Origin of the sequence: Pseudomonas veronii (genome assembly GCF_001439695.1) — a bacterium.
In the GTDB taxonomy this organism is placed as follows: domain Bacteria; phylum Pseudomonadota; class Gammaproteobacteria; order Pseudomonadales; family Pseudomonadaceae; genus Aquipseudomonas; species Aquipseudomonas veronii.
In genome coordinates this window covers 1-55,667 of record NZ_JYLL01000033.1, presented here as the reverse complement: position 1 = coordinate 55,667, position 55,667 = coordinate 1, and the positions used below count along the sequence as shown (strand labels likewise).

At 56.6% G+C, this 55,667-nt stretch carries 55 protein-coding genes, 4 tRNA genes and 1 pseudogene (1 of these 60 running past the window's edge); 34 read left to right on the top strand and 26 right to left on the bottom strand.

Annotation, left to right across the window (positions count from 1 at the left end; all coding sequences use genetic code 11):
• On the bottom strand, positions 1-1,029 hold the 5' portion of the coding sequence (gene algW / locus TU80_RS26685; protein WP_017845499.1) for a Do family serine endopeptidase AlgW. 126 nt of this gene lie to the left of the window's left edge; only the first 1,029 of its 1,155 coding nucleotides appear in the window; it begins with the start codon at positions 1,027-1,029; the stop codon falls past the left edge of the window.
• A 102-nt stretch (positions 1,030-1,131) separates the two neighbouring features.
• Between algW and TU80_RS26680 the strand changes: the two genes are divergently transcribed.
• The 3 genes from TU80_RS26680 to cysN all read left to right on the top strand — a co-directional run bounded on the left by TU80_RS26680 (position 1,132) and on the right by cysN (position 4,896).
• Positions 1,132-1,890, top strand: a complete 759-nt coding sequence (locus tag TU80_RS26680) for a Nif3-like dinuclear metal center hexameric protein (RefSeq protein WP_017845498.1) — start codon at positions 1,132-1,134, stop codon at positions 1,888-1,890.
• Between the two features lie 180 nt (positions 1,891-2,070).
• Positions 2,071-2,988 (top strand): sulfate adenylyltransferase subunit CysD, encoded by a 918-nt coding sequence (gene cysD / locus TU80_RS26675; RefSeq protein ID WP_010565604.1) that lies wholly within the window; start codon positions 2,071-2,073, stop codon positions 2,986-2,988.
• 9 nt (positions 2,989-2,997) lie between these two features.
• Positions 2,998-4,896, top strand: coding sequence for a sulfate adenylyltransferase subunit CysN (gene cysN / locus TU80_RS26670; protein ID WP_046488067.1), 1,899 nt, complete (start codon positions 2,998-3,000; stop codon positions 4,894-4,896).
• A gap of 84 nt (positions 4,897-4,980) precedes the next feature.
• Here the strand turns inward: cysN and TU80_RS26665 are convergent, their stop codons facing one another.
• The 4 genes from TU80_RS26665 to TU80_RS26650 form a co-directional block, all read right to left on the bottom strand.
• A complete protein-coding gene (locus TU80_RS26665) occupies positions 4,981-5,823 on the bottom strand; it encodes a hypothetical protein (RefSeq protein ID WP_079442828.1) in 843 nt (280 codons plus the stop codon).
• Positions 5,824-6,166: 343 nt separating this feature from the next.
• Positions 6,167-7,066, bottom strand: coding sequence for a 1-acylglycerol-3-phosphate O-acyltransferase, YihG family (locus tag TU80_RS26660; protein ID WP_046384745.1), 900 nt, complete (start codon positions 7,064-7,066; stop codon positions 6,167-6,169).
• Positions 7,067-9,166: a phosphate acetyltransferase gene (gene pta, locus TU80_RS26655; protein WP_046384744.1), complete on the bottom strand. Its 2,100-nt coding sequence runs from the start codon at positions 9,164-9,166 to the stop codon at positions 7,067-7,069.
• 79 nt (positions 9,167-9,245) lie between these two features.
• On the bottom strand, positions 9,246-9,536 hold the full coding sequence (locus TU80_RS26650) for a DUF3565 domain-containing protein (protein WP_046384743.1): 291 nt from the start codon (positions 9,534-9,536) through the stop codon (positions 9,246-9,248).
• On the opposite strand from TU80_RS26650, the gene TU80_RS26645 reads away from it, so the two are divergent.
• Complete coding sequence (locus TU80_RS26645) at positions 9,535-10,020, top strand: FKBP-type peptidyl-prolyl cis-trans isomerase (protein ID WP_017845493.1); 486 nt, start codon at positions 9,535-9,537, stop codon at positions 10,018-10,020. The genes TU80_RS26650 and TU80_RS26645 overlap by 2 nt on opposite strands.
• A gap of 164 nt (positions 10,021-10,184) precedes the next feature.
• Here TU80_RS26645 and rpsT read toward each other — a convergent pair whose 3' ends face one another.
• Entirely contained in the window at positions 10,185-10,463 is a 279-nt protein-coding gene (gene rpsT / locus TU80_RS26640; RefSeq protein ID WP_003215870.1) for a 30S ribosomal protein S20, read from the bottom strand.
• Positions 10,464-10,716: 253 nt separating this feature from the next.
• On the opposite strand from rpsT, the gene murJ reads away from it, so the two are divergent.
• The 6 genes from murJ (at position 10,717) to ispH (ending at position 18,176) form a co-directional block, all read left to right on the top strand.
• Entirely contained in the window at positions 10,717-12,255 is a 1,539-nt protein-coding gene (gene murJ, locus TU80_RS26635; protein WP_057005756.1) for a murein biosynthesis integral membrane protein MurJ, read from the top strand.
• A gap of 120 nt (positions 12,256-12,375) precedes the next feature.
• On the top strand, positions 12,376-13,314 hold the full coding sequence (gene ribF / locus TU80_RS26630) for a bifunctional riboflavin kinase/FAD synthetase (protein WP_017845491.1): 939 nt from the start codon (positions 12,376-12,378) through the stop codon (positions 13,312-13,314).
• Between the two features lie 14 nt (positions 13,315-13,328).
• A complete protein-coding gene (gene ileS, locus TU80_RS26625) occupies positions 13,329-16,160 on the top strand; it encodes an isoleucine--tRNA ligase (protein ID WP_057005755.1) in 2,832 nt (943 codons plus the stop codon).
• Positions 16,153-16,662 carry a signal peptidase II gene (gene lspA / locus TU80_RS26620; protein ID WP_017845489.1) on the top strand — a complete coding sequence of 170 codons (510 nt, stop codon included), beginning with the start codon at positions 16,153-16,155 and terminating at the stop codon, positions 16,660-16,662. The genes ileS and lspA overlap by 8 nt, the downstream gene beginning before the upstream one ends.
• Positions 16,663-16,669: 7 nt before the next feature.
• Positions 16,670-17,107 carry an FKBP-type peptidyl-prolyl cis-trans isomerase gene (gene fkpB / locus TU80_RS26615; RefSeq protein WP_169850802.1) on the top strand — a complete coding sequence of 146 codons (438 nt, stop codon included), beginning with the start codon at positions 16,670-16,672 and terminating at the stop codon, positions 17,105-17,107.
• Positions 17,108-17,228: 121 nt separating this feature from the next.
• Positions 17,229-18,176, top strand: a complete 948-nt coding sequence (gene ispH, locus TU80_RS26610; RefSeq protein WP_017845487.1) for a 4-hydroxy-3-methylbut-2-enyl diphosphate reductase — start codon at positions 17,229-17,231, stop codon at positions 18,174-18,176.
• Here ispH and TU80_RS26605 read toward each other — a convergent pair.
• Positions 18,130-18,711 (bottom strand): GspH/FimT family pseudopilin, encoded by a 582-nt coding sequence (locus tag TU80_RS26605; RefSeq protein ID WP_046384738.1) that lies wholly within the window; start codon positions 18,709-18,711, stop codon positions 18,130-18,132. The genes ispH and TU80_RS26605 overlap by 47 nt on opposite strands.
• A gap of 204 nt (positions 18,712-18,915) precedes the next feature.
• Between TU80_RS26605 and pilV the strand changes: the two genes are divergently transcribed.
• From pilV to thiO, 5 genes are all read left to right on the top strand, one after another.
• Positions 18,916-19,401 (top strand): type IV pilus modification protein PilV, encoded by a 486-nt coding sequence (gene pilV / locus TU80_RS26600; protein ID WP_032804232.1) that lies wholly within the window; start codon positions 18,916-18,918, stop codon positions 19,399-19,401.
• Positions 19,398-20,105 carry a PilW family protein gene (locus TU80_RS26595; RefSeq protein WP_057005754.1) on the top strand — a complete coding sequence of 236 codons (708 nt, stop codon included), beginning with the start codon at positions 19,398-19,400 and terminating at the stop codon, positions 20,103-20,105. The genes pilV and TU80_RS26595 overlap by 4 nt, the downstream gene beginning before the upstream one ends.
• 46 nt (positions 20,106-20,151) lie before the next feature.
• On the top strand, positions 20,152-20,643 hold the full coding sequence (locus tag TU80_RS26590; protein WP_233098929.1) for a pilus assembly PilX family protein: 492 nt from the start codon (positions 20,152-20,154) through the stop codon (positions 20,641-20,643).
• Positions 20,644-20,654: 11 nt separating this feature from the next.
• Complete coding sequence (locus TU80_RS26585) at positions 20,655-21,056, top strand: type IV pilin protein (protein ID WP_017845482.1); 402 nt, start codon at positions 20,655-20,657, stop codon at positions 21,054-21,056.
• Positions 21,057-21,118: 62 nt separating this feature from the next.
• Complete coding sequence (gene thiO / locus TU80_RS26580; RefSeq protein WP_017845481.1) at positions 21,119-22,228, top strand: glycine oxidase ThiO; 1,110 nt, start codon at positions 21,119-21,121, stop codon at positions 22,226-22,228.
• Here thiO and TU80_RS32135 read toward each other — a convergent pair.
• Together TU80_RS32135 and TU80_RS26575 are read right to left on the bottom strand one after the other, a co-directional pair.
• A complete protein-coding gene (locus TU80_RS32135) occupies positions 22,215-22,448 on the bottom strand; it encodes a PP0621 family protein (RefSeq protein ID WP_026139830.1) in 234 nt (77 codons plus the stop codon). The two genes, thiO and TU80_RS32135, sit on opposite strands and share 14 nt — an antisense overlap.
• Before the next feature lie 125 nt (positions 22,449-22,573).
• Positions 22,574-23,599 carry an outer membrane protein assembly factor BamD gene (locus TU80_RS26575; protein WP_017845480.1) on the bottom strand — a complete coding sequence of 342 codons (1,026 nt, stop codon included), beginning with the start codon at positions 23,597-23,599 and terminating at the stop codon, positions 22,574-22,576.
• A gap of 149 nt (positions 23,600-23,748) precedes the next feature.
• On the opposite strand from TU80_RS26575, the gene rluD reads away from it, so the two are divergent.
• From rluD to TU80_RS26540, 7 genes are all read left to right on the top strand, one after another.
• Complete coding sequence (gene rluD / locus TU80_RS26570; protein ID WP_017845479.1) at positions 23,749-24,711, top strand: 23S rRNA pseudouridine(1911/1915/1917) synthase RluD; 963 nt, start codon at positions 23,749-23,751, stop codon at positions 24,709-24,711.
• Entirely contained in the window at positions 24,708-25,433 is a 726-nt protein-coding gene (gene pgeF, locus TU80_RS26565; RefSeq protein WP_057005753.1) for a peptidoglycan editing factor PgeF, read from the top strand. The genes rluD and pgeF overlap by 4 nt, the downstream gene beginning before the upstream one ends.
• Positions 25,434-25,564: 131 nt before the next feature.
• Positions 25,565-28,129, top strand: a complete 2,565-nt coding sequence (gene clpB / locus TU80_RS26560; RefSeq protein WP_017845477.1) for an ATP-dependent chaperone ClpB — start codon at positions 25,565-25,567, stop codon at positions 28,127-28,129.
• Positions 28,130-28,433: 304 nt separating this feature from the next.
• A tRNA-Asn gene (locus TU80_RS26555) sits at positions 28,434-28,509 on the top strand.
• Positions 28,510-28,519: 10 nt separating this feature from the next.
• Positions 28,520-28,596, top strand: a tRNA-Pro gene (locus TU80_RS26550).
• Positions 28,597-28,601: 5 nt separating this feature from the next.
• A tRNA-Lys gene (locus TU80_RS26545) sits at positions 28,602-28,677 on the top strand.
• Positions 28,678-28,865: 188 nt separating this feature from the next.
• Positions 28,866-28,942 (top strand) — tRNA-Pro (locus TU80_RS26540).
• A 169-nt stretch (positions 28,943-29,111) separates the two neighbouring features.
• Here TU80_RS26540 and TU80_RS26535 read toward each other — a convergent pair.
• Both TU80_RS26535 and mobH read right to left on the bottom strand, forming a co-directional pair.
• Positions 29,112-30,431: a site-specific integrase gene (locus TU80_RS26535; protein WP_008432853.1), complete on the bottom strand. Its 1,320-nt coding sequence runs from the start codon at positions 30,429-30,431 to the stop codon at positions 29,112-29,114.
• The gene (gene mobH / locus TU80_RS26530) at positions 30,428-32,314 is read right to left on the bottom strand and encodes a MobH family relaxase (protein WP_008432854.1); all 1,887 of its coding nucleotides are present in this window, start codon (positions 32,312-32,314) and stop codon (positions 30,428-30,430) included. Before mobH ends, TU80_RS26535 begins: the two co-directional genes overlap by 4 nt.
• A 205-nt stretch (positions 32,315-32,519) precedes the next feature.
• Here mobH and TU80_RS32130 point away from each other — a divergent pair, with 205 nt between their 5' ends.
• Together TU80_RS32130 and TU80_RS26525 are read left to right on the top strand one after the other, a co-directional pair.
• Positions 32,520-33,008, top strand: a complete 489-nt coding sequence (locus TU80_RS32130) for a hypothetical protein (RefSeq protein WP_019821334.1) — start codon at positions 32,520-32,522, stop codon at positions 33,006-33,008.
• Positions 33,009-33,243: 235 nt separating this feature from the next.
• Complete coding sequence (locus TU80_RS26525) at positions 33,244-33,567, top strand: Ac45/VOA1 transmembrane domain-containing protein (RefSeq protein ID WP_008432855.1); 324 nt, start codon at positions 33,244-33,246, stop codon at positions 33,565-33,567.
• Positions 33,568-33,599: 32 nt separating this feature from the next.
• On the opposite strand, the gene TU80_RS26520 is transcribed toward TU80_RS26525, so the two are convergent.
• The 5 genes from TU80_RS26520 to TU80_RS26500 are packed head-to-tail and all read right to left on the bottom strand — an operon-like array spanning position 33,600 to position 38,248.
• Complete coding sequence (locus TU80_RS26520) at positions 33,600-35,114, bottom strand: conjugal transfer protein TraG N-terminal domain-containing protein (RefSeq protein ID WP_008432856.1); 1,515 nt, start codon at positions 35,112-35,114, stop codon at positions 33,600-33,602.
• Positions 35,111-35,491 carry a hypothetical protein gene (locus TU80_RS26515; RefSeq protein ID WP_008432858.1) on the bottom strand — a complete coding sequence of 127 codons (381 nt, stop codon included), beginning with the start codon at positions 35,489-35,491 and terminating at the stop codon, positions 35,111-35,113. The genes TU80_RS26520 and TU80_RS26515 overlap by 4 nt, the downstream gene beginning before the upstream one ends.
• 8 nt (positions 35,492-35,499) lie before the next feature.
• Entirely contained in the window at positions 35,500-36,861 is a 1,362-nt protein-coding gene (locus tag TU80_RS26510) for an integrating conjugative element protein (protein ID WP_024073345.1), read from the bottom strand.
• 20 nt (positions 36,862-36,881) lie between these two features.
• On the bottom strand, positions 36,882-37,823 hold the full coding sequence (locus tag TU80_RS26505; protein WP_008432863.1) for a TIGR03756 family integrating conjugative element protein: 942 nt from the start codon (positions 37,821-37,823) through the stop codon (positions 36,882-36,884).
• Positions 37,820-38,248, bottom strand: coding sequence for a TIGR03757 family integrating conjugative element protein (locus TU80_RS26500; protein WP_008432865.1), 429 nt, complete (start codon positions 38,246-38,248; stop codon positions 37,820-37,822). Before TU80_RS26500 ends, TU80_RS26505 begins: the two co-directional genes overlap by 4 nt.
• A 948-nt stretch (positions 38,249-39,196) precedes the next feature.
• On the opposite strand from TU80_RS26500, the gene TU80_RS26490 reads away from it, so the two are divergent.
• The 5 genes from TU80_RS26490 to TU80_RS26470 all read left to right on the top strand — a co-directional run bounded on the left by TU80_RS26490 (position 39,197) and on the right by TU80_RS26470 (position 42,785).
• Positions 39,197-39,529 (top strand): DUF2790 domain-containing protein, encoded by a 333-nt coding sequence (locus tag TU80_RS26490; RefSeq protein WP_008432869.1) that lies wholly within the window; start codon positions 39,197-39,199, stop codon positions 39,527-39,529.
• Between the two features lie 217 nt (positions 39,530-39,746).
• Positions 39,747-41,072, top strand: a complete 1,326-nt coding sequence (locus tag TU80_RS26485; RefSeq protein WP_008432871.1) for an OprD family porin — start codon at positions 39,747-39,749, stop codon at positions 41,070-41,072.
• Between the two features lie 219 nt (positions 41,073-41,291).
• On the top strand, positions 41,292-41,567 hold the full coding sequence (locus tag TU80_RS26480) for a metal/formaldehyde-sensitive transcriptional repressor (RefSeq protein WP_024073346.1): 276 nt from the start codon (positions 41,292-41,294) through the stop codon (positions 41,565-41,567).
• An 11-nt stretch (positions 41,568-41,578) separates the two neighbouring features.
• The gene (gene dmeF, locus TU80_RS26475; protein ID WP_008437453.1) at positions 41,579-42,544 is read left to right on the top strand and encodes a CDF family Co(II)/Ni(II) efflux transporter DmeF; all 966 of its coding nucleotides are present in this window, start codon (positions 41,579-41,581) and stop codon (positions 42,542-42,544) included.
• A 43-nt stretch (positions 42,545-42,587) separates the two neighbouring features.
• Positions 42,588-42,785 (top strand): DUF1289 domain-containing protein, encoded by a 198-nt coding sequence (locus TU80_RS26470; protein WP_008437450.1) that lies wholly within the window; start codon positions 42,588-42,590, stop codon positions 42,783-42,785.
• A gap of 303 nt (positions 42,786-43,088) precedes the next feature.
• Here TU80_RS26470 and TU80_RS26465 read toward each other — a convergent pair whose 3' ends face one another.
• The 5 genes from TU80_RS26465 to TU80_RS26450 all read right to left on the bottom strand — a co-directional run bounded on the left by TU80_RS26465 (position 43,089) and on the right by TU80_RS26450 (position 47,289).
• Entirely contained in the window at positions 43,089-43,556 is a 468-nt protein-coding gene (locus tag TU80_RS26465) for a DUF411 domain-containing protein (RefSeq protein ID WP_008437448.1), read from the bottom strand.
• A 162-nt stretch (positions 43,557-43,718) separates the two neighbouring features.
• Positions 43,719-44,771: a copper resistance protein B gene (locus TU80_RS26460; RefSeq protein ID WP_008437443.1), complete on the bottom strand. Its 1,053-nt coding sequence runs from the start codon at positions 44,769-44,771 to the stop codon at positions 43,719-43,721.
• Positions 44,743-44,988, bottom strand: a complete 246-nt coding sequence (locus tag TU80_RS32810) for a hypothetical protein (protein ID WP_024073347.1) — start codon at positions 44,986-44,988, stop codon at positions 44,743-44,745. The genes TU80_RS26460 and TU80_RS32810 overlap by 29 nt, the downstream gene beginning before the upstream one ends.
• Before the next feature lie 12 nt (positions 44,989-45,000).
• Entirely contained in the window at positions 45,001-46,905 is a 1,905-nt protein-coding gene (locus tag TU80_RS26455) for a copper resistance system multicopper oxidase (protein WP_008437439.1), read from the bottom strand.
• 177 nt (positions 46,906-47,082) lie between these two features.
• Positions 47,083-47,289, bottom strand: coding sequence for a co-regulatory protein PtrA N-terminal domain-containing protein (locus TU80_RS26450; protein ID WP_019821302.1), 207 nt, complete (start codon positions 47,287-47,289; stop codon positions 47,083-47,085).
• 386 nt (positions 47,290-47,675) lie between these two features.
• Between TU80_RS26450 and flgB the strand changes: the two genes are divergently transcribed.
• Positions 47,676-48,089, top strand: coding sequence for a flagellar basal body rod protein FlgB (flgB, locus tag TU80_RS32125; protein ID WP_008437437.1), 414 nt, complete (start codon positions 47,676-47,678; stop codon positions 48,087-48,089).
• 30 nt (positions 48,090-48,119) lie between these two features.
• Here flgB and TU80_RS32120 read toward each other — a convergent pair whose 3' ends face one another.
• From TU80_RS32120 to TU80_RS26435, 5 genes are all read right to left on the bottom strand, one after another.
• Positions 48,120-48,320 (bottom strand): heavy-metal-associated domain-containing protein, encoded by a 201-nt coding sequence (locus TU80_RS32120; RefSeq protein WP_008437435.1) that lies wholly within the window; start codon positions 48,318-48,320, stop codon positions 48,120-48,122.
• 111 nt (positions 48,321-48,431) lie between these two features.
• The gene (locus TU80_RS26445; protein ID WP_024073349.1) at positions 48,432-50,789 is read right to left on the bottom strand and encodes a heavy metal translocating P-type ATPase; all 2,358 of its coding nucleotides are present in this window, start codon (positions 50,787-50,789) and stop codon (positions 48,432-48,434) included.
• Positions 50,790-50,791: 2 nt separating this feature from the next.
• Positions 50,792-51,037 carry a DUF2933 domain-containing protein gene (locus TU80_RS32115; protein WP_032899631.1) on the bottom strand — a complete coding sequence of 82 codons (246 nt, stop codon included), beginning with the start codon at positions 51,035-51,037 and terminating at the stop codon, positions 50,792-50,794.
• A 94-nt stretch (positions 51,038-51,131) separates the two neighbouring features.
• On the bottom strand, positions 51,132-51,668 hold the full coding sequence (locus TU80_RS26440; RefSeq protein ID WP_008437431.1) for a cupredoxin domain-containing protein: 537 nt from the start codon (positions 51,666-51,668) through the stop codon (positions 51,132-51,134).
• A gap of 165 nt (positions 51,669-51,833) precedes the next feature.
• On the bottom strand, positions 51,834-52,187 hold the full coding sequence (locus tag TU80_RS26435; RefSeq protein WP_008437430.1) for a co-regulatory protein PtrA N-terminal domain-containing protein: 354 nt from the start codon (positions 52,185-52,187) through the stop codon (positions 51,834-51,836).
• Between the two features lie 205 nt (positions 52,188-52,392).
• Here TU80_RS26435 and TU80_RS26430 point away from each other — a divergent pair, with 205 nt between their 5' ends.
• From TU80_RS26430 to TU80_RS26420, 4 genes and pseudogenes are all read left to right on the top strand, one after another.
• On the top strand, positions 52,393-53,088 hold the full coding sequence (locus TU80_RS26430; protein WP_008437429.1) for a heavy metal response regulator transcription factor: 696 nt from the start codon (positions 52,393-52,395) through the stop codon (positions 53,086-53,088).
• Positions 53,085-54,473 carry a copper resistance membrane spanning protein CopS gene (gene copS / locus TU80_RS26425; protein ID WP_008437425.1) on the top strand — a complete coding sequence of 463 codons (1,389 nt, stop codon included), beginning with the start codon at positions 53,085-53,087 and terminating at the stop codon, positions 54,471-54,473. Before TU80_RS26430 ends, copS begins: the two co-directional genes overlap by 4 nt.
• A 359-nt stretch (positions 54,474-54,832) precedes the next feature.
• The gene (gene copC / locus TU80_RS32110; RefSeq protein ID WP_008437424.1) at positions 54,833-55,216 is read left to right on the top strand and encodes a copper homeostasis periplasmic binding protein CopC; all 384 of its coding nucleotides are present in this window, start codon (positions 54,833-54,835) and stop codon (positions 55,214-55,216) included.
• Positions 55,217-55,219: 3 nt separating this feature from the next.
• Positions 55,220-55,667, top strand: a pseudogene (locus TU80_RS26420) (copper homeostasis membrane protein CopD); the annotation flags it as partial.

Genomic DNA, 55,667 nt, shown 5'->3' with positions numbered 1-55,667 from the left:
GTTCATCGACTTGCGGCCATCACCGGCCGGTTCGCCGTCGATGCTGAGGATCACATCGCCCAGTTGCAGGCCGGCCTTTTGCGCCGGGCCGTCGCGGAAGATCCCGGCGACCACGATGCCCGGGCGCCCGGTCAGGCCAAACGACTCGGCCAGTTCCTTGCTCAGCGGCTGCACTTCGATCCCCAGCCAGCCACGGATCACCTGGCCGTGCTCGATGATCGACTTCATCACTTCCATCGCCAGCTTGACCGGGATCGCGAAACCGATGCCCTGGGAGCCGCCGGACTTGGAGAAAATCGCCGTGTTGATGCCGGTCAGGTTGCCGTTGGCATCCACCAGCGCGCCGCCGGAGTTGCCCGGGTTGATCGCGGCGTCGGTCTGGATGAAGTCTTCGTAGCTGTTGAGGCCCAACTGGTTACGCCCGGTGGCGCTGATGATGCCCATGGTGACCGTCTGGCCGACGCCGAACGGGTTGCCGATGGCCAGCGCGACATCGCCGACCCGCAGCCCTTCGGAGCGGCCGATGGTGATCGCGGGCAGGTTTTTCAGGTCGATCTTCAACACCGCGAGGTCGGTTTCCGGGTCGCTGCCGACCACGCGGGCCAGGGTTTCGCGGCCGTCGCGCAGGGCTACCACAATCTGGTCGGCGCCGGTGGTCACGTGGTTGTTGGTGAGGATGTAGCCTTCCGGGCTCATGATCACCCCGGACCCCAGGCTGGATTCCATGCGTCGCTGCTTGGGGCTGTTGTCGCCGAAATAGCGGCGGAACTGCGGGTCTTCGAACAGCGGGTGCGCCGGCTTGTTGACGACCTTGGTGGTGTACAGGTTGACCACCGCAGGGGCGGCGATGACCACGGCGTCGGCGTAGGTCACCGGGCCTTGCACCATCGTATTGGTTTGCGGGGCCTGTTGCAGGTTCACATCAAGGCTCGGTAAGCCCACCCACTGGGGGTAACGCTGAATAATCATCATCGCGATCAGCACGCCAGCCAGCAATGGCCATCCAAAAAAACGCAGTGCCTTGAGCATCAAGTAAGTCCTGACAGGTTGCAGGGGGCGGGGGAGCGCCCATAATGTCGCGCATTATACGAGGCTGCGAGCGCCTCGGAACGGGATATTTAGGAGTCTTTTATGGCCGTTGCTTTGAGCACCCTCGTCGAGGAAGCGGACCGCTACCTTGGCAGCGCAAAAATTGCCGATTACTGCCCCAACGGCCTGCAGGTCGAGGGGCGCCCGCAGGTGATGCGTATCGTCAGCGGCGTCACCGCCAGCCAGGCATTGCTCGACGCCGCCGTCGAAGCCCAGGCCGACCTGGTGCTGGTCCACCACGGTTATTTCTGGAAGGGCGAGAACCCGTGCATCACCGGCATGAAGCAGCGCCGCCTGAAGACCCTGCTCAAGCACGACATCAGCCTGCTGGCCTACCACCTGCCGCTGGACCTGCACGCCGAGGTCGGCAACAACGTACAGCTTGCTCGGCAGTTGGACATCACCGTCGAAGGCCCGCTGGACCCGGCCGACCTCAAGATCGTCGGGCTGGTCGGCTCCCTCGCCGAGCCGCTGTCGCCGCGTGACTTCGCCCACCGCGTGCAGAGCGTGTTGGGGCGCGAGCCGCTGCTGATCGAAGGCAGCGAGATGATCCGCCGCGTCGGCTGGTGTACCGGCGGTGGCCAGGGTTACATCGACCAGGCGATTGCGGCCGGCGTCGACCTGTACCTGAGCGGCGAAGCCTCCGAACAGACCTTCCACAGCGCCCGCGAAAACGACATCAGCTTTATCGCCGCCGGCCATCACGCCACCGAGCGTTACGGTGTGCAGGCGTTGGGCGATTACCTGGCGCGGCGTTTCGCCCTGGAGCATTTGTTCATCGATTGTCCCAACCCGATCTAACGCACACCACCCTCCCACATTTGGTAGGGTTCGGCCGCCCATCGCCGCCAAACCTCGGGGCATATCCATATACCGTTTCGATCTAGTCGGCGCCCTGAATAGAAGCAGGTGCTGTGCTAGCATGCCTCGCTCGAACACGGCCCGCTGGCCGTCCATAAGATCGTTTTTCCGTGAGTAGCCATGGTCGACAAACTGACGCATCTGAAACAGCTGGAGGCGGAAAGCATCCACATCATCCGCGAGGTCGCCGCCGAGTTCGACAACCCGGTGATGCTCTACTCGATCGGTAAAGACTCCGCCGTGATGCTGCACCTGGCACGCAAGGCGTTCTTCCCGGGCAAGCTGCCGTTCCCGGTGATGCACGTCGACACCCAGTGGAAATTCCAGGAGATGTACACGTTCCGCGACCGCATGGTTGAAGAACTGGGCCTGGACCTGATCACCCACGTCAACCCGGACGGTGTGGCGCAGGGCATCAACCCGTTCACCCACGGCAGCGCCAAGCACACCGACATCATGAAGACCGAAGGCCTCAAGCAGGCCCTGGACAAGTATGGTTTCGACGCAGCCTTCGGCGGTGCCCGTCGCGATGAAGAGAAATCCCGTGCCAAAGAGCGCGTGTACTCGTTCCGCGACAGCAAGCACCGCTGGGACCCGAAAAACCAGCGTCCGGAGCTGTGGAACGTCTATAACGGCAACGTCAACAAGGGCGAGTCGATCCGTGTGTTCCCGCTGTCCAACTGGACCGAACTGGACATCTGGCAGTACATCTACCTGGAAGGCATCCCGATCGTGCCGCTGTACTTCGCCGCCGAGCGCGATGTGATCGAGAAGAACGGCACGTTGATCATGATCGACGACGACCGCATCCTCGAGCACCTGTCCGACGAAGACAAAGCCCGCATCGTCAAAAAGAAAGTCCGTTTCCGTACCCTTGGCTGCTACCCGTTGACGGGCGCGGTGGAGTCCGAAGCGGAGACGCTGACGGACATCATTCAGGAAATGCTCCTGACGCGAACTTCCGAGCGCCAGGGCCGGGTCATCGACCACGATGGTGCCGGCTCGATGGAAGATAAAAAACGTCAAGGCTATTTCTAAGGGGTTGTCATGTCGCATCAATCTGATTTGATCAGCGAGGACATCCTCGCCTACCTGGGCCAGCACGAGCGCAAGGAAATGTTGCGCTTCCTGACCTGCGGCAACGTCGACGACGGCAAGAGCACCCTGATCGGGCGCCTGCTGCACGACTCCAAAATGATCTACGAAGATCACCTGGAAGCCATCACCCGCGATTCGAAGAAGGTCGGCACCACCGGTGACGACATCGACCTGGCTCTGCTGGTCGACGGCCTGCAGGCCGAGCGCGAGCAGGGCATCACCATCGATGTCGCCTACCGCTACTTCTCCACCGCCAAGCGTAAATTCATCATCGCCGACACCCCCGGCCATGAGCAGTACACCCGCAACATGGCCACCGGTGCGTCCACCTGTGACCTGGCGATCATCCTGGTCGACGCGCGCTACGGCGTGCAGACCCAGACCCGTCGCCACAGCTTCATAGCCTCGTTGCTGGGCATCAAGCACATCGTGGTCGCCATCAACAAGATGGACCTCAACGGTTTCGACGAAGGCGTATTCGAGCAGATCAAGGCCGACTACCTGAAGTTCGCCGACGGCATCGCCTTCAAGCCGAGCACCATGGCGTTCGTGCCGATGTCGGCGCTCAAGGGCGACAACGTGGTGAACAAGAGCGAGCGTTCGCCGTGGTACACCGGCCAGTCGCTGATGGAGATCCTCGAGACCGTCGAGATCGCCAACGACCGCAACTACACCGACCTGCGTTTCCCGGTGCAGTACGTCAACCGTCCGAACCTGAACTTCCGCGGTTTTGCCGGCACCCTGGCCAGCGGCATCGTCCACAAGGGCGACGAAGTCGTGGTGCTGCCGTCGGGCAAGAGCAGCCGCGTCAAATCCATCGTCACCTTCGACGGTGAACTGGAACACGCCGGTCCCGGCCAGGCCGTGACCCTGACCATGGAAGACGAGATCGACATCTCCCGTGGCGACCTGCTGGTGCATGCCGACAACGTGCCGCAAGTGACCGACGCCTTCGACGCCATGCTGGTGTGGATGGCCGAAGAGCCGATGCTGCCGGGCAAGAAATACGACATCAAGCGCGCCACCAGCTACGTGCCGGGTTCCATCACCAGCATCGTGCATCGCGTGGACGTGAACACCCTGGCCGAAGGCCCGGCGAGTTCGCTGCAGTTGAACGAAATCGGCCGGGTCAAGGTCAGCCTCGACGCCGCCATCGCCCTGGACGGTTACGCGAGCAACCGCACCACCGGCGCGTTCATCGTCATCGACCGCTTGACCAATGGCACCGTGGCCGCGGGCATGATCATCGCGCCGCCGGTCAGCCACGGCAGCGCCGCGCAGCACGGCAAGTTGGCCCATGTGGCCACCGAAGAGCGCGCCCAGCGCTTCGGTCAGCAGCCGGCCACCGTGTTGTTCAGCGGCTTGTCGGGCGCCGGCAAAAGCACCCTGGCCTATGCGGTTGAACGCAAGTTGTTCGACATGGGCCGCGCGGTGTTTGTACTGGATGGCCAGAACCTGCGCCACGACCTGAACAAAGGCTTGCCGCAGGATCGCGTCGGGCGTACCGAGAACTGGCGTCGTGCGGCTCACGTCGCACGCCAGTTCAACGAAGCCGGCCTGCTGACCCTGGCCGCGTTCGTTGCGCCGGATGCCGAAGGGCGTGAACAGGCCAAGGCACTGATCGGTGCCGACCGCTTGCTGACGGTCTACGTGCAGGCTTCGCCGCTGGTGTGTGCCGAGCGCGATCCACAAGGCTTGTACGCGGCCGGTGGGGATAACATCCCTGGTGAGTCCTTCCCCTACGACGTGCCGTTGAATGCCGATCTGGTGATCGACACCCAGGCCCTGTCGCTGGAAGACAGCGTCAAGCAAGTGCTGGAGCTGTTGCGTCAGCGCGGCGCGATATAGGCGCGCTGATAAGCGTTAAGCGTCAAGCTGCAAAAAAGCCCGTCAGCGTGTGAATCGCGACGGGCTTTTTAGTGTGTCTGAGGGTTAAATTTCTTCGCGAGCAGGGACATCAGTTTGGGTGATTACGTCACTGTCTCTTTTTTCTGAGAGGGTTGCTTCCGAGGTGGTATTGATGGTGTTTTTGCCTCCGCCTATACGAATGTCGCCCTTGCCTTCGGTGGTGATGAAGGAGGCTCCGCCACTACTGGTGATAGAGAACCTTCCGGAAAGTGAGGTCATTGTGTCGCGGTCCCCGCGGCCAGCGATATGAGTCGCCTGATCGGGGCCACCACCTGTTCCGCTCCTCATGATGTTGTTGCCGGCACCGCCGTCAAGTGAGTTATACCGACTTAGTCCCCCGGTCAGAAAGTCGTTGCCGCCTTGTCCTTCAAGCATGCCCCCGCCACTCCCCAAGGACGCTTCATCATCACCGTTACCCAAGTATGCGAATGTTAGGCCGCCTCCGCTCTTGACGTGATCGTCACCGTCTCCGGTGTAGATCGCAACGGTGTTTTTTACGTCTTCATCTACAGTGACCCGGTCGTTGCCGCCGTTGGTTTTGATAAGGAGTGTTTTTAAGGCCTTTTCGTTCTCCAGATTTAACGGGTAACTTTCCCCGTTGATATCTGCCGTAACCTTATTGTCACTGCCCAGGCGAATGTGAATGCGGTCGTTTTCGTTACCCGTATTAATGGTGACGCGTTTAGGTATGCCTGGAGTATTGGCTTCCTGGAGATCGTAATCTGCGCTGATCGTTAGATTGCCGTCTTCGTATGTCTTGCTGTAGACATCCGGTGTCGACTGGTCACGTCCTGGGTGAAGTCGACTAACTAGAAGTGAGGGCAGCGAATATGGAACATAGGGTGCGGATGTCGGCGAGATGTTCATGAAGTTGGTTCCGTAAGTTTTCTGATGGTATTGCATTCTGCGTAGACACTTGATTCATGCGTCTGGCGCCCACCTGAGGGCGCATTGCCTGAGTGGTGTTTAATGGATAGCGGTTTCTGTTGAACTTGTTTCTGCGAGTAACAAGTCGGCCGGTGTTTGGTGCGATATAAACCTTGCCACCACAAAAAGCCCGCCACCGATCACTCGGTGGCGGGCTTTTTACATGCTCAAGAACGTCTCGGTTGAATGTGGGAGGGGGCTTGCCCCCGATTGCAGAGTGTCGGTCAGAGCATCGGGTGACTGAACCACCGCTATCGGGGGCAAGCCCCCTCCCACCTTTTGATCAGTGGCGGCCTGGGTAGTCGGTGTGCAACTGTTTCAGCAGCGCGTCCTTGTCTTCCCACAACCGGTTGATCCAGGCCTGGAACGCCAGCCGATACTCGCTATCCTGCTCATAATTCTTGCCAATGAACTCGGCCGGAATCTGCACCTCTTCGAACTGCACCACCACGTCCTGCACATTCCCACACAACAAGTCCCAGTAGCCTGGGCGTCCGGCGGGGTAGTGGATGGTCACATTGACCAATGACTTGAGCTGCTCACCCATGGCATCCAGCACAAACGCGATACCGCCAGCCTTGGGCTTGAGCAGGTAGCGAAACGGCGACTTCTGCTGCGCATGCTTGCCGACGGTAAACCGCGTGCCTTCGGCAAAGTTGAAAATGCCCACAGGGTTGGCGCGAAACTTCGCGCAGGTCTTGCGGGTGGTTTCCAGGTCCTTGCCTTTCTTCTCCGGGTGTTTTTCCAGGTAGGCCTTGGAGTAGCGCTTCATGAACGGAAAGCCCAACGCCCACCAGGCCAGGCCAATCACCGGCACCCAGATCAGTTCCTGCTTGAGAAAGAACTTCAGCGGGCGAATGCGTCGGTTGAGCACGTATTGCAGGACCATGATGTCGACCCAGCTCTGGTGGTTGCTGGTCACCAGATAAGAGTGCTGGTAGTCCAGCCCTTCCAGGCCTTTGAGGTGCCAGCGGGTGCGCCGTACCAGGTTCATCCACGCCTTGTTGTTGCTGATCCAGGCTTCATGGGTGTGGTTCATCAGCCATTCGCTGAAACGTTTGGCGAACGGCAGTGCCTTGAACAGCGCGACGATGAACAGGAACGAACACAGCAGGATCGTGTTCAGCGCCAGCAGCAACGACGCGATTACCCCGCGCACGGCGGCAGGTAGAAAATCCAGCATTTAGATATCCATAGGTCGGTTGGCGGCTTGAATCGCGGTCAGGGCGATGGTGTACACAATGTCGTCGACCTGGGCGCCGCGCGGCAGGTCGTTCACCGGTTTGCGCAGGCCCTGGAGCATCGGCCCGAGGCTGACGCAATCGGCGCTGCGTTGTACCGCCTTGTGGGTGGTATTGCCGGTGTTCAGGTCGGGGAACACGAAGACCGTGGCCTTGCCCGCCACCAGGCTGTTGGGCGCCAGTTGCCGGGCGACGGTTTCGTTGGCGGCGGCATCGTATTGCAACGGGCCGTCGATCAGCAGCGAACTTTGCTGTTCATGGGCGAGCAGGGTGGCTTCGCGGACCTTTTCCACCTCTTCGCCGCTGGCCGACTCACCGCTGGAATAGCTGATCATCGCCACCCGTGGGGTGATACCGAACGCGGCCGCCGAATCGGCGCTCTGCAGGGCGATTTCCGCCAGTTCGGCGGCGCTCGGGTGCGGGTTCATCACGCAGTCGCCGTACACCAGCACCTGTTCGGGGAACAGCATGAAGAACACCGACGACACCAGGGTGCAGCCCGGCGCGGTCTTGATCAGTTGCAGGGCCGGGCGGATGGTGTTCGCGGTGGAGTGGATAACGCCGGAGACCAGGCCGTCGACTTCATCCAGTGCGAGCATCATGGTCGCGATCACCACGGTGTCTTCGAGCTGCTGTTCGGCCATCGGCGCGTTGAGGCTTTTGCTTTTGCGCAACGCGACCATCGGTTCGACATAACGCTCGCGGATCAGGTCCGGGTCGAGAATCTCCAGGCCTTCGGGCAATTCGATGCCCTGGGCGCGGGCGACCGCTTCGACGTCCGCCGGCTTGGCCAGCAACACGCAGCGGGCAATGCCGCGGGCCTGGCAGATCGCGGCGGCTTGCACGGTCAACGGCTCGCTGCCTTCGGGCAGGACGATGCGCTTGTTGGCGGCCTGGGCGCGTTGGATCAACTGGTAGCGGAACACCGCCGGCGACAGGCGCATTTCCCGTGGCGTGCCGCAGCGTTGGTGCAGCCAGCGCGCATCGAGGTGGCTGGCGACGAAATCGGTGATGATCTCGGCCCGCTCACGGTCATCGATGGGGATTTCCTTGTTCAGGTTGTTGAGCAGGTTCGCTGTCTCATAGGAACCGGTACTCACCGACAGCACCGGCAACCCGGCCTGGAACGCGCCTCGACAGAGGTCCATGATGCGCGGGTCGGGCAGGGTGTCGCTGGTCAGCAGCAGGCCGGCCAGGGGCACGCCGTTGATCGCCGCCAGGCTGACGGCGAGGATGATGTCGTCGCGGTCACCCGGTGTCACCACCAGCACGCCCGGCTTGAGCAGTTCCACGGTGTTGCGCATGGTGCGGGCGCAGATGATGATCTTGGTCATGCGCCGGGTTTCGTAATCCCCGGCGTTGAGGATCTGCGCGCTCATCAGGTCGGCGACGTCACGGGTGCGCGGCGCGTTGAGTTCGGGCTGGAAAGGAATGCAGCCGAGCAGGCGGAAATCCCCGCTGCGCAGCAACGGCGAATGCTCCTTGAGGCGCGCCGAGAAGGCCTCCATGCTTTCATCGGTGCGTACCTTGTTGAGGATCACGCCGAGCACTTTCGGGTCCTTCGGGCCGCCGAACAGTTGGGCCTGCAGCTCCACGCGGCCGGAGAGCTCGGTGAGCACTTCGTTTTCCGGCGCCGAGACCAGGATCACTTCCGCATCCAGGCTCTTGGCCAGGTGCAGGTTGACCCGCGCCGCATAGCTGGCGCTGCGGGTCGGCACCATGCCTTCGACGATCAGCACGTCCTTGCCCACGGCGGCCTGCTGATACAGGGTGATGATTTCTTCGAGCAACTCGTCGAGCTGGCCGTCGCCGAGCATCCGCTCGACATGGGCCAGGCCCAGGGGCTGCGGCGGTTTGAGGCCGTGGGTGCGCGCCACCAGTTCGGTGGAGCGTTCGGGGCCGGTGTCGCCGGGGTGCGGCTGGGCAATCGGTTTGAAGAAGCCGACTTTCAACCCGGCACGTTCAAGGGTGCGGACCAGCCCAAGGCTGATAGAGGTCAGACCCACACCAAAATCGGTGGGCGCGATAAAAAAAGTCTGCATGCGAATTCTCTGGAGGTGCATGGCTTCGGTGGCGCTCTATGGTTGAGTGCCTACCGGGAATCAGGCGCCAAGGTTATCGTTATTCGCGCTCCTGCGCACACCAGCCGCAGGCAAAGGGCTGGCCTATTTTTTCCAGGCGGCGTGCGGGGTCGAGCACCCAGGCGCGCGATTGCCAGGGCGGCTGGTGGCGCAGGTGCTGGGTGTGGCCGCAGGACAGCTCGGCAACCCAGTGCCGGTCGTCGTCCTGGTGGAATCCGATGATGACGACGGCCGTTGATTGGTCCCGTCCGTCCGGGTTCTGTTCGCTTTCGGGCAAATCCTTGTTTAGACTTGTCCGTTCTTCATTCTTATGCAAAAGGTCTCGCCCCATGACGATCGCCGCTAACAAGGCTGTCTCCATCGACTATACCCTGACCAACGACGCTGGTGAGGTCATCGACAGCTCAGCCGGCGGCGCGCCGCTGGTCTACCTGCAAGGCGCAGGCAACATTATCCCGGGCCTGGAAAACGCCCTGGTCGGCAAGAGCGTCGGTGATGAACTGACCGTTGTCGTAGAGCCTGAAAATGCTTACGGCGAATACTCCGCCGAACTGGTCAGCACCCTGAGCCGCAGCATGTTCGAAGGTGTCGACGAACTGGAAGTGGGCATGCAGTTCCACGCTTCCGCGCCGGACGGCCAAATGCAGATCGTCACCATCCGTGATCTGGACGGCGACGACGTCACTGTCGACGGTAACCACCCTCTGGCAGGCCAGCGCCTGAACTTCCAAGTGAAGATCGTTGCCATCCGCGACGCTTCCCAGGAAGAAGTCGCTCACGGCCACGTCCACGGTGAAGGCGGTCATCACCATTGATCGATGTTTTGATCAGGTGGTAGCAAAAACGCCCCGACTGGTTCGGGGCGTTTTTTTGTGCGTGCAATAAAGATGTATGGCGCCCAAACAAAAATGCCCCGGACCTTTCGGTACGGGGCATTTCTTAACTGTTACGCAGGTAAACCTGCGTGGCAGTTTATCGCTTAGGCTGCAGCAGCAAGGTTCAGAGCCTTGATGTGGCCGTTCAGGCGACCTTTATGGCGAGCAGCTTTGTTCTTGTGGATGATGCCTTTATCGGCCATACGGTCGATAACTGGCACAGCCAGAACGTAAGCAGCTTGAGCTTTTTCAGCGTCTTTTGCGTCAATGGCCTTAACTACATTCTTGATGTAGGTACGAACCATGGAACGCAGGCTGGCGTTGTGGCTGCGACGCTTCTCAGCCTGTTTTGCACGTTTTTTGGCGGAAGGTGTGTTGGCCACCGTCGAGCTCCTCGAAAGACTTTTTAGGAAATAGCAAACAAAATAGGCCGCGAATCATGCCGATGAGTTGATGGGTTGTCAAGGGCGGTTGATGCGAACTGCTGAGTGGTCGATCTGAAGAGGCGGGTGATTTATTTCCGGCGCTTGACCTGTAAACTCGCGAGCTTTGGCGCTGTGCTGTTGCAGGCGCGCAGTATCGCATAAGTAGGCGCGTAGTTCGCCTGCTCTTTATCTATAGGCGCAAACTCTTTCAATGAATCTGCTCAAATCGTTGGCTGCCGTCAGCTCAATCACGATGATTTCCCGGGTATTGGGGTTTGTGCGTGACACCTTGTTGGCACGCATTTTCGGCGCCAGCATGGCCACGGATGCGTTCTTCATTGCCTTTAAACTGCCCAACCTGTTGCGGCGGATCTTCGCCGAGGGCGCGTTTTCCCAGGCGTTCGTGCCGATTCTGGCGGAATACAAGACGCAGCAGGGCGAGGAGGCGACCCGCACATTCATTGCCTATGTCTCGGGCTTGCTGACCCTGGTGCTGATGCTGGTGACTGTGATCGGCATGCTCGCCGCGCCGTGGGTGATCTGGGCCACGGCGCCCGGTTTTGCCAATACGCCGGAAAAATTCGCGCTGACCACTGATCTGCTGCGTGTGACTTTCCCCTACATATTGCTGATTTCCCTGTCATCCCTGGCTGGCGCCATCCTCAATACCTGGAACCGTTTCTCGGTGCCGGCGTTCGTGCCGACCCTGCTTAACGTCAGCATGATTATTTTCGCGCTGTTCCTCACGCCCTACTTCGATCCGCCGGTCATGGCCCTGGGCTGGGCCGTCCTGGCCGGCGGCCTGGCGCAATTGCTCTACCAACTGCCGCACCTGAAAAAGATCGGCATGCTCGTGTTGCCGCGCCTGAACCTCAAGGACACCGGCGTCTGGCGCGTGATGCGCAATATGCTGCCAGCGATCCTCGGGGTGTCGGTCAGCCAGATTTCGCTGATCATCAACACCGCGTTCGCCTCATTGCTGGTGTCCGGTTCGGTGTCGTGGATGTACTACGCCGATCGCTTGATGGAGCTGCCGTCCGGCGTCCTCGGCGTGGCCCTGGGCACGATTCTGCTGCCGACGCTGGCGCGTACTTACGCGAGCAAGGACCGCCATGAATACTCGCGCATTCTCGATTGGGGCCTGCGCCTGTGCTTCGTGCTGGTGTTGCCGTGCTCGCTGGCCCTGGGAATCCTCGCCGAGCCACTGACGGTGTCGTTGTTCCAGTACGGGCAATTCGGCGCACACGATGCCTTGATGACTCAGCACGCGCTGATCGCTTACTCGGTCGGTCTGCTTGGGATTATCGTGATCAAAGTGCTGGCGCCGGGGTTCTACGCCCAGCAAAACATCCGCACGCCGGTGAAGATCGCGATCTTCACGCTGGTCGTCACGCAACTGCTCAACCTGGTGTTCATCGGCCCGCTGGCGCATGCCGGCCTGGCCCTGGCCATCAGCGCTGGTGCTTGTATCAATGCCGGCCTGCTGTTTTACCAACTGCGCAAACAGCAGATGTTCCAGCCGCAGCCTGGCTGGGGCATGTTTGCCCTCAAGCTGCTGGTGGCGGTGGCGATGATGTCGGCGGTATTGCTGGGTCTGATGCACTTCATGCCGGCCTGGGATCAAGGCCATATGCTCGAGCGTTTCTTGCGCCTGGGCGTGCTGGTGGTGGCGGGCGTGGTGGTGTACTTCGGGATGTTGCTGCTGCAAGGTTTCCGCCTGCGGGATTTCAATCGCAAGGCGCTGGGTTAGCGAGTTTGCCGCGATAAAACCGGTGTTTTATCGATTCCATCCATTTTGCCCTGCGCTGTTGCCTGTGATCCGGGGCCGGGTGTGGTTATAATCGACCACTTTATGAGCAAGAAGCGCGTTATGCAGCTGGTTCGAGGTCTCCACAACCTGCGCCCCCAGCATCGGGGCTGCGTCGCCACTATTGGCAACTTTGACGGTGTACACCGTGGCCACCAGGCTATCCTGGCCCGGCTGCGCGAGCGTGCGGTCGAGTTGGGCGTGCCCAGCTGCGTGGTGATTTTTGAGCCACAGCCGCGGGAATTCTTTACCCCGGAAACGGCGCCAGCGCGCCTGGCCCGCTTGCGCGACAAGCTGCAACTGTTGGCCGAGGAGGGCGTGGACCGTGTGCTGTGCCTGGCCTTCAACCAGCGTTTGCGCAGCCTCAGCGCCGCCGAGTTCGTCGACCGTATCCTGGTGGATGGCTTGGGCGTACAGCACCTGGAGGTCGGCGACGACTTCCGTTTCGGCTGTGATCGGGTCGGCGATTTCGATTTTCTGCAGCACGCCGGCGTAACCCAGGGTTTTACCGTCGAAGCCGCGCAAACCGTCGAACTGGACGGCCTGCGCGTGAGCAGTACCCAGGTGCGTAATGCCCTGGCCGCTGCCGACTTCGCCTTGGCCGAGCGTTTGCTCGGTCGCCCGTTCCGCATTGCCGGGCGGGTATTGCACGGCCAGAAGCTGGCGCGCCAACTGGGCACGCCAACCGCCAACGTGCAGCTCAAGCGCCGTCGTGTGCCGCTGACCGGGGTTTACCTGGTGAGCGTCGACATCGACGGCCAATCGTGGCCGGGAGTCGCCAATATAGGCGTCAGGCCCACGGTTGCAGGTGATGGCAAGGCCCACCTGGAGGTTCACCTTTTGGATTTTGCCGGTGATCTGTATGACCGGCGTTTGACGGTGGTTTTCCACCAAAAGCTGCGTGAAGAGCAGCGTTTCGCCTCCCTCGAGGCGTTGAAAACGGCGATCAATGCGGATGTCGCCGCCGCCCGTGCCCTAGCCGCACCTAGCGCCCATCGCTAACCGAAGAGCCTTAAATGACCGACTATAAAGCCACGCTAAACCTTCCGGACACCGCCTTCCCAATGAAGGCCGGCCTGCCACAGCGCGAACCGCAGATCCTGCAGCGCTGGGACAGTATTGGCCTGTACGGAAAGTTGCGCGAAATTGGCAAGGATCGTCCGAAATTCGTCCTGCACGACGGCCCTCCTTATGCCAACGGCACGATTCACATCGGTCATGCGCTGAACAAGATTCTCAAGGACATGATCGTCCGCTCGAAGACCCTTTCGGGCTTCGACGCGCCGTATGTCCCGGGTTGGGATTGCCACGGCCTGCCGATCGAACACAAAGTCGAAGTGACCCACGGCAAGAACCTGGGCGCCGATAAAACCCGCGAACTGTGCCGTGCCTACGCCACCGAGCAGATCGAAGGGCAGAAGTCCGAGTTCATCCGCCTGGGTGTCCTGGGCGACTGGGCCAATCCCTACAAGACCATGGATTTCAAGAACGAGGCCGGTGAAATCCGCGCCTTGGCCGAAATCGTCAAGGGCGGTTTCGTGTTCAAGGGCCTCAAGCCCGTGAACTGGTGCTTCGACTGCGGTTCGGCCCTGGCTGAAGCGGAAGTCGAGTACGAAGACAAGAAGTCCTCGACCATCGACGTGGCCTTCCCGATCGCCGACGACGCCAAGCTGGCCGCGGCCTTTGGCCTGGCAAGCCTGGCCAAGCCAGCCGCCATCGTGATCTGGACCACCACCCCGTGGACCATCCCCGCCAACCAGGCGCTGAACGTCCACCCGGAATTCACCTACGCCCTGGTGGATGTCGGTGATCGCCTGCTGGTGCTGGCCGAAGAGATGGTCGAAGCCTGCCTGGCGCGTTACGCGCTGGAAGGTTCGGTGATCGCCACCACCACCGGTTCCGCGCTGGAACTGATCAACTTCCGTCACCCGTTCTACGACCGCCTGTCGCCGGTGTACCTGGCTGACTACGTTGAACTGGGCGCCGGCACCGGCGTCGTTCACTCCGCGCCTGCTTACGGCGTAGACGACTTCGTGACCTGCAAGGCCTACGGCATGGTCAACGACGACATCTTGAACCCGGTGCAGAGCAACGGTGTTTATGCGCCGTCCCTGGAATTCTTCGGTGGCCAGTTCATCTTCAAGGCCAACCAGCCGATCATCGACAAGCTGTCGGAAGTCGGCGCGCTGCTGCACACCGAGACCATCAAGCACAGCTACATGCACTGCTGGCGCCACAAGACCCCGCTGATCTACCGCGCCACCGCGCAGTGGTTCATCGGCATGGATAAAGAACCGGCCAGCGGCGACACCTTGCGCAACCGCGCGATCAAAGCCATCGAAGACACCAAGTTCGTCCCGGCCTGGGGCCAGGCGCGCCTGCACTCGATGATCGCCAACCGTCCGGACTGGTGCATCTCCCGCCAGCGCAACTGGGGCGTGCCGATCCCGTTCTTCCTCAACAAGGAAAGCGGCGAGCTGCACCCGCGTACCGTCGAACTGATGGAAGTCGTGGCCCAGCGCGTTGAGCAGGAAGGCATCGAAGCCTGGTTCAAGCTGGACGCCGCCGAGCTGTTGGGCGACGAAGCGCCGCTGTACGACAAGATCAGCGACACCCTCGACGTGTGGTTCGACTCCGGCACCACCCATTGGCACGTGCTGCGCGGTTCGCACCCGATGGGTCATGCGGCCGGCCCGCGCGCCGACCTGTACCTGGAAGGTTCGGACCAGCACCGTGGCTGGTTCCACTCGTCGCTTTTGACCGGTTGCGCCATCGACGACCACGCACCGTACCGCGAACTGCTGACCCACGGTTTCACCGTCGACGAAAACGGCCGCAAGATGTCCAAGTCCCTGGGCAACGTGATCGCGCCGCAAAAGGTCAACGACACCCTGGGCGCTGACATCATGCGTCTGTGGGTGGCCTCGACCGATTATTCGGGCGAGATGGCCGTGTCGGAGCAGATCCTGCAGCGTAGCGCCGATGCCTACCGCCGTATCCGCAATACCGCACGCTTCATGCTGTCGAACCTGACCGGTTTCAACCCGGCTACCGACATCCTGCCGGCCGAGGACATGCTTGCCCTGGACCGTTGGGCCGTGGACCGTACCCTGTTGCTGCAGCGCGAGTTGCAAGAGCACTACGGCGAATACCGCTTCTGGAACGTCTACTCGAAGATCCACAACTTCTGCGTGCAGGAGCTGGGCGGTTTCTACCTCGACATCATCAAGGACCGCCAGTACACCACCGGCGTCAACAGCAAGGCGCGCCGCTCGGCGCAGACCGCGCTGTACCACATCTCCGAAGCGCTGGTGCGCTGGATCGCACCGATCCTGGCCTTCACCGCCGACGAACTGTGGGAATACCTGCCGGGCGAGCGCAACGAATCGGTGATGCTCAACACTTGGTACGAAGGCCTGACCGAACTGCCGGCCGACTTCGAACTGGGCCGCGAGTACTGGGACGGCGTGATGGCGGTGAAAGTGGCCGTGAACAAGGAGCTGGAAGTGCAGCGCGCGGCCAAGGCCGTCGGTGGCAACCTGCAAGCCGAAGTCACCCTGTTTGCCGAGGAAGGCCTGAGCGCCGACCTGGCCAAGCTGAGCAACGAACTGCGCTTCGTGCTGATCACCTCCACCGCGAGCCTGGCGCCATTCGCCCAGGCCCCGGCGGACGCCGTGGCTACCGAAGTGCCTGGCCTGAAGCTCAAAGTCGTCAAGTCGGCCTTCCCCAAGTGCGCCCGTTGCTGGCACTGCCGTGAAGATGTCGGCGTGAACCCTGAGCATCCGGAAATCTGCGGTCGTTGCGTCGACAACATCAGCGGTGCCGGCGAGGTTCGTCACTATGCCTAACGCCAGTCGTTTCGGACGTCTTGGCTGGCTCGTATTGAGCGTGCTGGTCCTGGTCATCGACCAGGTCAGCAAGGCTCACTTCGAGGGCTCCCTGGAGATGTTCCAGCAGATCGTGGTGATCCCGGATTACTTCAGCTGGACGCTGGCCTATAACACCGGCGCGGCGTTCAGCTTCCTGGCCGATGGCGGCGGCTGGCAGCGCTGGTTGTTCGCCCTGATCGCCGTGGTGGTCAGTGCGGTGCTGGTGGTCTGGCTCAAGCGCCTGGGGCGCGATGACACCTGGCTGGCCATCGCCTTGGCGCTGGTGCTGGGTGGCGCGCTGGGCAACCTGTACGACCGCATCGCCCTGGGCCATGTGATCGACTTCATTCTGGTGCATTGGCAGAACCGCTGGTACTTCCCCGCGTTCAATTTTGCCGACAGCGCCATCACCGTCGGTGCAATCATGCTGGCACTCGATATGTTCAAAAGTAAGAAAACCGGAGAGACCGTTCATGACTGATCAGGTATTGGCTGAACAACGCATCGGCCAGAACACGGAAGTCACCTTGCATTTCGCATTGCGCCTGGAGAATGGCGACACGGTCGACAGCACGTTCGACAAATCCCCGGCGACCTTCAAGGTGGGCGATGGCAACCTGCTGCCGGGTTTTGAAGCGGCCTTGTTCGGCTTCAAGGCCGGCGACAAGCGCACCCTGCAGATCCTGCCGGAAAACGCCTTTGGCCAGCCCAACCCGCAAAACGTACAGATCATCCCGCGTTCGCAGTTCCAGGACATGGAGCTGTCGGAAGGCCTGCTGGTGATCTTCAACGATGCGGCGAACACCGAGCTGCCGGGTGTGGTCAAAGCCTTCGATGACGCGCAAGTGACCATCGACTTCAACCACCCGTTGGCCGGTAAAACCTTGACGTTTGACGTAGAAATCTTCGACGTTAAAGCGCTCTAACTGACAGAACCGGCTCCTGCGGGCGCTGGCTTGCCTGCGATGGCATCACCTCGGTGTACCTGATACACCGAGTCGACCGCATCGCAGGCAAGCCAGCTCCCACAAAGACACGAGGCACAGCATGCAAATCAAACTCGCCAACCCCCGTGGCTTCTGCGCCGGCGTGGACCGCGCGATCGAAATCGTCAACCGTGCGCTGGAAGTCTTCGGGCCGCCGATTTATGTGCGCCATGAAGTCGTCCACAACAAATTCGTGGTCGAAGACTTGCGCGCTCGCGGCGCCATCTTTGTCGAAGAGCTCGACCAGGTGCCGGACGACGTTATCGTTATCTTCAGCGCCCACGGCGTATCCCAGGCGGTGCGGACCGAAGCAGCAGGCCGCGGCCTGAAAGTGTTCGATGCCACCTGCCCATTGGTTACCAAGGTGCATATCGAAGTCGCGCGCTACAGCCGCGATGGCCGTGAATGCATCCTGATCGGCCACGCTGGCCACCCGGAAGTCGAAGGCACCATGGGCCAGTACGATGGCAGCAACGGTGGCGCGATCTACCTGGTGGAAGACGAAAAAGACGTCGCCAACCTGCAGGTACGCAACCCTGAGCGTTTGGCCTTCGTCACCCAGACCACGTTGTCGATGGACGACACCAGCCGAGTGATCGATGCCTTGCGCACACGCTTCCCGGCAATTGGCGGCCCACGCAAGGACGACATCTGCTACGCCACGCAAAACCGCCAGGACGCAGTCAAGCAACTGGCCGATGAATGTGATGTGGTGCTGGTTGTCGGCAGCCCTAACAGCTCCAACTCCAACCGCCTGCGTGAACTGGCTGAACGCATGGCCACGCCGGCGTACCTGATCGACGGCGCCGAGGACATGCAGCGCAGCTGGTTCGACGGCGTCGAGCGCATCGGCATCACTGCGGGCGCCTCGGCACCGGAAGTGCTGGTGCGCGGTGTGATCCAGCAGTTGCAGGCCTGGGGCGCCACCGGTGCCGATGAGTTGGCCGGTCGTGAGGAGAACATCACTTTCTCCATGCCCAAGGAGCTGCGGGTGCGTTCGCTGCTCTGAGTCCCAGGGTGTTGAGCGAGCCCCGGCATAATGCCTGCTCGGTTTTATCCCGGCGCAGGCTGATGCGTCCGCTGGGGGCCAGCACCACTTGAAACAGGCTTTGTGCCTGATCCGTGGCGCATACATGCACGGTGCCGGCACGAAAGCCCCCGCCGGCAAAGACCGGCTCGCCCAGCCCGCTGAAGCGTACCTGGCTCCTGACCGGGCCATTGCCCACGATCGGTACGCGCCCATTGTCCTGATGCTCCAGCAGTACGGGATTATCGTCGTCCAGATGGCCTCGCCCGTTCAGGTCCACGATCACCCGCCAGCCCCTGCTCCAATCGTCGTCCAAGGCATGAATGACTACCGCCCGGTTGCGTGCGATGGCTTCGCTGCGCGCATAGCGCAGGCCGCCAACCAGAGACTGGGCCGCACTGTGTCGCTGCTGGGACTCCAGCAACCCCTTGAAACTGGGGACCGCCAGCTGCGCGAGGATGCCGCTCAGGATCAGCCCGAGCAGTAGTTCGATCAGGGTGAAGCCTCGTTGTGTCATGTGCGGTCCCTCCGTGGACGCGATGAATATTCAGGTGGCATGCCTAGGTATAGCGCTCCGGTCGTGGCGTTGAATGCTGGCCTTTATGTCCAAAGTATTTCCCTTTGTTCCGGGAGCGGCACAGGCCGAAAACCGCCGCTAGTCTTGGGCCGCACAGCAGGTTTTTCCTGCTTTTTCCGGCCTTTGACAGGGATGACGACGGTAATGCTTGCTTGCTCGACTGCTTTGTTTCGACCGGTGACTTCCCGCCACCAAACCGGCATGACCCTGATCGAGGTGGTGGTGGCGGTGCTGATTCTGGTGATCGGCCTGCTGGGCGCTGCGGTGGTCCAGCTCAATGCGCTCAAGTACACCGACAGTACGCGGATGACCAGCCAGGCCAGCTTCATCGCCTACGACATGCTGGACCGCATTCGCGCCAATGCTGGCGCCGACTATTCGTGGGTGCGAACCGAGCGTGCGCCACTGTTCACGTCGACGGGCAGCGTGCGCGACCTCGACCTGCATGATTTCGAGGCCAATATCATCGGTTTCGCCGGCGACAGCGGCAGTGGCTCGGTGCTCGTTCGTGCCGATGAGGTGACCGTGAGCATCAGTTGGGATGATGCCAGGGGGGCAAAAAAAGCCGGGGCGAGGGAAACGCTCACACTCACCAGCCGCATCGCCGATGAATCGCAGGTGTCGCAATGAATCGGCGGGTGCGGGGTTTCAGTGTGTTGGAGCTGCTGCTGGCGTTGACGCTCGGGTTGGTGCTGAGCCTTGGGTTCAGCCAAATCGCCATCAGCGCTCGAACCACCGATGCCAGCCAGCAGGCCGCCATGCTGCTGCAGGATGATGCGCGGTTTGCGCTCGGCAAGCTGGTTCAGGACATTCGCCTGGCGGGCATGTTCGGTTGCCTGGCTACGGCATCGATCGAAGGTGCGCCGTTGGCTTTCGATCGACCAATCAGCTGGAGTGCCACGGGTGACGCAAGGTCGCTGACGCTGGTCAGCGCTGAGGTCGGCGAGGACGGCGGCGCGCCGGATTGGACCGTATTGTCCGACTGCTCCGGCTCTGCCCACGCTTATGCCGGTACGCCACCACCCGCCGTGCCGGGGCAGATACGCTTTGCGATACGCCAGCTCACCTACACCTTCGAGGCTGGCCAGCTGAAAGTCAGTACCCCGTCAGCCCCGGCCAAGGCGGTGCTGGTGGACAACGTGCAGGCGTTCGAGATCAGTTTCGGCGTGGCAGCCAAGCCTGACTCGACGCCGGTGGTGGGGTATGACCCCGGCCCGGCCGACAATTCGCTGATACGCAGTGTACGCATCCGTTTGACGCTGCAAGACCCGGACGGGTTGGTGAAGGCGCAAACCTGGAGCGTGGTTGCAGCGCTGCGCAACCGGCTGGGGTAGGGCGACCATGGCAGGGTTTCGTGTTGTTGAACGACGGCAGGTGGGCATGGTGCTGCTGATCAGCCTGGTATTCCTGTTGTTGTTATCGCTGATCGCATTGTCTTCGATGCAGGGTGCGGTGTCCCAGCAGAAGGTCGTTGGCAGTGTCTGGCATCGCAACCAGTCGCTGCAAAGTGCCGAAAGTGGCCTGAGGCTGGGGGAGGCGGCCGTGCGGCGGGCAGGCGCCGCGTGGCCTGTGTGCGCGTCGATCATCACCTGTGCGCCGCCGCGCGAGTCGTCTTCGGTGATAGCTCCCGGAACCGATCCCGTTTCGAGGGTGAACTGGGCCGCCATGGACGGCGGTCTTTACGCGGTTCAAGCGCTCGGGCCTGTCGTGGGGCTGGCTCATTTGCCTGCGCAGATGCCGGCAATGCTCTATCGGGTTACGGCGGTGGGGCTCCGTGGCCAATCGCGCACGGTGCTGGAGGCCATGTATGCGCGGGTGGACGAGGGAGGGCGCTCGCGGTTTCAGCGAGTGATGTGGCGACAACTTTACTGAGGAGCGGCGCAATGGGCATGGATAGCCAGGGTTTTACATTGATTGAGTTACTGACTGCCGTGGCGATCGTCGCGGTGCTGGCCGGTGTCGTTTATCCGGCGTATGTCGGCCATGTGAACAAGGCCTATCGCGCGGAAATTGTCGTGCTGTTGACCGAGCAAGCTCAGTCTCTGGAGCGGTATTACACGAGCAATGGCAGTTTTATTGATGCAAGCGGCGTCAGCGTCGGCAATGATCGCTATAGAATCACGGCTGCGCTGAACCCTCAGGATTTCAGCCTGCTGGCCACACCAGGCGTCGACTCTGTCATGGCAGGCGACGCTTGCGGGGCATTCAGCCTGACCAGTAGCGGTGCGCGGACCAACCCCGGAGCGGCCCCAGGCATGTCACGCAAGACATGCTGGGGGCAGTGATGGGTGTACTCCATGAGTGGGCGCCGAGTGCGCTTTTCCCTTTTTATCGGCTGGATCAAATGATGGCTAAGCAACAGCGAGTGGTGGTGGTCGGTGGCGGAGTAATCGGCTTGTTGACGGCGTTCAACCTGGCGACCCAGGGCCTGGCAGTCGTACTGCTGGAGCGCTCGGGGCTCGGGCAGGAGTCCTCGTGGGCAGGCGGCGGCATTGTCTCGCCACTGTACCCGTGGCGCTACAGCCCGGCAGTCACGGCTTTGGCTCATTGGTCCCAGGACTTTTATCCACAACTGGCCGAGCGCTTGTTTGCCGATACCGGCGTTGATCCGGAGGTCCACACCACCGGGCTCTACTGGCTGGACCTGGAGGATGAAGCCGACGCATTGGCCTGGGCCGCGCGCGAAGGACGGCCATTGAGCAAGGTGGATGTGTCGGTCGCCCATGATGCGGTTCCGGTGCTGGGCGGTGGTTACTCCCAGGCGATCTACATGGCGAATGTGGCGAATGTGCGCAACCCGCGCCTGATCAAATCCCTCAAGGCGGCGCTGCTGGCGCTCCCAGGCGTGACGATTCATGAACAGTGCGAAGTTGACGGCTTTGTGTTGGACGGCGACAACGTCGTCGGCGTGAATACGCCTGCCGGGCCGGTGCTCGGTGATCAGGTCGTGCTTGCGGCGGGGGCCTGGAGTGGGCAGTTGCTGGACAAGCTGGGCCTGTCGCTGCCGGTTGAGCCGGTCAAAGGCCAGATGATTCTGTACAAATGCGCCTCGGACTTTCTGTCGAGCATGGTCCTGGCCAACGGGCGTTATGCGATCCCGCGGCGTGACGGGCACATTCTGATTGGCAGTACCCTGGAACATGAAGGGTTCGACAAGACGCCGACCGGATCGGCGCTGGAGAGCCTGAAGGCTTCGGCCGTGGAGTTGATTCCCGCCCTGGCGGATGCCGAGGTGGTTGGCCATTGGGCGGGCCTGCGGCCAGGCTCGCCGGAAGGTATTCCCTACATCGGTCCTGTCCCCGGTTTCAACGGGCTGTGGCTCAATTGCGGGCATTACCGCAACGGCCTCGTGCTGGCGCCGGCGTCGTGCCAGTTATTCGCCGATTTGTTGCTGGGGCACACGCCGATCATCGACCCTGCGCCCTACGCGCCCGCAGGTCGGATCAACGTTGGATAGCTTTCGGCCCTTGCTCCAGATGCGCCTGGGTGCAATACCATTCTTGCCGTGAGCTCAGTGCTCGGTCCTGCGGCAGATGTACGCCGCAGTGAGCGCAGCGCACCATTGGCGTTGCGTCGGGTTCGCCGGAGCGTTGTTGTTTGACGGCCGGGTTTTTGAATTTGCGCCAGAACCATACCGCGGCAGCAATGACGGCAATCCAGAACAGTAGACGAACCATGATGGGCAGTTTCTCGACAAGGAATGCGCCAGTTTAGCCAAGGACGTGGCAGGCGCACAGCGCAATAACGCTTGCGCATAAAAAAGGGAGCCCCGAGGGCTCCCTTTTTACGTTGCGTCGGATGATCAGTCGAACACACCGAAGGTCATGTAGCTGAACCACGAGCGGTCCTGGTTGTTGCCCAGGGCTTGCGGCGCTTGTTCTTCGATCACATCGCCATTTTCATCATGGGGCTTGAGGTCCGCAGGGATGGCTTCCTTGGCGTCCTGGAACTGTTTCATCACGTCCTGGTTGGCGCGGGTTTCACCCGGCGGCAGCGGTGGACGCGACTCGATCAGGCCCAGGGTGTACTTGCTCAGCCACGAACGGTTGTCCGCTTCGGCAACCTGAGGCACGAACTGGCCGTCTTTCAGGCTTGGGTGATCCGGGTAGTTGAGCTTCAGGGTTTCCAGGCTGGTGGCCGCCAGGGCGTCCAGGTGCAGGCGCTGGTAGGCCTCGGTCATCACCGCCAGGCCGTCACCCACGGAAGGGGTTTCCTGAAAGTTTTCCACGACATAGCGACCACGGTTGGCGGCTGCCACGTAAGCCTGACGGGTCAGGTAGTAGTGGGCCACGTGGATTTCGTAGGAGGCCAGCAGGTTACGCAGGTAGATCATGCGCTGCTTGGCGTCCGGCGCGTAGCGGCTGTTGGGATAGCGGCTGGTCAGCTGGGCGAACTCGTTGTAGGAGTCGCGGGCAGCGCCCGGGTCACGCTTGGTCATGTCCAGCGGCAGGAAGCGCGCCAGCAGGCCAACGTCCTGGTCGAACGAGGTCAGGCCCTTGAGGTAGTAGGCATAGTCGACGTTCGGGTGCTGCGGGTGCAGGCGGATAAAACGCTCGGCGGCGGACTTGGCGGCTTCCGGCTCGGCGTTCTTGTAGTTGGCGTAGATCAGCTCGAGCTGGGCCTGGTCGGCGTAGCGCCCGAACGGATAGCGCGACTCCAGGGCCTTCAGCTTGGCTGTGGCACTGGTGTAGCTATTATTGTCCAAGTCTTTTTGAGCTTGTTGATACAGCTCGACTTCGCTCAGGTTTTCGTCGACGACTTCCTTTGTTGACGAGCAAGCAGCAGTCATGGCGAGGATGGCGATCAGCAGCAGGTGTTTCACTTGCATGGCGGCTTGCGTCCCTATGACGGCCGCTGTCTTGGGCGGGGCCGTCCTGTTATGATGAGCGCCCCGTTGAAAGCATCGGGGCAAAAGACGCCGTATTTAACCACAAGCGCGCAGCCGAAACCAAAGGCTGTGCCACGCCTAGTCTGAGCATGTCCGATAAAATTGAACTTCGCGCAGAGGTGCCGTCCGAATTGGGCGGCCAACGCCTCGATCAAGTCGCCGCACAATTATTCGCTGAGCACTCGCGCTCGCGCCTTTCCGCCTGGATCAAAGACGGCCGCCTGACTGTGGATGGAGCGGTTATCCGCCCGCGAGACATAGTCCATGGCGGTGCGATTCTTGAGCTGACTGCCGAGCAGGAAGCCCAGGGAGAATGGATCGCCCAGGACATCGAGCTGGACATCGTCTATGAAGACGACGACATCCTGGTCATCAACAAACCCGCAGGCCTGGTGGTTCACCCGGCGGCCGGGCACGCTGATGGCACCTTGCTCAATGCTCTGTTGCACCATGTGCCGGACATCATCAATGTCCCGCGCTGCGGCATCGTACACCGCCTGGACAAGGACACGACCGGCTTGATGGTGGTGGCCAAGACCATTCAGGCCCAGACGCAGCTGGTTACACAGTTGCAGAGCCGCAGCGTCAGCCGGATCTACGAGTGCATCGTGATCGGCGTCGTGGTGGCGGGTGGCAAGATCAATGCGCCTATCGGTCGTCACGGCCAGCAGCGCCAGCGTATGGCGGTGATGGAAGGCGGCAAGCAGGCCGTCAGCCACTACCGTGTGCTGGAGCGTTTCCGGTCCCACACCCATGTGCGGGTCAAGCTGGAAACCGGCCGTACCCACCAGATTCGTGTACACATGGCGCACATCAACTTCCCGTTGGTCGGAGATCCGGCCTACGGCGGTCGCTTCCGTATTCCGCCGGCGGCCAGTGTCACCATGGTTGAATCGCTGAAGTCCTTCCCGCGTCAGGCGCTGCATGCGCGGTTCCTGGAGCTGGATCATCCGACGAGCGGTAAGCGGATGAGCTGGGAATCGCCTCTGCCGGACGATCTGGTCTGGTTGCTGTCGCTGCTCAGGCAGGATCGCGAGGCATTTATCGGATGAGTGACTGGCTGATTCCTGACTGGCCCGCGCCGGCTCAGGTCAAGGCCTGCGTCACCACCCGTGCGGGCGGCGTCAGCCTGGCGCCGTTCGACAGCCTCAACCTGGGCGATCACGTCGAGGACAGCCCCGAGGCTGTGCTTGAAAATCGCCGTCGCCTCACCGAAGTCTTTCATGTCTGGCCGGCCTGGCTCCGCCAGGTCCACGGCGTGAACGTGGTCGAGGCCGACCCCGAGCGCATTGCCGAAGCCGACGGCAGTTGGACCAGCACGCCGGGCATCGCCTGCACCTCCATGACCGCCGATTGCCTGCCTGCGTTGTTCTGCAACCGCGCCGGCACACGCGTCGCCGCCGCTCACGCGGGTTGGCGTGGCTTGGCCGCGGGCGTGCTGGAGGCCACCGCCGAAAGCCTGCAAGCCGAGCCTGCCGACATATTGGTCTGGCTGGGCCCGGCCATTGGCCCGCAAGCCTTCGAAGTCGGCCCGGAAGTGCGGGAAGCGTTCGTGCAGCAACTGTCGGGCACCGCCCAGGCCTTTGTGCCCAGCCGCAACCCTGGCAAGTTCATGGCCGACATCTACCAGCTGGCCCGTTTGCGCCTGGCTGCCCGCGGTATCACTGCCGTTTACGGTGGCGGGTTCTGCACCGTGAACGATCCGCGCTTCTTTTCTTTCCGCCGCAGTCCACGCACGGGTCGGTTCGCCTCCCTTATTTGGTTGGAGCGCTAGACTCTTCTGATCTACGTCAACTGTCCGACGCTTGAATCTCCCAGAATCGACCACATCTATAGGGCTATCTGGCAGGTTTCTTCATTCAGGATGTGTTTGTAGCTCCGGCCTGCTCAAAAGGAAGGTGACTAATGCGTATTGATCGTTTAACCAGCAAACTGCAATTGGCCTTATCGGACTCCCAGTCCCTGGCAGTCGGCCTCGACCACCCGGCCATTGAGCCTGCGCACTTGATGCAGGCGCTCCTGGAACAGCAAGGTGGTTCTATCAAGCCCTTGCTGATGCAGGTGGGCTTCGACGTCAACAGCCTGCGCAAGGAGTTGAGCAAAGAGCTCGACCAACTGCCGAAAATCCAGAATCCTACCGGCGACGTGAATATGTCCCAGGACCTGGCGCGCCTGCTCAATCAAGCGGACCGCCTGGCTCAGCAGAAGGGCGACCAGTTCATCTCCAGCGAGCTGGTGCTGCTCGCCGCCATGGACGAAAACAGCAAGCTCGGCAAATTGTTGCTGGGCCAGGGCGTCAGCAAAAAAGCCCTGGAAAACGCCATCAACAACCTGCGTGGCGGCGAAGCGGTGAACGACCCCAACCACGAGGAGTCGCGCCAGGCCCTGGATAAATACACTGTCGACCTGACCAAGCGCGCCGAAGAAGGCAAGCTTGACCCGGTGATCGGCCGTGACGACGAGATTCGTCGCACCATCCAGGTCCTGCAGCGCCGTACCAAGAACAACCCGGTGCTGATCGGTGAGCCTGGTGTGGGTAAAACCGCGATTGCCGAGGGCCTGGCCCAGCGCATCATCAACGGTGAAGTGCCTGACGGCCTCAAGGGCAAGCGCCTGCTGTCCCTGGACATGGGGTCGCTGATCGCTGGCGCCAAATTCCGCGGCGAGTTCGAAGAGCGTCTCAAATCCCTGCTTAACGAGCTGTCGAAGCAGGAAGGGCAGATCATTCTGTTTATCGACGAGTTGCACACCATGGTCGGCGCCGGTAAAGGCGAAGGCTCGATGGACGCCGGCAACATGCTCAAGCCTGCCTTGGCGCGGGGTGAGTTGCACTGCGTGGGTGCCACCACGCTCAACGAATACCGCCAGTACATCGAGAAGGATGCAGCCCTTGAGCGGCGCTTCCAGAAAGTGCTGGTGGAAGAGCCGAGCGAAGAAGACACCATCGCGATCCTGCGGGGCCTGAAAGAACGCTATGAGGTCCACCACAAGGTAGCGATCACTGACGGCGCGATCATTGCGGCGGCGAAGTTGAGCCATCGCTATATCACCGACCGGCAGTTGCCCGACAAGGCCATCGACCTGATCGACGAAGCGGCCAGCCGTATCCGCATGGAGATCGACTCCAAGCCGGAAGTGCTCGACCGTCTGGATCGGCGCCTGATTCAACTGAAAGTCGAATCCCAGGCACTGAAAAAAGAAGAGGACGAAGCGGCGAAAAAACGTCTGGAAAAACTTCAGGAAGAAATCCTCCGCTTGGAGCGCGAGTACTCGGACCTCGAGGAAATCTGGAACGCGGAAAAAGCTGAAGTACAGGGTTCGGCACAGATCCAGCAAAAGATCGAGCAGTCGCGCCAGGAGCTGGAAACCGCACGCCGTAAGGGCGACCTGAACCGCATGGCCGAGTTGCAGTACGGGGTGATCCCGGACCTGGAACGCAGCCTGCAGATGGTCGACCAGCATGGTCACAGCGAGAACCAATTGCTGCGCAGCAAGGTGACCGAGGAAGAAATTGCCGAAGTTGTCTCGAAGTGGACCGGTATCCCCGTGTCGAAAATGCTCGAAGGCGAGCGCGACAAGCTGATGAAGATGGAAAGCCTGTTGCACCAGCGCGTCATCGGCCAGGAAGAGGCGGTGGTGGCGGTGTCCAACGCGGTACGGCGTTCCCGTGCCGGGTTGTCCGACCCGAATCGCCCAAGTGGCTCGTTCATGTTCCTCGGCCCTACCGGTGTGGGTAAGACCGAGTTGTGCAAGGCCTTGGCCGAGTTCCTCTTCGACACCGAAGAAGCCATGGTGCGGATCGATATGTCCGAGTTCATGGAGAAACATTCCGTGGCTCGCCTGATCGGGGCGCCACCGGGCTACGTAGGCTACGAGGAAGGCGGTTACCTGACCGAAGCGGTACGGCGCAAGCCCTACTCGGTGATCCTGCTGGATGAGGTCGAGAAGGCCCACCCGGACGTGTTCAACATCTTGCTGCAGGTGCTGGAAGATGGCCGGCTGACGGACAGCCACGGGCGTACTGTGGATTTCCGCAACACGGTGATCGTGATGACCTCCAACCTGGGGTCGGTGCAGATCCAGGAACTGGTGGGCGATCGTGAAGCCCAGCGCGCAGCTGTGATGGATGCGCTGACCACGCACTTCCGCCCGGAATTCATCAACCGGGTCGATGAAGTGGTGATCTTCGAGCCTTTGGCACGGGATCAGATCGCGGGCATCACCGAGATCCAGTTGGGCCGCCTGCGCAGCCGTCTGGCCGAGCGCGAGCTGGCGCTGGAGCTGAGCCCCGAGGCGTTGGACAAGCTGATCGCGGTCGGTTACGACCCGGTGTATGGCGCACGGCCGTTGAAGCGTGCGATCCAGCGCTGGATCGAAAACCCGCTGGCCCAGCTGATTCTGTCGGGCAGCTTTATGCCGGGCACCAGCGTCAAGGCCACGGTGGAAAACGACGAAATCGTCTTCCACTGAGTTCGGTCGGTCGGGCTATAAAGAGAGGGCCTCGCGTTGCGAGGCCTTTTTTTTCGATAGGGCGTTGAACTGTAAGGCAAAGGCTTGTAAAGTGCGCCCCGCAGCAACGTCAGCCCACGGGTTTCTTCTCCCCAAGAAGAAATCAGAAAGAAGCGCAAATCATTGTCTTAAAAGCAATTTAAAGGGTTGACAGGGGTTTTTAAGATTGTAGAATAGCGCGCCTCAGAGACGCGAACGTAGCGATACGGACGCATCGAAGAGAAGGTTACACCGCAGTAAAAGTTGTACATTTGAAATGTGTAGTTCCGTGATAGCTCAGTCGGTAGAGCAAATGACTGTTAATCATTGGGTCCCAGGTTCGAGTCCTGGTCACGGAGCCAATTTCAAAACCGGGGTATAGCGCAGTCCGGTAGCGCGCCTGCTTTGGGAGCAGGATGTCAGGAGTTCGAATCCCCTTACCCCGACCATTTTTGGGTCGTTAGCTCAGTTGGTAGAGCAGTTGGCTTTTAACCAATTGGTCGTAGGTTCGAATCCCACACGACCCACCATTTTTGAGACCAGTTGACGCTGGAATCAAATCTTAGAATCAGAGGTTCTAGCTCTGATAGAGGCGGTTTTACGGTTTTGGAAAGTGTTACAGCACTTAGATATCGCCGTAGACATGCAGCCGTCTGAGGCGAACAGTAGTTTCGGTTCGTCATGATGTCAATGTGCATAGGCTTTGCGATGCGCATTCCGGGGTATAGCGCAGTCCGGTAGCGCGCCTGCTTTGGGAGCAGGATGTCGGGAGTTCGAATCCCCCTACCCCGACCATATTTAATGAAAAAGGCGTCTTTATGACGCCTTTTTTTGTGCCTTGAGCAAAGTCGTACCGTTCGTCTGGAAAAAATCCGGATTTCGACCTGGTTCTTTATTCCGGGCATGCGAAAGCCTCTGGCCAACCAGAATTCCCTATAGCCAGTGCGCTTTGATTATGAGCGTACTAGGGCGATGCTCTGGAAAATGATGAGCTTCGCATTGAATGCTCAGTTGAGGTGCGTTTCCTGAATGTGCCGACACCAAGCCCGCTCGCCATTAGCGTCAATAGTAGACTCTGCTCTACTTGATCTACTGGTGGGTCCATAGAGCATGTCATTGACTCGCGATGCAGTTGCGCAGATGCGAGCTCGAGAGCCTTCTGTAGCGCGCTTCGGCCAGTCGACTTGGTCCGCCGATCAATACTGACCTCTGTGCTGCTAGATTGTTGTGGAGCTGGCAGCTTCTTGGGCTCTGGTTGAGCGGTTTCCTGTGAATGCACACCTATTTTGGCGGGTAAGGGGGCAGAGGGTTTGCCACTTGGATCAACCCGTGTCACTCGGCTCAGAGCGCCCTGAGCCCGACTCCGCTCATGTAGAACAGCACGCATATGGTCGTAGTCCGCCTCTATGTAATTCATCGTTGTCGCTAGATTCGAATGATTCAGCAGGCTTTTCGTGAGATGAATGTTTCGCTCAGGCTGCTTCATCAAGTCTGTTGCTAATGTGTGCCTGAAGCGGTGAGGGGTCATGCGCACGCCGATCTTATCGGTGAGCTTGCCGTACATTGACTCCACCTGGTCGATGTTCATTTCCTTGCCATGGAAGTGACGAGAGAATCTGTTGACGTTGAACAGCTGATCGTCTGGTGAAAAACCGATTTTCTCGGCCTCCCCCAAGATCCTGGATAAGTGTGGAGCGAGTCCTTCCATAATGGGGAGGAAAAACTCCCGATGGGTCTTCTCTGTTTCACCGCGGACCAAGATCATCTGGCTGTCCCAGTCGATATCTTTGTAACGCAGGCACAGCAGGGCATTCAGACGTATGCCTGTGTAATAAAACATCTCGAAGACGCTGAGCCAGAACCAGGCAGGTGTGATCTGGCTACGTTCATGCGTACAACGTTCTTGGCCTACAAGGGATATGAGCCAGTTGCGTGCTCGTTGGATGGCGTCTCCATTGATTGTCTTGCTGGCTCGCTTTGGTGGGATAACGCTGGTTTTCTTGAATGGGTTGATCGTGGTATGGGTCATCAGGCCGTGTTCTATGGCGTAGCCCCAAACAGTTCGAAGGTGATTTGAATAGGTGTTCCAGCTGCGTTTGGATAATCCGTTCTCAAGGACTTTTTTTCGCCATGTCAGAACCGCACGATGATCGATCTCCTCAACTGAGGCCGTTCGGAAATGCTTGAGTAGTGCTTTGGTCGAGGCGCGATAGATCTTTGCACTGGCAGGCCGCAGATCATGGGCAAAGATGTATTCCTCCGTCAGATTCGAGGGCGTCGTCATTGTGGCGGCTCCGTTGCTTCTGACTTCAAGGACAGGCTGATATTGTCGAAAGGGACCTCAGAGAAGATTGTTCGCGGGTCTAGTAGTAAGTACCCCTTGAGCTGCTTGGATTTTCGAGGTCCAACAACGTCACAGGTCCAAATATTCAAACTCTTATGCGTTTTTCGATGAAGTTTCTGTTTCTCGAAACTACGTTGAACCAGCTGCCAGGCGCTGACTTGCTGTACTTTGGCTTGCTGTTCGATATGGGGGAATTCAAGGACGTAGCGTTTGAAAATTCCAGGCGTTACCAGCATAGCGGTCCCTGCTACGGTATGAACCAGCGCTTTGGTATCGTTGATAATGATGGTCCGGGATGCGATGCCTTTCTTAAGCCATTCAACAAATCCCTGACCGATCTCGGTGTTATTGCTAGGCATCGGAGTGACTTCTTCGATTATTGCTAAAGGCGCACCTCCTTGATTGGAGGTTTGGGAAGGCTGGATTTCATCCAGTTTCGGAGGCGCGGTATGTGCCGCTGAGACCGCTTTGTTTTTGGTGTCTTCTGATGGCTCATTGATGTTACCAAGGAGCGCCAGTAGCTCGTCAAATTCATCTGTACTGCTCGAGGAATGCTGAGGTAGTTCGAACGGTGATGGCTGTGCCGGTGCTAAAGGCGCCGGCACAGGGCTGGATTGAATTTCCGAAGGCAACTTTTTGGCCGGTGTGGCGACGGTATTTTCAGCTGCAGAGTCTTCTACCGGGTTGCCAGCTTCTACCTCAAGAGTCCCAGCGTAAGCTGTGGGCCGATCACTTGGATCATTCCAGATCAGTGCCGGTGAGAGCTTCAGCAGGGTGAAGGTGTTTCGCCAACCACGACCATTGTCTATCGTGGCTTTCCAGATTGCCTTGTCTTGGGCATTGGTTTGGATTACCCCCTGATCTTGCAGCATGTTGAAGAAAGGCGCATTCGTACTGGGTACACCTTCAACGCCTTTGGTCAGCAAATAGGCTCGCAATTGATCAGCAATAGGCTTGCTAACCAGCCAAAGAGCATCCTGTGTCAGCCATCCATCTGACGGTCCATCGGGTTGATTCAGTTTGAATGTATCTCGGACCAGGTGACGCAACCCATCTGCTAATTGACGCTGCAAAGACTGTTTGGGCGCGGACAGCGCGCGGGCTGGATTTCCACCGAGCTCCTGTGCGACGGACGCCTGATCGGCCTTGACCACGATCTCTCCCAAAATGCCGGCATGTTCGTACTGACCAGCCAAAATGAAGATTAACTGCGACCACACTTCGGGGAAATTACTGAGCCAATCTAAGATTTCTGAGGAGAGGATCTGCGCGTAGATCAGTGCGGCAGCGGCTCCGTGAAGTTGGTAGTTGCGTCCTTTCACGTAACGGAATCGATAGGGACGATCGATTGGGCCGTGCCACGGGTGCCAGGTTTTACCTCCTGCCAGCTCGACGTGCACGTCGACGGCGATCTTGCCGAGGTCGTGTATCAGAGCGCCGTAAGCCGCGGCGGCAGTCCAGGCCTCAGCCTGTGCTGATTGAGACTCCGGCGGTGCGCCTATAGGAAGCAGGTAGCTCTGTCGAATTTTCAAGGCATAGGCGACGATTTCAAGCCCGTGATCCAGCATGCCGCCAGGGTGTGCATGATGGTGGTTTTGCGAAGCAGGGAGCTGCTGGACCAACTCCGCGTAGCGCTCAAGTGGACGCCTATAGAGCTCGACAAACTGTGAGCGAGATAACGATGCGCGCTGCCAAATGTTCTCCAGTAGTTTCTGACGGCGCGGCGATGCCAGTAGTGCTTGGCTAGAGGCCGGCTGTATAAAACCGTTAGGGGAGGGGCTTTGGGCGGGTAGCGCTTTATTGCGGCGGAAAATAGAGAACATCGCCTGCTCCGTAAATGATTCATGGGGCAGGCTTTTCTCCTATCAAAGGGGGGGCGAGCAAGGGGAAAGGATCACTGGTTGCCTCGGGTATTTCTTTTGGCGAAGAGCCATCTTTCTATGGTGGTGACGGAGAAAGGAATGCAGAATTATCGTCGTTTCGGTCTAAGGGCACGGGGCCGCAGATCGACTATGTGAGGAAAAAATGATGGTTTCACTTCGCTACGCTACGAAATCAACCTCAGATAATGTTTGGGCACTTTGTGATTTGATACGTGACAATAAGTGTGATGAGATCATTCTTTTTGCTAGTGTAGGGAATGATCTTGATGATGAGGAAGCAAGGTGGGACAACAACCTTCCTCTGGTTGTCGCCTTAGCTAAATATATTATTCCTCACGTTGATAGCGTCTTGGTCATTTTTGATGGAGTGTTTCTAACCGCTGCGCGTTCCGCTCGTTATGGTGAAGTACGTGAACTGCTGGATGTAGCTATTGCGTCTGACAAGGTTTATTACTCTGGGCAGAGAGCCCCACTTACTAGCGAAATGACTCCTGACGAGGCTGTTTCAACTCTTATTAATTTAGGTTCTATCCAACCGTTGACGGTTGAGTCCAGAGCTGAATACTTTTCTTTGCTTAGTAATTTTACAGAAGACGAGTTAGTTGAAGTTTATTCGACTCGCGAGATGCGTTGATGAGATTGGACCTTTTTCCCGCTGAAAGCGGCCCTTTCGGGTAAGGCTTTTACCCTTGTGAACCATTCCATTCGCTTCTACAAAACCTTTTACCTTTTGGGCCATTTTTGTTGTGAAAGGGGGGCATCTGGTGCTGAAGGCAAAGGCCGTTTGTCTCATGATCTTGCAGCATAGAAAAATCGGTATTATAAGTAATGTCAAATCGCCCCTAGACCGGGTAAGAAGGAGACGCACCATGACCGCACAGACCTCTCAGGGAGTAGCAAGTCGCTTAGGCTATGGCCTGGGTCAGGCTGCGCGCCTCGTTTGGTGCAGTCAGAACCGTACCCTGCGTTGGGTCAAGCGTCTGGTTGTGGCTGCCGTACTCCTATATTTTTCTGCAGACATTTTCAGCGGGATTATCAGCGTTGCAGTATTTACCTTGGTTTTGGGTGGAGGGCTCTGGGCGTTGAATCACAGACCTACGCCTCGCAGAAACCAGATAGAGTATGGTCAATGCTATGGCCCCGATGGCTATGGGTACTATGTTGCTGGTCAACGTGTAGACGACGATGATTAAGGGTCTCATATCAATGATATGAGACCCTTACGTTACATAACGCTACGTTTGACAGTATTCACCCCTTCCTGACCTGCCTTTTGAACATCTTTTGTTCCGCTGGTAAGGCCTTCCAATGCTTTTCCTGCGCTCACCCCTGCCCATCCCAGCGCGCCCATCCAAAACACTGGCAGGATGATGAACATCGAGCCCATCACGAAGTTTAAGATTGCGTCCTGGGTGGCAGTGTTCAAACCCATCACAGGATCAAATGATAAATGCGGAGAACCGGCTCCATATAAAGCGTCCAATATCGTGGTATCGACCCATCTAGCCAGTTGAAACCAAAAGTCCACGAATATCAGAGCGAAAAAAACAACGGACATAGTCATGGCCACTTTTAGTTGGTAAGCCCCGACGATTAGCACCAAGGGAATGCAAATCACCATCGCCATTTTCAAGAACGCCATGACCATCGGTAGCGCCTGGCGAACCATGTCCATCGCTGGAAAATAGGCCATAGATCCTAATGCAACCCCGAGAGTCCCCGCTGCCCGGGCTGCACCATTCCACACAGTTCCGTCGATTTGTCCCCCGTAGTCCGTATAAACATCCCCTTTCACCTGGTTCGACGGCGAGACCAGTTGCCGGACAAGCGAGTCAGTGACTTCGTCCGGGGACAACCACTTTGCCCAGCCGAGCATTTTGGTCATGAGGTCCGGCGACACTTGAGCCTTGATACGGTCCCGCAGTCCCACTCCGCTATCTGACCACCATTGTTTGCAAGTTGGATAGCCCCCACCTCCACCCACTTGTGGTAAACCCACATCACGAGATGCGTTATAGGGCCATGATGCCCTTGGAGTTTTGGAGTAGTCCGTGTCGTAATAACCCGAGGTGTTCAATAAATAGTGCGAACCAATCCAGCTGAGTTCCTGCGCAAAACGAGGGTCATTCCCTTGCGCTCCCAATTCGGGTTGGCGCATGAATAATCTGGCACGGGAGGGTCCATAGCAATCGTGCGTAAAGTCGCCAATTTCCTGAGCCAATAGCGGGTTGTTGATCTTGGTGTTGCTAACTTCCATGCGTACTTGCCGTAAATCAGTCCCGCAGGGAATTGCTGCTACAGCGCCATTGGTTAATCCCTTTGATAATGCATGCATTAATGCCCACCACATGGGCATCTGGGCACTCTTTCCTGCCAGTGAGCTGAATGTTGTGTTCCAGCCTGTGTCTGTGGGTTTAGGTAAGTTGTATTGACATTGCTGAGCTCTACTCTGGTCAAATGCCAAGGTATCAAAACTCACATTGACGGCTGGTACAGCGAAGAATGCGACTACGATGTAGCCAACGTAGATATTGGTTTCGATACGTGCCAGTGAGAGAACGCCTTTGTTGCCCTCATCGGCCCCCTCACCACGGACTTTCAGCCACTCTCGAATAACGATGATGCAGAAGGGGAGGGCGAATAGACCGGTATCTGAAATCATCGCCCAGATACCATTGTTGATGATCCAACCGACCAACGTCAGGTAGTACTCTAAATAGTCATTGGTGTAGAGCGTCACAGAACACCCCCTGCCTGATACAGCACCTTGCTCAGTTCAACCATCAGAAATAATAAGATCACCATTATCTCGATCTTCAACAGGCCTTTGCGCCGTTTCGAGCGTTCTGAGTTCGATAACCGTACCTTGAATTTGAACCAGGCAACGGTCAGTGCGATATAAAGCATTAGGCGCCAGGTAAAGAGCGGCCAATAGTGGTCGGTGCGCCAGGCTTGCCATTGCTCGGCGCTGTCGAACATGTTCATCAGGACAGCGCTGAGTAGGACTACGAGGGCGGCAGTCGCGAGCAAAACACCCAGAACAAGCAGAATGCTCCTCCCGGTTCGTCGAACCAGCGAACGGTTGGGAGCGGCGACAGGCTCCTGTATTTCGGTCATGGCCTTTCTCACTGTTTGTTCTGGGCGGGTGACTGCAACTGGTCCAATCGATTCGTTTCTGGGGCTCCCGGGGACACGCCACGAGAGTCTTCTGCCCGTGCTTTGCTGCGTTCAATGATGGTCAGAGGCGAGTTCTTCGCGAGCTGCTGACGCATGTCCAGTTCCATTTTGAGGTTGCCGATCTCCTGTTGCAGCGAGGAGCTCTGCTGGCCGACTGCCTGGACGGCGAGGTCATTAGCCGCGACGTTCGGTTCCCGACTGCCTGCCATCAAGGTGCGCTGTAGGGTCAGAGCTTTCTCCAACACATCGGACAACGCGACTTCGGAGGCAAGCCGGCGAGCGAGTACGTCCTGGTCGCGCTCATCCTTGAGTGCTGCTACAACGCCTCGGGTGATGGGTAACGAGTTGCTGCTCGCTGCTTCCAGGTTTTCTAGCGACAGCGTTTTGCTTCCGCTCAGCAGTTCCTGCAGGGCCTTCAGCTTGGTGTCGTACGTTTCCTGGATCAGCGGCGTGAGGCCGACGCCTGCGGCTGTCACCGTTTTAGGGCAACTGTCACAGGTCTGCTGTTGTTGTTCACCCAGGACACGATTGGCAAAGGTGGTGGCTTCCTGGGGCGATGACCAGACATTGCACACCATGCCGTTGTTGCAGTTCGCTTTACTGATGGATGCGGTGTCGCCGGCCGCGCGCTTGTTCAGAAGGTTGTAGCCCGCCTTGGTGACGTCGCCTACGATACGAATTGGCTTCTGACCGGAACCACCTGCTCTATCACCACCAACCCAAGTGACGCCATCGTTTCCACCTTTCTTTTCGACTTGTTCCACCGCCGACACTGCGTCTGTGTTGGATGTTAGCGCCTGACTCATAGCCTGACCTTCAGCAAGCTTGCCCCAGCCCATTTGGTTACCGGCGATATCCGCCATCTTTTCGCCAATGGCGCGGCAGGTGCCTTTGGAGCGGTCGAAGTCCAGGCGGGCCTGCAAAATGCCGTTGGTGATGAGGTTGTATAGCGCCGGGTTCGCACGTTGAAGAATCAGTGCCGGCAGCGAAGCCACGGCGCTGGTGGCGCTCTGTACCACCGAGCTCATGATGTTTTTGAAGCCGGAAGTGGCACCATTCAATTGGTTTTCAAGGGTTGTGCTCAGGCTCATGTTTCCGCAGATTAGATTGGTATTCCAACCGCCTCCCACAGAAATACTATCCATGTTGCCTGCGCTCCCCATGGTGACTGCGTTGCCGCCGCCAATGCTATACAGCACGTTGTCCCCAATGACGCTTCCGGAGGAGGAGACGTTGATTGGATCAGCAGAGAGCGCTATTGCACTGCTGAGGCTGCAGGCGAGCCCTATCGCCAAGGTAGTGAGTTTCATGCTTTGCTCCGATCGCTGTTTCATTGGAAGTCCGTACTGCCGAGGAAGGTCTGTCCTCGACGCTGGCAACACGAATAAGGGCGCCAGAGTGCCCAGGCGTAGCCGCCATCCTGCGCATCGATGTTCGGATCGATGGTGGGAAAGGTTGCGCAAGTCGGGTTGAGGACTGGGGTGAGCTCTTGCCACTTACCAGTGGAGGCGTCACCTTCGCGTAGCGGCCCTGCGGGCCAGTAACCGGGGTAGGGAAGGGCGAGCATCGGCAAGTAGACATGGACCTGGCCTGGGCGGGTAACCACGTCGCCGGCACGCTGCGCAATAACTGCGCCCGTTTTGTAGTCGTCAGTCTGGTTAAGGAAGCCGCTACGCGGGTAGACGTTCCCCCAGCTGCTTGCTGAGAGCAGGCTACCGACTTCGCGCATGCCCGGAATGAGTGCTTCGGGGTATACGGATTCCGGGACGCCGTATCGCCAAGCAATGGGGTCAAGGGTGCTCAGAAAGTAAGGCACAAGCGGTAAGGTTGCGCCTTTGCATACATAGCCCGAGGCGCTGGCAAACTGACTCAACGCCGCACCACCTGGATGGCCGATGACATCGGCTTCCTTAAATTTGATGATGTTGTTCTCTGCAACGTGATTGGTAGTGCCGTCGTTGCCCGCTTGGGCCATCGGATTCGGGGTGCCAAGAGGTGACATCTCTATCCAAGGGTTCATCCCGGTATTCGCATATGCAGACACCACAGCGTCCGGTACGTAGTGACGAACCTTGGTCGAGGTTTTGACTTTGCATCCGAATGGCGTGCAGAGCAGCCAATAGCAGATGCCGACCACTTTGTACTCCAGGCAGGTTGGTGACAGGGTCGAGGCAATAATCGCTGCCGAGTTGATCGCAGCCGATGCACTGAATGACAGGCTGAAAGTGATAGCCAGCGACAAAGGCCGGATCGCAAAACGTGAGCGTCTCATCGTGACAGGCTCCGTGCTCGTTCAATCAACGCGACGGCTTTAGCTGCGTCAGGCTCGCCGTACACGACGTAGCGACGATCTACGACCACGGCTGGGAGTTTTTCGACTCGCAGGCTCCAGGCGTCTATGACGCCCTGCTGGGCTTGGGCCAACTCGTTTTGCAGATGCTTCCCTGCAGGGCTGACAAGGTAGCGTTGAATGGCCGCTTCTGCCTGGCGTGGATCGGCGGGTAGTTGGTTGGAAAGTTGTTCTTCAAGGCGCTGCTGATCATCCAGGAAGATGACGCGAGCGCCAGAAGGTGCGGATACTGGATGTGCTCGGTTTGTAATGACCCACGTCTCCGCGTGGGACGCAGTTGACAAGAACAGTAGCAGTGAAAACAGCCAGCGCCGCGTTTCGCTAATGTGGGTAAGGATCTGGAGCATGGCACCGTACCTGATATGGATTCAGGTACAGAAGACCGGATGGCTGTCTTGAGCGCAGTAAGAAATAGGAATTTGGAAGCTTTGGGTATTTGAGAGCGACGAATTCGTGTGGGTTGGATTAGAGATGGCACTTGGTCGGCTCAAATTGACGACGCAGTGAGTACGCAGTTAACTGGCTATCCACACAGCAAGAGTTCAAGCCAAGTTTATGAGGCGACCCTTCTTGGCCCCATCGCCGCCGATGGTCCACAGTACGCCAGTCGGACGAGTCTCGCCACCGCCCCACGACATAACGAAAAATCACTTCTATTGAAGCTTCGGGCGACATCAACGGCAAAATGCTCGCCCTGCCGATATCGTCAGCGGGTTTGGTCGTGCTGGAGAAAACAACCTCAAGATTCGAAGGCTTTATCTTTATCCTTGGGCAGGCAGTAGTTTGTGCTGTCCTGCTTGAGATCCTTCACGATCAAATGTTGCAAACGGAGCGCCTGCTGCACAGCTTCAATGTCATCTTCGATGACGTTAAGGATAAGATAAAAACCTATCCTCCGAGACCGTATTGCTGTTAAAGACCATCCTGCCGATTGCGTTTTCGGTGCTCTACGTAGTGCCTAATTTCCGCAGCCCATGAGGCTTTTGTGACACGTTCGTAGTCTCATTTAGCTACGCCCAAACGATTCATCCGCCTGTAGCGGTCAAAGCCGCTTTTCATAATAGGAAGATATGCATTTTTATAAAAAATCTCTAGATGCTCCAGGTGGGATACGAGTTGATTTCTGATGGTCGTATGATGCATTCAGCGTGCTCTGCCAATAAAGCTAAACTTTAAATAGTTGAACTCACGAGCTCTACGAGAGGCCTTACAGATATGTAATATTCGCGGCAGCTTCCTGAAAGGCATCACTGGTTATCCTCTAGTCAGAAGTAAGTGAGCACTAGGAGAAAATCATGAAATTATTAAAAGTTGTTTTTGCCGCTTCCATCTTGACCATGTCTTCTTTGGCCATGGCTGAAGGAGGTGGTGACCGTGTTTATGGTCGAATGATGCAAGAGAACCAGAAGGCGATGGAGCAGTACGCCTTAGAAAACGGAAAGGCGACACCTGAAGTTGTTCATTATGAATACGGAATGAACCTCGATGTCCAGAAGGTAATCAGTACCACTCAAGCCAATAAAACCTGTGGCGTAGCCCCTTCGCGCATGACCTATGAAGATTCGGCGGGCAAGCTCAACACCTTGGAATACAAGGTTATGGGTACTAACTGCCCTCACGGAAGTTAATTAGCGTTAGCCCTGACTGCGCAAGGTTGTTCGGTATGTTTTGAGCCTGCTTGCTGTTCGCTGACACAGAAGTAATTTTCAGGTCACGCTGGAGTTATCTATTGTATGAAATTATGTCTGCCGGCACGTAGGAGAAATCCTCACGTGCTGGTGGCTTTTATAATTATAAAAAATATTTCATAAAGAAACTCTGCCAAGCTAAAGCCTGGAGTGTTAAATGAACAATAAAAGCATTTATGGTCTTTCTCTCATTTCCCTTGGCATGAGCATGGGGCAAGTTGCAGTAGCTGTGGAGCAAAAGCCTGAAGGGTTCATTGAGGGGAGCACCTTTAGTATTCTCAATCGGAATCTCTATCTCAATCGTGATTATCGAAAGGGTCAATCAAGCCCCACGGGCAATGGTTACTCAGCCGAATGGGCTCATGGCATCATTGGCCGATTCGAATCAGGCTTTACTCAAGGTACCGTAGGCTTCGGCATTGATGCGTTTGCAATGGAAGGCCTCAAGCTCGATTCAGGTGATGGTCGCTCGGGAGCCCGTAGCTCAGTCGATGTCTTGCCGCACAATAGCAAAGGCCAACCTGAAGACTCCTACTCAAAAGTAGGCGGGGCCGCAAAAGTGCGTTTCCTGGATACAGTCGTCAAGGTAGGCGACGTATTTCCATCGACGCCTGTCGTTGCCTATGGGGATTCCCGACTTCTCCCGGAGAGTTTCCGGGGTGCAACGTTCACTAATACCAGCATCAAAGGCCTGACCCTTCAGGGGGGCCGGCTGCATGCGATGAGCCAACCCAATTCCAGTAGCATGCGTGACGGCTTTTCAACTTTTTACGCCGGTGTAGTAGATGCTCCATGGATCGCTTATCTAGGGGGCGATTACACGGTCAATGAACACGTAGGTGTGAGTCTTTACACCAGCCAATTCAAGGATGTGTGGAACCAATACTACGCGGGCACCACATTGAGCTATCCACTCTCAGAAAGCGTATCGCTAATTGGCGGCTTTAATTACTACCGAGCGGTTGATGAGGGTGAAAAACTTCTGGGAAGCTTCGATAACAAGATCTGGAGCGGCAAGACCGGGGTCAAATTCGGAGCGCACGCCGTGACCGTTGGTTACCAGCGCAATAATGGTAACGACGACTTTGACTACCTTCGCCAGTCCGACTCAATTTTTTTGGATAACTCCATTCAGTACAGCGATTTCAACTCACCGAAAGAGCAATCCTTGCAGCTGCGCTACGATCTAGATATGCAGGCTTTCGGCATCCCCGGTCTGAGCTTCATGACCCGCTACGCTAAGGGTTGGGATGCGGACTATTCCAACGCAAACAGCGTGTACATGCGTCGCGGAGCGGACGGTGCCCCATTGCAGGACCAAAAGCGTTGGGAGCGAGACATCGAGGCTAAGTATGTCATCCAGTCAGGCTCACTGAAGGACATGTCTTTACGTGTCCGCCAAGCAACGACACGAGCTACCGATTTCGAATCTGATTTGGACGAGGTCAGACTGATTGTTGAATATCCACTGCAACTCCTTTAACGGGCATTAGCCATCGGCATCAACTGTCCGGTATCCCCGATACACCCCGTCTCCTTGTTTCTCCTTTGGTTTGGAGACGGCTTAGGCGCCCTAGTGGCGCCTTTTTTTGTGGATTGAAGAAACTGTTGGTATATCCATCCCGGCGGCGAGCGTCCCTGGGGTTGTATGGCTGATTGGAACGTGTGAACATACTCTCAATATAGGTAGGGGGGGTATGGTATGGGTCATATGAGATCAAGCAAAGACAATCTTCTTAAGCGTGTAAAGCGAATCGCTGGGCAAGTCCAGGCGATTGAGCGAGCACTCGACTCTGATGATGACTGCTCGAAAACCCTGCTTTTGGTCGCTTCTGCCCGTGGCGCTATCAATGGGCTGATGGATGAAATTATCGAAGACCACGCTCGTGAACACGTTGCGAATCCGACACTCAGCAACGAAGAAAGAGCGAAAGGCGTCGATGAGCTTCTCGAAGCCATTCGCCGCTATTCCAAATAGGATTTGCCCAGATGAGTAATTCGTACACCGACTATTCCCACGACCATATGTTCCTGGGGAAATCACATGAAGAAAACGCCAAGCGAACCTTGTGGGTAGTGGCTCTGACCGTCGTAATGATGGTTGCTGAAATCACCGCAGGTTATCTCACTGGCTCAATGGCGTTGCTTGCTGATGGATTTCACATGGCAACACACGCTGGAGCACTTGGCATAGCCGCAGCTGCTTACGGTTACGCAAAAAGACATGCCTCAAATGCTCGCTACAGTTTTGGAACTGGCAAGGTTGGAGACTTGGGTGGCTTCGCATCTGCTCTGATTTTGGGACTGGTCTCTTTGGGAATTGCCGGAGAGTCGCTATTTCGTCTCTTTCAACCGACTCAAGTGCAATTCGGGACAGCGACTCTTATCGCAATTGTCGGATTAGCAGTGAATGTGGTGAGCGCGCTTTTGCTGTCTGGCGGTCATAATCATCACCATGGGCATGACCACGGCCAAGATGAATCTCACCATGCACATGGTCATGACAATAATCTGCGCTCTGCTTATATTCACGTCATTGCAGATGCACTGACTTCGGTTCTGGCCATCGCAGCACTGCTTGCTGGTCGTTACCTTGGTTGGGTCTGGCTCGACCCTGCAATGGGGATTGTGGGTGCAGTTGTCATCGCACGCTGGGCTTGGTCGTTGATGCGGGTGACTGCGAGTGTATTGCTAGACCAGACAGATGATCATGTCGCTGAAGAGATTCGTGAACTGGTTGAGCGACAGGGAGATGCTTCGATCATAGATCTTCATGTCTGGCAGGTAGGGCCGCAAGCCCGCGCCGCTATTGTGAGTGTTCTAGGCAGCCCAGCAGTGAATGCACAAAACATACGAGAACGGCTTGCGACAGTTCATGAGATCACTCATCTGACAGTTGAGTACCGCACGAAGCCGGGCGCTGTTTCACCCGATCAGGTCGCCGTTCAGGCTTAGCAATGAGCCCGTAGTTCGCATAAGTTCGCCGAGGAATTGACCAATGGCCAAGGACATCGAGAATCCGTGTACTTCTGTCTGCCAGTTGAACAGCGAACTGTGCGTCAGCTGCGGTCGCACCAAGGAAGACATCAGAAAATGGAAACGAATGAAGCGTCCAGAAAAAATGGCCGCTGTACAACGCGCGACCCTGCGTCTGAAAAGCCTGCAAAAAAAGAACTCTCAAACCACTGTAATTTAACTTTTCTACGCTTTCAGCCGAGACAGATGTCCAGATTCGGAAAGGCAAGCTGAGTGGCAACGCCACCCGAACTTAGCACTATCGTGGTCAGATGCGCAGTGCTTGTCAGCAGACGGAGCATGGCGTCATCTCAAATTGTTATTGAGGACAGCGGTACGGGGTTATCCGATTCGGCGCAGGCGCGCCTTTACAGCTTGTTGCTGATCGTCCTTTGCGTATTGCTTGAGAATGAAATCAACATAGCATGTCCCGCTGCATGGCCATGAGCTGGGACCATGCTGTGGCCGAATGGATGAGGTGGGATTAGTTTGCGGGGTATTCAGCAATGACCTGATCTACGCCGGCTTTGGTCAGGCCGATTATTTGGTAGGTCTCATGTACTCCGTCGACTTCCATTCCTGGAGAACCTGCTGGCATTCCAGGAGCAGCGATCCCGAGAAGGTCGTCACGCTTACTCATCGCAATTATTTGCTCAACTGGCACATGACCTTCAACAAACTTCCCGTTGATCATCGCAGTGTGACAAGACGAGAGTCGTGGAGCGACACCTAGATCTTGTTTGACAGCACTCATGTTGGTTTCTACATGATCAATGACGGTGAAGCCATTGGCCTCAAGATGCTGAATCCATTTTTTGCAGCATCCGCAGTTTGCATCTCGATGCACATCGATGGTCAGGGCCTGCGCCGCTTGAGCCGTTGAGCCGATGAACAGCGCAGCGAATGTTGCAATACGCAGAAATCGACTTGAAAGTCGGAAGCTACCTGTCATGAATATTTCCTTTTCCCTTGGAGACGGCGAGATGTTCTACGAAGCAATAGAACCCCACTCAAGCGTTCATGCCGCTGCAAAGGTTACATTGAAGGATCTACTTTAGAGTCGGGGAGCCAACTCCCCGATCATTTGAATTCGTAGGGCTAGTGCTCAAATCGCTCAGAACCACATCCGAATACCAGCTACAAACCGGGCCTCGTTTGTCTTTTCCCCTTCATCGCTGGCTAGGTCAGCCGTCTTACCATATGAGCGATTCCAGCTAACACCAATGTAGGGTGCGAATTGACGAGTAATTTCGTAGCGCAACCGCAGGCCTAGTTCGGTGTTGGCCAATCCAGATCCTATGCCGCGCTGAGGATCATTTTTCCCGTACAAGTTTACTTCGGCGGTCGGCTGCAAGATCAGGCGATTGGTCAACAGGATGTCGTAATCGCCTTCAAACCGAGCTGCGGTTTGACCGTTCTCACCAATATAAGCAGTCGCTTCAGCTTCAAAGTTATAGAGGGCCATGCCCTGAATACCGAGCGCTCCCCATGTTTGAGGTGACCCAGGTTTGAAGTCTTGTCGAATGCCGGTGACGACATCCCACCAAGGACCGATGGCGTGTCCCCACAGAGCCTGAAGTTCAGCGTTCTCGGTTACGCCATTGGTACGTTCGCCTTCCGAACGCAACCATAGGCGATCGACGTCACCGCCGATCCACCCTTTTGCATCCCAAGCCAGCGCACTACCGTTGTCAGCGTCTTGGTACTCAAATTTATCCAGGAGGATGAACGAGTTAATTTTTTTATCGTGCACACCATGGCCTGGTAAGTCTGGAAAAGCGGCGGCCCGGTCAGCGTCGGTAAGTACGGGGATTGGGGTTCGGCTTGTGGTAGTCGCCCCTCCATCCATGCTTTCCATACCGTCCATTTGCCCGTTATCGCTGTGATCCATAGCCCCCATCTTGCTATGGTCCATGGCTCCCATTGAGCCGTGGTCCATCTTGGAGTGATCCATCGCGGCATCTTTCGGTTTGGCGGGTTTGGATTTTTGTGCAGTTGAAGACTTTGCGTCCGCACTTGATGGCATCGCCATCGACGGATCCATCTCTTCAGCGGCTTGAGCCATGAAAAAGAATGCTGGACCGGTAGAGACTGCAAGTGCCATCAGCGTTGGGCGTAAAAACTTACTGGTCATGATCTCAATCTGCCTTTTTGGTTTTTTGGTCATGATCCATCGACTCATGGCTCATCTGGCTATGGTCCATCGCCCCGTGATCTAGCTTCGAATCGTTTGCCGTTGCTGGCTTGTCCGTTGCTGTAACAGGAACAGTGGTTGAATGGTCGCTGCCATTTTCCTCTGCCAGCACCGTGGACGAGAGTCCACCCAGCAGGACAGCGGCAAAGAGGCAACCCACGAGGGAATTACGATTTCGGTATGTGCTCACAGATCGTCTCCTTTACTCATCAACCCGTACTTCACGGAACATGCCCATTTCCATATGGAAAAGCAGGTGACAGTGATATGCCCAACGGCCTAAGGCATCAGCGGTGACTCGATAGCTGCGTTTGGTACCTGGTGGCATATCGATCGTGTGCTTGCGCACCATGAACTTGCCGTTCTCGTCCTCAAGGTCACTCCACATGCCGTGAAGGTGGATGGGGTGTGTCATCATGGTGTCGTTCACCAAGGTGATGCGCAGACGCTCGCCATACTTCAGGCGCAGCGGTTCGGCGTCAGAGAATTTGATGCCGTTGAACGACCACGAAAACTTCTCCATGTGACCGGTCAAATGAAGCTCGATGGTACGATTTGGCTCGCGGCCGTCAGGGTCTTGGAAAGTGCTTTTCAAGTCGGAGTAAGTGAGCACTCGACGACCATTGTTCCGCAAGCCTATGCCCGGATCACTTAGCTTTGGCGTTGGATTCATGGCTTGCATATCAACCAGGGGATTGTTGGTTTCAGAGGCAGGGTGTGTCTGCATTTCTCCACCCATACCACCCATGCCAGCCATCCCTGACATATCACCATTGCCCATCCCAGCCATCTTGCTGTGATCCATGCCCGCCATGTTAGTCATGTCACCGCTGTCCATGCCGGTCATCCCGGTCATGTCACTTTGGTCCATACCGGTCATCTTGCTGTGGTCCATGCCCGCCATGCCCGCCATGCCGGACATGTCACCTGGTGTCTTCTCTGCGCCGCCCATACCAGCCATGCTGCCATGGTCCATACCAGCCATACCGCCCATCCCCATGTCATCCATAGTGACGATTGGACGTGGATCTATAGCAGGTACCTGAGCAACTAGCCCTTCACGAAGAGCGAGGGTTCCGCGTGCATAACCCGTCCGATCCATAGACTGGGCGAAGATGGTGTAAGCCTCTTCACTGGCAGGCTCTACGATCACGTCATACGTTTCAGCTACGGCGATGCGGAATTCGTCAACACTCACTGGGTTGACGTGTTGGCCGTCGGCGGCCACAACGGTCATTTTCAAACCAGGAATGCGGACGTCGAAATAGCTCATCGCCGAGCCGTTGATAAAGCGTAGTCGTAGCTTCTCACCCGGCTTGAAAATACCGGTCCAGTTACCGTTTGGCGCCTGGCCATTCATGAGATAGGTGTAAGTATCTGCGCTGACGTCTCCAAGGTCGGTTGGGCTCATGTTCATTTCAGCCCACATCTTCCTGTCAGCTACTGTAGCTGACCAACCTTGCTTACTGACATCGTCGATAAAATCACCAACGGTGCGTTTATGGTGGTTGTAGTAGCCCGACTGTTTCTTAAGCTTGGCCATGACGCGACTAGGATCTTCATCGGTCCAATCAGTCAACATCACCACATAGTCGCGGTTGTATTGAAAAGGTTCAGGCTCTTTCGAGTCGATAACGATTGGCCCGTAAACCCCTGCCTGCTCCTGTAAGCCCGAGTGGCTGTGGTACCAGTACGTACCATTCTGATGAACCTTGAACTTGTACTCGTACATGCCGTCGGGTGCGATGCCATGGAAACTCAAGCCAGGTACACCGTCCATATTGGCCGGCAGAATGATCCCGTGCCAATGGATTGAGGTGTCTTGGTCCAGGCGGTTTTTTACACGCAGGGTGACTGTCTCTCCTTCGCGCCAACGCAGCAAAGGTCCTGGCAATGATCCATTGATGGTCATGGCTGTTCGCGGCGAGCCGGTAATGTTTACAGGTGTTTCACCAATAAACAGATCAAATTCATTGCCGGTGAGTACGCTCGGCAGACCTGGACTTGTCACCGCCCATACTGGAGTGCGCCAAAGGCCAAAGCCGCCGAGAATGCCACCAGCGGCCAAGCCTTTTACGAATGTCCGTCTAGAGGTTTTGGAATGCATGCCGTTTATTTCCAATCAGTCAAAAGGGAAGCCGTGCGAAACAACCGATCATGAGTTGCCCGGATCAGCTTTGCCCACCGTCACAAAAGACAAACTCTTACGGCAAGCGAGCTCAGAAATTGCCACATTTAAACCACCGCAGTGATTACATTTCTGTCAGCTTGGAGGGCTAGCTATTTAGCAATTCTTGTGATCCATCGCCTTGGCTTTGCTTTCAGCGACGGGATGTTGGGCATTTTGCGTTTGAGCTACTCGGTACGATTCCATCGAATTATTCCTGGCCACTTCCATGCGTGCGAAAGTCCGGTCACCACCCCCTTCAGCCATAGCCAAAGAAGAGACGGTCAGAGCCGCGATGACGAACAAGGTTTTGATAGGGTTCATTTGGGGGGCCTCGGATGATTATTGGTGACCCCTGAATCCACATCAGTCGTTGACTCTAGGGGGTGAGCTTGAGGCTCAATAGGACTATAAGACTCATCCCCTGTCAGGAAGCTTAGGCCAATATTACAGTTGTGTCAGGTTGCGATATTTCTCTTGAGATGCAGAGTGATTAGTCCGTAAGGTCTAAGCTATCCAACGACACATAACCTCCATCCACCATCTAAAATTTACCTGTGCGGCGTTGTAAGTTTCCGGTCACTGCACGATGGCGTGGCGTTTTTTGAGTTTTTCGCTGAAATCATACATCGGCTCGGACGCACTACGTTAAGCACTTGAGTGTTCGATAGGTGGGAATTAAATGGCAGCGTAACTAAAGGTGGCCACCGGTGAGTATTAATTTTGACAAAGCGCTTGGCTCCGCAGAAAGAGCATTACGTTTTCGCAGCCAACGAGCTGAGGTACTTAGCAATAATATCGCTAATGCCGACACTCCTAACTTTAAGGCCAGGGACTTGGACTTTTCTGCTGTACTGGCTAGCCAAACAAAAGGAGGTTTGGCTACTCCGTTCTCTTTAAAAACAACAAACCCAAAACATATTGCCGTAAACGAATTAGTAAGTGATATTCACGGCGGTGCTTTGCTTTACAGTACGCCGAACCAACCTTCCATTGATCAAAATACTGTGGATCAACAGGTCGAGGTCGCAAAGTATACGGAAAATGAAATTCATTTCGAAACCGCCTTTACTAGATTAAATGGAGCATTTAAGGGGCTACTTAAAGCTCTGCGAGGTGAATAATAAACTTTACCCAGCGAGGGAATCAGCGCCTCAGGCGCTGATTTGGGAAGGGAAACCGAGTGCTTCGACAGTTTTACGGACTTGCTCTGGGTTTTCACTGCTTTCAACGCTTACCTTACCTGCTGCGCGATCCACGGAAATCATAGCCTCGCTGTCCAGTGACTGAATTGCTTTGGTGATTTTGCTGACGCAGCTACCGCAACCAATGCCTGATACGTTTAAGACGAACATGGTTATTCCTCTTGTGCTGAGCAGTCTATTTTCACCGCAACAACAAGATCAACGTTGACACCACGGTAAGGTCAAGAGTTATGTATAGCGGGCTGTGAGCATCGGTTACGCTCATTCAATTCGGGTATTCCTCAGCCTCAAAGCATTGAAAACTACAGACGCAGAACTGACGCTCATGGCTAACGCAGCAATCATTGGAGACAGAAGGTGCCCCGTCAGTGGATAGAGCAGGCCTGCGGCGAGGGGAATACCCATTGAGTTGTAAAGGAAGGCGAACCCCAAGTTTTGCCGCATGTTTTTTACCGTTGCAACCGAAAGTGCCCGTGCCCGTAAAATCCCCATCAGGTCGCCTTTTACCAGCGTGAGCTGCGCGCTATTCATCGCGACGTCAGTCCCTGTACCCATGGCAATGCCCACATCTGCTCGCGCCAAGGCCGGTGCGTCGTTGATACCGTCGCCGGCCATGGCAACCTTTCGACCGGATTGCTGGAGGTCCGCCACCAGGCGCTCCTTGTCCTGAGGTTTCACTTCACCATGAACCTCTTCAATACCCATCTCCTTGGCGACAGCACGTGCGGTGGTGAGCCCGTCTCCCGTGGCCATGATGATTTTTACGTTATCAGCCTTAAGCTTGGTGACTGCTTCTTTAGAGGTCGGTTTTATCGGGTCTGAGACCGCTAGTAATCCTGCCAAGACCCCGTCAACTGCTAGATAGATGATGCTGATGCCTTCAAGGCGCAACAACTCTGCACGTTCTTGTAAGACCTTTGTGCTCACGCCGGCAGCTTCCATCAGTGCAGTGTTGCCCAGCTGTACTTTCTTGCCATCAACGAGACCACTCACCCCAATCCCTGAGCCGGACTCAAACGATTCAGGCTTGGTGAGCGCAATATTTTCAGTTCGGGCGTGATCGACGATGGCGTGTGCCAAAGGATGTTCGCTGCCTTGATCAAGGCTAGCGGCCAGTTGAAGCACATCGCGTGGGTTGAAATCTGGTGTGGCCTCCACACTGTGAAATACCGGCCGTCCCTCTGTCAGGGTTCCCGTTTTATCGACAATCAGTGTGTCGATCTTGCAAAGGTTTTCGATGGCACTGGCATCTCTGAACAGCACACCCATACTGGCGGCTTTACCCGTCGAAACCATGATCGACATGGGCGTTGCCAGACCCAGAGCACAGGGACAAGCGATGATAAGCACGGCGACAGCGTTGATCAGGCCGAAGACCCAGCTGGGTTCCGGGCCGAACAGTCCCCAACCTATGAGGGTCAGCAACGCAATCGCGATAACCGCCATCACAAAGTAGCCGGCGATCGAGTCGGCCATTCGTTGCATGGGCGCTTTGGAGCGTTGGGCTAGTGCGACCATTTGTACTATCTGCGACAGCATGGTGTCAGCGCCGACCTTTCGCGCCTCCATCACCAAGCTTCCATGAGTATTAAGCGTGGCACCGATCAGACTATCCCCTGCTCTTTTCATGACCGGCACAGGTTCACCAGTGAGCATGGATTCATCCACCGCACTTTCTCCCTCGAGTACAGAGCCATCAACTGGCACTTTTTCACCAGGTCTGACCCGCAAATGGTCTCCCAAGTGAACATGGGTAAGAGGAATGTCTTCCTCCTGACCATCGGCGTTGATCCTGCGTGCAGTCTTGGGAGATAGGCCAAGAAGGGACTTAATGGCGGCGGAGGTTTGTGACCGTGCTTTGAGCTCAAGAATCTGCCCAAGCAAGGTGAGCGAGATGATGACCGCAGCGGCTTCGAAGTAGACGCCGATGCGTCCATCTTGCATGAAGGTGGTGGGAAAACTTTGGGGAAATAGGGTTGCCGCGACGCTGTAAAGATAGGCTGCGGCAGTACCTAAACCAATCAGAGTCCACATGTTTGGACTGCGATTTCTAACGGATGCTATGCCTCTTACAAAAAAGGGCCAACCTGCCCATAAGGTGACCGGAGTGGCAAGAGCGAACTCGATCCAGTTTTGAACCGAACCATGGAAGATTTGTAATGAGTGACCCGCCATGGCTAGAAGGGCCACCATTACGGTTAAAGGCAGCGACCACCAAAAGCGGCGGGTGAAATCCAGGAGCTCGGGTTTGTCATCGTCATCAAGCGCGGGCATGACGGGCTCTAATGTCATGCCACATTTAGGGCAATTGCCGGGCCCTGGCTGTCTTATTTCCGGGTGCATAGGACAGGTAAACTCAGTGGCTACCTGTAGCGTGGGCTCTATAGCGGCGCTGCTGGGTTCAGCGCTGGGATGATTACCAATGTAGCGTTCTGGATCTGCCCGAAATTTCTCTTGGCATTTCTGGCTACAAAATTGATACGTCTGTCCTTGGTAAGACTCGCCAAATTTACTTGGAGGTATAACCGCCATACCGCACACCGGGTCGCGTAGACCACCGTCATTGGGTGAGGCAGCGTGGGCGGGACCGTGATCGTGGTGGCTCGGTGGAGTGGGCATAGCTATTTCTCTTCCTTGTTGGTTCCTGCCTGATCGCCATGGTCATGTCCGCCATGTCCATGTCCAAAAAAATGCATCAATGGACAGATCAACAGGATGAGGTAGGGCAAATACGGATAAACGTGGGTGAAATGTTCCCGCACCCCGTAAAAGGCACCGATCGCAATGAGCATGATCAGTACAACGCCTGTTTTGCGCCTCCAAAATGGTGGGGAGGTGCTTCCAGCCGGATGCTGATGCTTATCCATGATCTAGACCCCGTGTGTGAGCGTGTTGCTCTGATCTCTGCCTCAGAGCATAGCGAACTCTTGCGTCGACGCGGTTTTAGCGGTCGGTTCAGGCTTACTTCAAGTCAAATTGACCGACCATCCCCGACTGGTAATGACCTGGCACGTTGCAGGCAAATTGAAGTCCAGTTGTGTTGTTGAAGGTCCAGATCAACTCCTTGGTTGCCCCTGGCTCGATCAGCACGCTATTCGGGTCGTTGTGTTCCATTCCAACCATCTTCATGCCTCCCATGCTATGGCCCATGTTGCCCCACATTTTTCCAGTTCCGGTGGGTGTAAGCGTTCCATTCTGGAACATGCTCGCCATTTCTTTTTGGTGCGCCGCGTGAGCAGCGGCTTGGCCGATATTGAACTCGTGCAGCAACGCCCCTTTGTTGTGAAGTACAAAGCGAACCGTTTCACCGGGCTTTACGTCGATGCTTTTAGTTTTGAAGAAAATATCACCCATCTCTACATCAACCGTGCGAGTGACCTCTGAGGCGACTCCAGGCTGACCGATATCCTCTTTCCCATGACCTACGCTGGCCATCGCCGTAGCGCCGAGGAGTAGGGTGATTGCCGCAATAACTGGAGTAATGAGCTTAGTTTTCATGGTGACCTCGAGAGCCAGTGGAAAATACTAGCTATGCTAAAGGGATAGAGCTGAGCGTTAACTGACTTGAACACTACATTTCTGTCAGTTTTCCTGAGAAAACACGGCGCCCAGATGACGCCGTGTCTAGTGGGCGGTTCAGAGAGCCCCGTAGGAGTTATTCGGTTACTGATGGTTCTCAGAAAGCATCAGTTTGTGCTCGCGCTGCATTTGGTTCAAAACGTCATCAACCATGGCGTCGTGTTTTTCCATCCAGGCGAGATGTTCCTGAGGTGACATTGATGCTTTTGGATGATCTAGATGAAGCTGGCCCATGATCTCGCCCAGTATTTTCATATGCTCGGCCATGTGAACATGGCGCTGCCCTTCAGGAGCTTTTTCAGCTTGTACCAAGGTCGCTTCGGCTTTATCGCGCAGGCTTTCCATGCGCTCCATAATCCGATCTGCACCACCTTCAGCCAACGCAGATGCTGAGATGAGTATCGAACTAGCAAAGAATAGGACTTTTAAACGGTTCATGAGGAAGCTCCTTTTTGATTTGTTTTCCGGCTCCTCTAGCTTTCATGGTTAAGAGTCGGTCGAGCACCAGAAAGTACTCATGCTCGAACCCTAGACAGCACTCGCTGACATCTACCTGAAGCCAATATTACTTTTCTGTCAGTTGCTGGTTGGCAGAGGCATTTCATTGCAGACTCAGCCTCACAATTATTCGAGAGCCATCCCCATGAGACTTCTGGTTGCGGAAGACGAACCCAAAATAGGTATTTATTTGCAGCAAGGACTCACCGAGGCGGGGTTCAATGTTGATCGTTTTACCAATGGCAAAGACGCGCTTCAGCACGCCTTGAGCGAGGCGTATGACCTGCTGATTCTCGATGTGATGATGCCTGGGCTGGATGGCTGGGAAGTACTTCAGAAAGTGAGAGCATCCGGAAAAAATGTCCCTGTGCTTTTCCTCACGGCGCGAGACCGAGTTGAGGATCGGGTAAAAGGACTTGAGCTGGGGGCTGACGATTACCTGATCAAACCCTTCGCATTTTCTGAATTGCTGGCTCGCGTCAGAACGCTGCTGCGTAGAGGTACCACTGCCCCCTCCCAAACCCATATGAAATTGGCTGATTTGGAGGTGGACCTCCTCAAACGCAGGGTTATCCGCGCAGGCAAACGTATAGATCTAACGGCCAAAGAGTTTGCGTTGCTCGAATTGCTGCTCCGTCGTCGAGGTGAGGTTCTGCCCAAGTCGCTTATTGCTTCCCAGGTCTGGGACATGAACTTTGACAGCGATACTAACGTCATCGAGGTTGCTGTCAGGAGGCTCAGAGCAAAGATTGATGATGATTTTGAGGTCAAGCTTATCCACACCTCTCGAGGCATGGGGTACATGCTGGATGCGCCGGATTCGGGGACGGGGTCGGAATGAAGCGAATGTCCCTGACTACGCGCATGAGCCTGATGTTCATGCTAGCTGTAACGGCTGTGCTCACCGTCGCTGGACTCAGTTTTAACAACCTCAGCCGGCATCATTTCAAGATGCTGGATCAGCAGGCGCTGAACGAAAAGCTTCACTCGACGCAAAGAATTTTGACTGGGTTGAACAGCATTGATCAATTCAGTGATGTTAAGCCTGAGCTGGAGGCACTGCTTGGTGCTCATCGTGATTTGACAGCTCTTATCATCGATGGTGACGGTAAGCTCCTGTTTGCTGACCCAGGTCCGATCGTAGTTCCTGAAGACTTCCGAACGGTCACAAACAGCAATGTCTGGGAGTGGCGAGACCAGGAGCAGATATTTCGAGGCGTGACGGCGCAAGCCATAGTGACGGGGCAGGACAAGCCATTGACAGTGATGTTGATCTTTGATGTTACTCAACATATGGCCTTCTTCGAGACGCTTGAACGATGGTTTTGGATAGGACTGGTGATAAGCGCGCTGGTCAGTGCTGCACTGGGCTGGATGGTAGCGCGTAGTGGACTACGACCTATTCGCCTAGTCACTCAGGTAGCAGCTTCGATGTCAGCTAAATCGCTCAAAGAGCGTATTCCATTAGGTCCCGTTCCCCAAGAGCTCCAGCAGATGGTGCTCTCGTTCAACGCAATGTTATCTAGACTGGACGATGCGTTTGTTCGTTTATCGAACTTCTCTGCGGACATTGCTCACGAATTACGGACACCCGTTAGCAATTTGATGACTCACACTGAAGTGATTTTATCTAGAAAAAGAAATATTGAGGACTACGAGGACAATCTGTACTCAAATCTTGATGACTTGAAACGTATGGGACGTATGATTGATGACATGCTTTTTCTAGCGAAATCAGATAACGGTCTAATTACACATGAAAACAAACCGATTGACCTGGTAGCAGTAGTAGAGAAATTACTCGAGTACTACCGTTTGCTGGCTGATGAGCGAGGGATCGACCTGAAGGTCACAGGCAGGGGTAGCGTCCGAGGTGACGTACTCATGCTCGACAGGGCCATCTCTAATCTGCTCTCAAATGCGCTCCGGTACACCCCCGAAGGAAAGTGTATTACTGTCGATATTCGGCAGAAAGGAACTTCAATATCAGTCTCTGTGGAGAACCCGGGAGAGCCCATTGCGTCCGAGCATCTTGAAAAGCTGTTTGATCGATTTTATCGCGTGGACCCAGCTCGCAGAGAAGGAAGTCCAAGTAATGCAGGGCTAGGTTTATCGATTACTCGATCTATCATTGAAGCGCATGACGGAAAAATATGGTGTACGTCGTTAAACGGAATAACAGCCTTTCATATTGAACTCCCATGTGCTGATGCAAGAAAGGTCTAAGACACCTTGTTCATATGTATGCAGGCAACATGTGGTTAGCTCAATAGGATCGTTTTTGGATGAGAGAAAACTCTTGGAGCGTTCCAAAGAAAGTCGCGTATTTGGCGCCGTATCCGGGCAGATCAGTGCCAAAAACCCGCCCCAAGCTGACTGAAATGTAATCGAACAGTTTGCGTTCATGTGGCATCGTGTACTCGCACTGTGACGTTGGAAATCTTGTGATTCCTCCCTGTCCAGCCGGCCCTAGAACACGGAATTTGCTAGGTATTCGTCAGTGGTTTTAACGAGCGTCAAAAAGTAAAAAACTAGATATTCCCTAAAAACCTAGAACCAACAGCTTTTGCTGTCAGGAGTCTTGCATGTCATTCCTTAAAACTACCACCGTAGCTGTTGCGCTGACTGCGGGTTTGCTTCTGAGTGCAGTTGCTCAGGCGCATCCAAAGCTGGTTTCTTCTACTCCCGCTGAAGGATCGGATGCGGCGGCTCCGTCTAAAATCGAACTGCACTTTTCTGAGAATCTAACGACTCAGTTCTCTGGTGCAAAGCTGATTATGACCGATATGCCTGGTATGCCGAATTCACCTATGGGCGTAAAAGCTAACGTGGCAGGTGGCGGTGATCCGAAGACGATGGTTATTACACCCGCATCGCCATTGACCACGGGTACTTACAAAGTCGAATGGCGTGCCGTTTCCTCGGACACTCACCCGATTACCGGCAACTTTTCTTTCAAAGTGAAATGATTCATGAGCGACTCATTAAATATCGTTGTTCGCTTTGCTCTTTATTTCGACCTGATGCTGTTATTTGGACTGGCAATTTTTGGTCTTTATAGCCTCAGGGGAAAAGAAAGAATATCGGGAACAGTTTTGAATTTTGAGTCGCTTCTTTACAGTACTTCTGCTGTAGGTGTAGCTCTGTCCCTTGCCGCCATGTTGTTACTTGCGAAAGCAATGAGTGGCGTGTCGGGTTTCATGGAGCTACATCACCATATCTTTCAAATGGTTCTCATGGGGACTGACGTCGGTTTGACCTGGATGGTCCGAATAGGGGCGTTGGTGACGGCCATTATTGGCGTTTCCCTGAACAAGCGCTTTCCAACACTGAGTCTTTGGATTGTCACTGTCTGTGGCGCGATTGCGCTAGCGACGCTGGCATGGACAGGGCACGGAGCAATGGACGAGGGGAGCCGTC

Coding starts and splice junctions, on each gene's coding strand:
- TU80_RS26680 (WP_017845498.1), top strand. CDS start 1,132: ATGGCCGTTGCTTTGAGCACCCTCGTCGAGGAAGCGGACCGCTACCTT.
- cysD (WP_010565604.1), top strand. CDS start 2,071: ATGGTCGACAAACTGACGCATCTGAAACAGCTGGAGGCGGAAAGCATC.
- cysN (WP_046488067.1), top strand. CDS start 2,998: ATGTCGCATCAATCTGATTTGATCAGCGAGGACATCCTCGCCTACCTG.
- TU80_RS26665 (WP_079442828.1), bottom strand. CDS start 5,823: ATGAACATCTCGCCGACATCCGCACCCTATGTTCCATATTCGCTGCCC.
- TU80_RS26660 (WP_046384745.1), bottom strand. CDS start 7,066: ATGCTGGATTTTCTACCTGCCGCCGTGCGCGGGGTAATCGCGTCGTTG.
- pta (WP_046384744.1), bottom strand. CDS start 9,166: ATGCAGACTTTTTTTATCGCGCCCACCGATTTTGGTGTGGGTCTGACC.
- TU80_RS26645 (WP_017845493.1), top strand. CDS start 9,535: ATGACGATCGCCGCTAACAAGGCTGTCTCCATCGACTATACCCTGACC.
- TU80_RS26650 (WP_046384743.1), bottom strand. CDS start 9,536: ATGGGGCGAGACCTTTTGCATAAGAATGAAGAACGGACAAGTCTAAAC.
- murJ (WP_057005756.1), top strand. CDS start 10,717: ATGAATCTGCTCAAATCGTTGGCTGCCGTCAGCTCAATCACGATGATT.
- ribF (WP_017845491.1), top strand. CDS start 12,376: ATGCAGCTGGTTCGAGGTCTCCACAACCTGCGCCCCCAGCATCGGGGC.
- ileS (WP_057005755.1), top strand. CDS start 13,329: ATGACCGACTATAAAGCCACGCTAAACCTTCCGGACACCGCCTTCCCA.
- lspA (WP_017845489.1), top strand. CDS start 16,153: ATGCCTAACGCCAGTCGTTTCGGACGTCTTGGCTGGCTCGTATTGAGC.
- ispH (WP_017845487.1), top strand. CDS start 17,229: ATGCAAATCAAACTCGCCAACCCCCGTGGCTTCTGCGCCGGCGTGGAC.
- TU80_RS26605 (WP_046384738.1), bottom strand. CDS start 18,711: ATGACACAACGAGGCTTCACCCTGATCGAACTACTGCTCGGGCTGATC.
- pilV (WP_032804232.1), top strand. CDS start 18,916: ATGCTTGCTTGCTCGACTGCTTTGTTTCGACCGGTGACTTCCCGCCAC.
- TU80_RS26595 (WP_057005754.1), top strand. CDS start 19,398: ATGAATCGGCGGGTGCGGGGTTTCAGTGTGTTGGAGCTGCTGCTGGCG.
- TU80_RS26590 (WP_233098929.1), top strand. CDS start 20,152: ATGGTGCTGCTGATCAGCCTGGTATTCCTGTTGTTGTTATCGCTGATC.
- TU80_RS26585 (WP_017845482.1), top strand. CDS start 20,655: ATGGGCATGGATAGCCAGGGTTTTACATTGATTGAGTTACTGACTGCC.
- thiO (WP_017845481.1), top strand. CDS start 21,119: ATGGCTAAGCAACAGCGAGTGGTGGTGGTCGGTGGCGGAGTAATCGGC.
- TU80_RS32135 (WP_026139830.1), bottom strand. CDS start 22,448: ATGGTTCGTCTACTGTTCTGGATTGCCGTCATTGCTGCCGCGGTATGG.
- TU80_RS26575 (WP_017845480.1), bottom strand. CDS start 23,599: ATGCAAGTGAAACACCTGCTGCTGATCGCCATCCTCGCCATGACTGCT.
- rluD (WP_017845479.1), top strand. CDS start 23,749: ATGTCCGATAAAATTGAACTTCGCGCAGAGGTGCCGTCCGAATTGGGC.
- pgeF (WP_057005753.1), top strand. CDS start 24,708: ATGAGTGACTGGCTGATTCCTGACTGGCCCGCGCCGGCTCAGGTCAAG.
- clpB (WP_017845477.1), top strand. CDS start 25,565: ATGCGTATTGATCGTTTAACCAGCAAACTGCAATTGGCCTTATCGGAC.
- TU80_RS26535 (WP_008432853.1), bottom strand. CDS start 30,431: ATGACGACGCCCTCGAATCTGACGGAGGAATACATCTTTGCCCATGAT.
- mobH (WP_008432854.1), bottom strand. CDS start 32,314: ATGTTCTCTATTTTCCGCCGCAATAAAGCGCTACCCGCCCAAAGCCCC.
- TU80_RS32130 (WP_019821334.1), top strand. CDS start 32,520: ATGGTTTCACTTCGCTACGCTACGAAATCAACCTCAGATAATGTTTGG.
- TU80_RS26525 (WP_008432855.1), top strand. CDS start 33,244: ATGACCGCACAGACCTCTCAGGGAGTAGCAAGTCGCTTAGGCTATGGC.
- TU80_RS26515 (WP_008432858.1), bottom strand. CDS start 35,491: ATGACCGAAATACAGGAGCCTGTCGCCGCTCCCAACCGTTCGCTGGTT.
- TU80_RS26510 (WP_024073345.1), bottom strand. CDS start 36,861: ATGAAACTCACTACCTTGGCGATAGGGCTCGCCTGCAGCCTCAGCAGT.
- TU80_RS26505 (WP_008432863.1), bottom strand. CDS start 37,823: ATGAGACGCTCACGTTTTGCGATCCGGCCTTTGTCGCTGGCTATCACT.
- TU80_RS26500 (WP_008432865.1), bottom strand. CDS start 38,248: ATGCTCCAGATCCTTACCCACATTAGCGAAACGCGGCGCTGGCTGTTT.
- TU80_RS26490 (WP_008432869.1), top strand. CDS start 39,197: ATGAAATTATTAAAAGTTGTTTTTGCCGCTTCCATCTTGACCATGTCT.
- TU80_RS26485 (WP_008432871.1), top strand. CDS start 39,747: ATGAACAATAAAAGCATTTATGGTCTTTCTCTCATTTCCCTTGGCATG.
- TU80_RS26480 (WP_024073346.1), top strand. CDS start 41,292: ATGGGTCATATGAGATCAAGCAAAGACAATCTTCTTAAGCGTGTAAAG.
- dmeF (WP_008437453.1), top strand. CDS start 41,579: ATGAGTAATTCGTACACCGACTATTCCCACGACCATATGTTCCTGGGG.
- TU80_RS26470 (WP_008437450.1), top strand. CDS start 42,588: ATGGCCAAGGACATCGAGAATCCGTGTACTTCTGTCTGCCAGTTGAAC.
- TU80_RS26465 (WP_008437448.1), bottom strand. CDS start 43,556: ATGACAGGTAGCTTCCGACTTTCAAGTCGATTTCTGCGTATTGCAACA.
- TU80_RS26460 (WP_008437443.1), bottom strand. CDS start 44,771: ATGACCAAAAAACCAAAAAGGCAGATTGAGATCATGACCAGTAAGTTT.
- TU80_RS26455 (WP_008437439.1), bottom strand. CDS start 46,905: ATGCATTCCAAAACCTCTAGACGGACATTCGTAAAAGGCTTGGCCGCT.
- TU80_RS26450 (WP_019821302.1), bottom strand. CDS start 47,289: ATGAACCCTATCAAAACCTTGTTCGTCATCGCGGCTCTGACCGTCTCT.
- TU80_RS32120 (WP_008437435.1), bottom strand. CDS start 48,320: ATGTTCGTCTTAAACGTATCAGGCATTGGTTGCGGTAGCTGCGTCAGC.
- TU80_RS26445 (WP_024073349.1), bottom strand. CDS start 50,789: ATGCCCACTCCACCGAGCCACCACGATCACGGTCCCGCCCACGCTGCC.
- TU80_RS32115 (WP_032899631.1), bottom strand. CDS start 51,037: ATGGATAAGCATCAGCATCCGGCTGGAAGCACCTCCCCACCATTTTGG.
- TU80_RS26440 (WP_008437431.1), bottom strand. CDS start 51,668: ATGAAAACTAAGCTCATTACTCCAGTTATTGCGGCAATCACCCTACTC.
- TU80_RS26435 (WP_008437430.1), bottom strand. CDS start 52,187: ATGAACCGTTTAAAAGTCCTATTCTTTGCTAGTTCGATACTCATCTCA.
- TU80_RS26430 (WP_008437429.1), top strand. CDS start 52,393: ATGAGACTTCTGGTTGCGGAAGACGAACCCAAAATAGGTATTTATTTG.
- copS (WP_008437425.1), top strand. CDS start 53,085: ATGAAGCGAATGTCCCTGACTACGCGCATGAGCCTGATGTTCATGCTA.
- copC (WP_008437424.1), top strand. CDS start 54,833: ATGTCATTCCTTAAAACTACCACCGTAGCTGTTGCGCTGACTGCGGGT.